This window comes from Pseudooceanicola batsensis HTCC2597 (assembly GCF_000152725.1).
GTDB classification, from domain to species: Bacteria; Pseudomonadota; Alphaproteobacteria; order Rhodobacterales; family Rhodobacteraceae; genus Pseudooceanicola; species Pseudooceanicola batsensis.
Genome location: NZ_CH724131.1, coordinates 1925593 through 1983263, shown reverse-complemented (window position 1 = coordinate 1983263; position 57671 = coordinate 1925593). Strand labels below are relative to the sequence as shown.

At 67.7% G+C, this 57671-nt stretch carries 46 protein-coding genes and 1 pseudogene (2 of these 47 only partly in view); 24 read left to right on the top strand and 23 right to left on the bottom strand.

Features of this window, described 5'->3' with window-relative positions; genetic code table 11:
- A protein-coding gene (gene yghU, locus OB2597_RS13430; protein WP_009806125.1) for a glutathione-dependent disulfide-bond oxidoreductase crosses the window boundary here: on the bottom strand, positions 1-569 show its 5' portion. Its footprint begins 310 nt before the window's first position; 569 of the gene's 879 nt are visible here — the first part of the coding sequence; the start codon lies at positions 567-569; its stop codon lies off the left edge, out of view.
- Between the two features lie 121 nt (positions 570-690).
- Between yghU and OB2597_RS13425 the strand changes: the two genes are divergently transcribed.
- Positions 691-1539, top strand: coding sequence for an urea carboxylase-associated family protein (locus OB2597_RS13425; RefSeq protein WP_009806124.1), 849 nt, complete (start codon positions 691-693; stop codon positions 1537-1539).
- A gap of 83 nt (positions 1540-1622) precedes the next feature.
- A complete protein-coding gene (gene creD, locus OB2597_RS13420) occupies positions 1623-3029 on the top strand; it encodes a cell envelope integrity protein CreD (RefSeq protein ID WP_009806123.1) in 1407 nt (468 codons plus the stop codon).
- A 127-nt stretch (positions 3030-3156) separates the two neighbouring features.
- On the opposite strand, the gene deoD is transcribed toward creD, so the two are convergent.
- The 3 genes from deoD to ccrA all read right to left on the bottom strand — a co-directional run bounded on the left by deoD (position 3157) and on the right by ccrA (position 5724).
- Complete coding sequence (gene deoD / locus OB2597_RS13415) at positions 3157-3861, bottom strand: purine-nucleoside phosphorylase (protein WP_009806122.1); 705 nt, start codon at positions 3859-3861, stop codon at positions 3157-3159.
- A 66-nt stretch (positions 3862-3927) separates the two neighbouring features.
- A complete protein-coding gene (locus OB2597_RS13410; RefSeq protein ID WP_148234734.1) occupies positions 3928-4203 on the bottom strand; it encodes an acylphosphatase in 276 nt (91 codons plus the stop codon).
- Positions 4204-4434: 231 nt separating this feature from the next.
- Positions 4435-5724 (bottom strand): crotonyl-CoA carboxylase/reductase, encoded by a 1290-nt coding sequence (gene ccrA / locus OB2597_RS13405; protein WP_009806120.1) that lies wholly within the window; start codon positions 5722-5724, stop codon positions 4435-4437.
- Between the two features lie 296 nt (positions 5725-6020).
- On the opposite strand from ccrA, the pseudogene OB2597_RS13400 reads away from it, so the two are divergent.
- The 5 genes and pseudogenes from OB2597_RS13400 to OB2597_RS13380 all read left to right on the top strand — a co-directional run.
- A pseudogene (locus OB2597_RS13400) lies at positions 6021-8015 on the top strand (methylmalonyl-CoA mutase family protein); the annotation flags it as partial.
- Between the two features lie 104 nt (positions 8016-8119).
- On the top strand, positions 8120-8608 hold the full coding sequence (locus tag OB2597_RS13395) for a GFA family protein (RefSeq protein ID WP_009806118.1): 489 nt from the start codon (positions 8120-8122) through the stop codon (positions 8606-8608).
- 318 nt (positions 8609-8926) lie between these two features.
- Complete coding sequence (locus OB2597_RS13390) at positions 8927-10468, top strand: ATP-dependent DNA helicase (RefSeq protein ID WP_009806117.1); 1542 nt, start codon at positions 8927-8929, stop codon at positions 10466-10468.
- Complete coding sequence (locus OB2597_RS13385; protein WP_009806116.1) at positions 10465-11184, top strand: SDR family oxidoreductase; 720 nt, start codon at positions 10465-10467, stop codon at positions 11182-11184. The genes OB2597_RS13390 and OB2597_RS13385 overlap by 4 nt, the downstream gene beginning before the upstream one ends.
- 6 nt (positions 11185-11190) lie before the next feature.
- A complete protein-coding gene (locus OB2597_RS13380) occupies positions 11191-11556 on the top strand; it encodes a DoxX family protein (RefSeq protein WP_009806115.1) in 366 nt (121 codons plus the stop codon).
- A 348-nt stretch (positions 11557-11904) separates the two neighbouring features.
- Here the strand turns inward: OB2597_RS13380 and OB2597_RS13375 are convergent, their stop codons facing one another.
- Positions 11905-14406, bottom strand: a complete 2502-nt coding sequence (locus OB2597_RS13375) for a GcvT family protein (protein WP_009806114.1) — start codon at positions 14404-14406, stop codon at positions 11905-11907.
- Between the two features lie 335 nt (positions 14407-14741).
- Positions 14742-16571: a gamma-glutamyltransferase gene (gene ggt, locus OB2597_RS13370; protein WP_009806113.1), complete on the bottom strand. Its 1830-nt coding sequence runs from the start codon at positions 16569-16571 to the stop codon at positions 14742-14744.
- 235 nt (positions 16572-16806) lie between these two features.
- Between ggt and OB2597_RS13365 the strand changes: the two genes are divergently transcribed.
- Together OB2597_RS13365 and OB2597_RS13360 are read left to right on the top strand one after the other, a co-directional pair.
- Positions 16807-17565, top strand: coding sequence for an electron transfer flavoprotein subunit beta/FixA family protein (locus tag OB2597_RS13365; RefSeq protein ID WP_009806112.1), 759 nt, complete (start codon positions 16807-16809; stop codon positions 17563-17565).
- Positions 17565-18491: an electron transfer flavoprotein subunit alpha/FixB family protein gene (locus tag OB2597_RS13360; RefSeq protein ID WP_009806111.1), complete on the top strand. Its 927-nt coding sequence runs from the start codon at positions 17565-17567 to the stop codon at positions 18489-18491. The genes OB2597_RS13365 and OB2597_RS13360 overlap by 1 nt, the downstream gene beginning before the upstream one ends.
- A 77-nt stretch (positions 18492-18568) precedes the next feature.
- Here the strand turns inward: OB2597_RS13360 and OB2597_RS13355 are convergent, their stop codons facing one another.
- The gene (locus OB2597_RS13355) at positions 18569-19435 is read right to left on the bottom strand and encodes a DUF6473 family protein (RefSeq protein ID WP_009806110.1); all 867 of its coding nucleotides are present in this window, start codon (positions 19433-19435) and stop codon (positions 18569-18571) included.
- 147 nt (positions 19436-19582) lie between these two features.
- Here OB2597_RS13355 and OB2597_RS13350 point away from each other — a divergent pair, with 147 nt between their 5' ends.
- Positions 19583-20458 (top strand): 3-hydroxybutyryl-CoA dehydrogenase, encoded by an 876-nt coding sequence (locus OB2597_RS13350; RefSeq protein WP_009806109.1) that lies wholly within the window; start codon positions 19583-19585, stop codon positions 20456-20458.
- 32 nt (positions 20459-20490) lie between these two features.
- On the opposite strand, the gene OB2597_RS13345 is transcribed toward OB2597_RS13350, so the two are convergent.
- Both OB2597_RS13345 and OB2597_RS13340 read right to left on the bottom strand, forming a co-directional pair.
- Positions 20491-21150, bottom strand: a complete 660-nt coding sequence (locus OB2597_RS13345) for a DUF938 domain-containing protein (protein ID WP_009806108.1) — start codon at positions 21148-21150, stop codon at positions 20491-20493.
- Complete coding sequence (locus OB2597_RS13340; protein ID WP_009806107.1) at positions 21147-22232, bottom strand: NAD(P)/FAD-dependent oxidoreductase; 1086 nt, start codon at positions 22230-22232, stop codon at positions 21147-21149. Before OB2597_RS13340 ends, OB2597_RS13345 begins: the two co-directional genes overlap by 4 nt.
- 125 nt (positions 22233-22357) lie before the next feature.
- Here OB2597_RS13340 and OB2597_RS13335 point away from each other — a divergent pair, with 125 nt between their 5' ends.
- Together OB2597_RS13335 and OB2597_RS13330 are read left to right on the top strand one after the other, a co-directional pair.
- Positions 22358-22786, top strand: coding sequence for a CBS domain-containing protein (locus OB2597_RS13335; protein ID WP_009806106.1), 429 nt, complete (start codon positions 22358-22360; stop codon positions 22784-22786).
- Between the two features lie 138 nt (positions 22787-22924).
- The gene (locus OB2597_RS13330; RefSeq protein WP_009806105.1) at positions 22925-23800 is read left to right on the top strand and encodes a helix-turn-helix domain-containing protein; all 876 of its coding nucleotides are present in this window, start codon (positions 22925-22927) and stop codon (positions 23798-23800) included.
- 63 nt (positions 23801-23863) lie between these two features.
- Here the strand turns inward: OB2597_RS13330 and OB2597_RS13325 are convergent, their stop codons facing one another.
- A complete protein-coding gene (locus OB2597_RS13325) occupies positions 23864-25891 on the bottom strand; it encodes a TonB-dependent siderophore receptor (protein WP_238529757.1) in 2028 nt (675 codons plus the stop codon).
- Positions 25892-26373: 482 nt separating this feature from the next.
- Here OB2597_RS13325 and OB2597_RS13320 point away from each other — a divergent pair, with 482 nt between their 5' ends.
- The 6 genes from OB2597_RS13320 to OB2597_RS13295 all read left to right on the top strand — a co-directional run bounded on the left by OB2597_RS13320 (position 26374) and on the right by OB2597_RS13295 (position 33077).
- A complete protein-coding gene (locus tag OB2597_RS13320; protein ID WP_040609338.1) occupies positions 26374-27342 on the top strand; it encodes an iron-siderophore ABC transporter substrate-binding protein in 969 nt (322 codons plus the stop codon).
- On the top strand, positions 27339-28379 hold the full coding sequence (locus OB2597_RS13315) for a FecCD family ABC transporter permease (protein ID WP_009806102.1): 1041 nt from the start codon (positions 27339-27341) through the stop codon (positions 28377-28379). The genes OB2597_RS13320 and OB2597_RS13315 overlap by 4 nt, the downstream gene beginning before the upstream one ends.
- Positions 28376-29422, top strand: coding sequence for a FecCD family ABC transporter permease (locus OB2597_RS13310; RefSeq protein WP_009806101.1), 1047 nt, complete (start codon positions 28376-28378; stop codon positions 29420-29422). The genes OB2597_RS13315 and OB2597_RS13310 overlap by 4 nt, the downstream gene beginning before the upstream one ends.
- On the top strand, positions 29419-30240 hold the full coding sequence (locus OB2597_RS13305) for an ABC transporter ATP-binding protein (RefSeq protein ID WP_009806100.1): 822 nt from the start codon (positions 29419-29421) through the stop codon (positions 30238-30240). Before OB2597_RS13310 ends, OB2597_RS13305 begins: the two co-directional genes overlap by 4 nt.
- On the top strand, positions 30237-31265 hold the full coding sequence (locus tag OB2597_RS13300; protein WP_009806099.1) for a siderophore-interacting protein: 1029 nt from the start codon (positions 30237-30239) through the stop codon (positions 31263-31265). The genes OB2597_RS13305 and OB2597_RS13300 overlap by 4 nt, the downstream gene beginning before the upstream one ends.
- A 108-nt stretch (positions 31266-31373) precedes the next feature.
- Positions 31374-33077 carry an ABC transporter ATP-binding protein gene (locus tag OB2597_RS13295; RefSeq protein ID WP_009806098.1) on the top strand — a complete coding sequence of 568 codons (1704 nt, stop codon included), beginning with the start codon at positions 31374-31376 and terminating at the stop codon, positions 33075-33077.
- 151 nt (positions 33078-33228) lie between these two features.
- On the opposite strand, the gene OB2597_RS13290 is transcribed toward OB2597_RS13295, so the two are convergent.
- The 11 genes from OB2597_RS13290 to OB2597_RS13240 form a co-directional block, all read right to left on the bottom strand.
- Positions 33229-33927: a VPLPA-CTERM sorting domain-containing protein gene (locus OB2597_RS13290; RefSeq protein ID WP_009806097.1), complete on the bottom strand. Its 699-nt coding sequence runs from the start codon at positions 33925-33927 to the stop codon at positions 33229-33231.
- A 258-nt stretch (positions 33928-34185) separates the two neighbouring features.
- The gene (locus tag OB2597_RS13285) at positions 34186-35271 is read right to left on the bottom strand and encodes a BMP family ABC transporter substrate-binding protein (protein ID WP_040609336.1); all 1086 of its coding nucleotides are present in this window, start codon (positions 35269-35271) and stop codon (positions 34186-34188) included.
- Positions 35272-35312: 41 nt separating this feature from the next.
- On the bottom strand, positions 35313-36233 hold the full coding sequence (locus OB2597_RS13280) for an ABC transporter permease (protein WP_009806095.1): 921 nt from the start codon (positions 36231-36233) through the stop codon (positions 35313-35315).
- Positions 36233-37315, bottom strand: a complete 1083-nt coding sequence (locus OB2597_RS13275; protein ID WP_009806094.1) for an ABC transporter permease — start codon at positions 37313-37315, stop codon at positions 36233-36235. Before OB2597_RS13275 ends, OB2597_RS13280 begins: the two co-directional genes overlap by 1 nt.
- Before the next feature lie 108 nt (positions 37316-37423).
- Positions 37424-38941 (bottom strand): ABC transporter ATP-binding protein, encoded by a 1518-nt coding sequence (locus tag OB2597_RS13270; RefSeq protein ID WP_009806093.1) that lies wholly within the window; start codon positions 38939-38941, stop codon positions 37424-37426.
- Positions 38938-39867: a xanthine dehydrogenase accessory protein XdhC gene (xdhC, locus tag OB2597_RS13265; protein WP_009806092.1), complete on the bottom strand. Its 930-nt coding sequence runs from the start codon at positions 39865-39867 to the stop codon at positions 38938-38940. Before xdhC ends, OB2597_RS13270 begins: the two co-directional genes overlap by 4 nt.
- Positions 39860-42283 (bottom strand): xanthine dehydrogenase molybdopterin binding subunit, encoded by a 2424-nt coding sequence (xdhB, locus tag OB2597_RS13260; protein ID WP_009806091.1) that lies wholly within the window; start codon positions 42281-42283, stop codon positions 39860-39862. The genes xdhC and xdhB overlap by 8 nt, the downstream gene beginning before the upstream one ends.
- Positions 42280-43653: a xanthine dehydrogenase small subunit gene (locus OB2597_RS13255; RefSeq protein WP_009806090.1), complete on the bottom strand. Its 1374-nt coding sequence runs from the start codon at positions 43651-43653 to the stop codon at positions 42280-42282. Before OB2597_RS13255 ends, xdhB begins: the two co-directional genes overlap by 4 nt.
- 164 nt (positions 43654-43817) lie before the next feature.
- Positions 43818-44576, bottom strand: coding sequence for a LamB/YcsF family protein (locus OB2597_RS13250; RefSeq protein WP_009806089.1), 759 nt, complete (start codon positions 44574-44576; stop codon positions 43818-43820).
- Between the two features lie 3 nt (positions 44577-44579).
- Complete coding sequence (locus OB2597_RS13245) at positions 44580-45596, bottom strand: 5-oxoprolinase subunit C family protein (protein WP_009806088.1); 1017 nt, start codon at positions 45594-45596, stop codon at positions 44580-44582.
- On the bottom strand, positions 45593-46339 hold the full coding sequence (locus OB2597_RS13240; protein ID WP_009806087.1) for a 5-oxoprolinase subunit B family protein: 747 nt from the start codon (positions 46337-46339) through the stop codon (positions 45593-45595). The genes OB2597_RS13245 and OB2597_RS13240 overlap by 4 nt, the downstream gene beginning before the upstream one ends.
- 91 nt (positions 46340-46430) lie before the next feature.
- On the opposite strand from OB2597_RS13240, the gene dnaE reads away from it, so the two are divergent.
- Together dnaE and OB2597_RS13230 are read left to right on the top strand one after the other, a co-directional pair.
- Positions 46431-49943: a DNA polymerase III subunit alpha gene (gene dnaE, locus OB2597_RS13235; protein ID WP_040609335.1), complete on the top strand. Its 3513-nt coding sequence runs from the start codon at positions 46431-46433 to the stop codon at positions 49941-49943.
- Positions 49944-50039: 96 nt separating this feature from the next.
- Positions 50040-50969, top strand: coding sequence for a hypothetical protein (locus OB2597_RS13230; protein ID WP_148234732.1), 930 nt, complete (start codon positions 50040-50042; stop codon positions 50967-50969).
- Here the strand turns inward: OB2597_RS13230 and OB2597_RS13225 are convergent.
- A complete protein-coding gene (locus OB2597_RS13225) occupies positions 50963-51157 on the bottom strand; it encodes a SlyX family protein (protein ID WP_009806084.1) in 195 nt (64 codons plus the stop codon). The two genes, OB2597_RS13230 and OB2597_RS13225, sit on opposite strands and share 7 nt — an antisense overlap.
- Positions 51158-51281: 124 nt before the next feature.
- On the opposite strand from OB2597_RS13225, the gene hisS reads away from it, so the two are divergent.
- The 3 genes from hisS to hisG are packed head-to-tail and all read left to right on the top strand — an operon-like array spanning position 51282 to position 54579.
- Positions 51282-52766, top strand: a complete 1485-nt coding sequence (gene hisS / locus OB2597_RS13220; protein WP_009806083.1) for a histidine--tRNA ligase — start codon at positions 51282-51284, stop codon at positions 52764-52766.
- Positions 52766-53887: an ATP phosphoribosyltransferase regulatory subunit gene (locus OB2597_RS13215; RefSeq protein WP_009806082.1), complete on the top strand. Its 1122-nt coding sequence runs from the start codon at positions 52766-52768 to the stop codon at positions 53885-53887. Before hisS ends, OB2597_RS13215 begins: the two co-directional genes overlap by 1 nt.
- Positions 53884-54579 carry an ATP phosphoribosyltransferase gene (hisG, locus tag OB2597_RS13210; RefSeq protein WP_040609334.1) on the top strand — a complete coding sequence of 232 codons (696 nt, stop codon included), beginning with the start codon at positions 53884-53886 and terminating at the stop codon, positions 54577-54579. Before OB2597_RS13215 ends, hisG begins: the two co-directional genes overlap by 4 nt.
- Positions 54580-54703: 124 nt before the next feature.
- Here hisG and OB2597_RS13205 read toward each other — a convergent pair whose 3' ends face one another.
- Positions 54704-55135 (bottom strand): DUF1489 family protein, encoded by a 432-nt coding sequence (locus OB2597_RS13205; RefSeq protein WP_009806080.1) that lies wholly within the window; start codon positions 55133-55135, stop codon positions 54704-54706.
- A 187-nt stretch (positions 55136-55322) separates the two neighbouring features.
- Here OB2597_RS13205 and OB2597_RS13200 point away from each other — a divergent pair, with 187 nt between their 5' ends.
- Positions 55323-57671, top strand: partial view of an adenosylcobalamin-dependent ribonucleoside-diphosphate reductase gene (locus tag OB2597_RS13200; protein ID WP_009806079.1) — the 5' portion only. The gene runs 144 nt beyond the window's last position; only the first 2349 of its 2493 coding nucleotides appear in the window; the start codon lies at positions 55323-55325; its stop codon lies beyond the right edge, outside the window.

Genomic DNA, 57671 nt, shown 5'->3' with positions numbered 1-57671 from the left:
AGCACGTCGAGCTGGCGCTTCACCTCCATGGCGAACCGGTTGATCGGGTATTCCATCTTGAACGGGGCGTAGGCGTAGAAATGGCCGAAGCCGCCGCCCAGGTAGGGGGCCGACCCCTGAAGCCAGAACAGCCAGTTCAGCGCCTCGGTCCGGGCGGCGTGATCCGTGGGCAGAAAGGCCCCGAACTTCTCGGCCAGGTAGAGCAGGATGTTGCCGGATTCGAAGACCCGGATCGGCTCGTCTCCGGAATGGTCGACCATGGCGGGGATCTTGGAATTCGGATTGGCCGCGACAAAGCCCGAGCCGAACTGGTCGCCGTCGCCGATCTTGATGAGCCAGGCATCGTACTCGGCACCGGAATGGCCGGCTTCGAGCAGCTCCTCGAGCATGATGGTGACCTTCTGCCCGTTCGGCGTGGCCAGCGAATAGACCTGGAACGGGTGCTTGCCGACCGGCAGCTCCTTGTCGTGGGTCGCGCCGGCGACGGGGCGGTTGATGCTGGCAAACCGGCCGCCGCTCTCCTGATCCCATGTCCAGACCTCGGGCGGGGTGTATTCCTCTTGCGACATGCGCGTCTCCTGTTTCAGATTTGACGGCACTAGAGCAGGATTGGCGGGGACCCTCAACGCAGAGACCCGAAAACTTCTGTTCGCCATTGCGCAGGGCGGGCAGGAGGGCCAGTCTCGGGGCATGAGACCTCCCGACGACGCGGACACGCGCCGGGCCATCGCGCCCGTCATCTGCTATCCGACCGAAACGCTGCCCCGGCCCGACCTGGCGCTCTATGCCGCTGCGCGCGCGGGGGCGGAGAAGACAGGCGAATGGATCGCGCCCCCGCGCGACGCGGTGGCATTCGAGGTCGCGGCCGGGGAATTCTTCCGCATCACCTGTACCGACGGGCCGCAGGTCGGGGATCTCAACCTCTGGAACCGGCACGACCTGCAGGAGAGGTTCTATTCGGGCAAGACCCGTGCGCTGCATGGCAGCCATCTCGGGATCGGCGACCGGATGTGGAGCGGTTTCCCGCATCTCCGGCCCATGGCGACCGTCGTGGCCGACACGCTGGGGTGGTACGGGACCGACGCCTTCGGCGGGCGGGTGCACGACGTGATCGGCACGCGCTGCGATCCCCATACCCATCACTTGCTCAGCGGCGAGGAGTATCATCACTGCTGCCATTCCAACCTGACCCGGGCGCTGGCCGGCGCCGCCGGCCTCGACGCGGAGACGGCGGCCGGCATGGTGCATGACGTGCTCAACGTCTTCATGTGCACCGGCTTCACGCGGGACACCGGCCAGTACTTCATGAAGGCCAGCCCCGTCCGCCCCGGCGACCATATCGAGTTCTTCTCCGAGATCGACCTGCTGGGGGCGCTCTCCGCCTGTCCCGGCGGGGATTGCGGGGCCGAACATTCCTCGGACGCGGCCGCCTGTCATCCCCTGAAGATCGAGGTCTTCCGCCCGGACCCGAAGGCGCTTGCGGACTGGCAGAGCCCGGAGCGCAACGGCTATTCCGGCGGCCATGGCCTGCCGGGCTGACCGGAACGGCGGGGTATTCCACTGGTGACGGGGCCGGGCGCGAGCTGTAGCCTCACCGGGCGATCCCTTTGAAAGGTGCCCTCATGCGTCGAGGTTTCGGAACCCGGTTTCTCATCGTCGGGATACTCATCCTCCTGATGTTCATCCCGCTCTTCTTCGTCTCGGCGGTGATCGAGGACCGGCACAGCCTGTCGCGCGACACGGTGGCCGAGATCGGGCGCCTCTGGGGCGGGGAACAGACGCTGGCGGGCCCTGTGCTCGAGATCCCCGTCACCGAGGAGGTCGAGCGGGATTTCACCCGCGACCTCGTCGACCCCGAAACCGGAGAGGTTCTTACCGATCCGGAGACCGGCGAGCCGCGGACCGAGACTTTCCGCCAGCGGGTGACGGAACGACGGGCGCCGCTTCATGTCTATCCCGACCGGTTCGATGTCGAGATCGCGACCCAGACCGAGGTCCGGCACCGCGGAATCTTCACCGCGCCGGTCTATCGGGCGCAGGTGGATATCGCCTTCGATTTCCCCATGGCGCAGGTCGCGGCGCTGGACATGGGATCGCAGACCGCCGCCTGGGACCGGGCCCGCATCCGCTTCTTTCTCTCCGGAAACAACGCCCTGCGGCGGGATGCCTCCCTGACCGGGCCCGGGGGCGAAATCGCGCTCGAGCCCAATGGCGACGCCCGGCAGCCGGGGATCGTCGCGGCCCCGGGCGATCCGCGCGGGGGCGGTACCTACAACCTGTCGCTCGGGATCAACGGCGCGGGTCTGCTCCGGGTCACGCCCGTGGGTCGGCAGACCGAGGTCACGATGCGGTCGGACTGGCCGCATCCCAGCTTCCGGGGCGCGTTCCTCCCCGACGAGAGCGAGATCACCGACGCCGGTTTCGCGGCGCACTGGTCGATTCCCCATCTCGCACGGTCGCTGCAGCAGATCAGCCGCAGTCACCCGGGCCCGCGCGACCTCGCCGCGATGAGTTTCGGTGTCAGCTTCTACGAACCCAACGACTTCTACCAGAAGGCCTATCGCGCGGCGCGCTACGGCATCCTCTACATCGCGCTGACCTTCCTGACCGTCCTGCTGATCGATCGCACCCGGGACCGGCCTGTACATCCGGTCCAGTATTTCCTGATCGGCCTGGCGCAATCGACTTTCGTGCTGCTCATGGTGTCCTACGCCGAACAGATCGGCTTTGCCGCGGCCTATGCGCTGTCGGCCGGCGCGGTGACCCTTCTGCTGACCCTGTTCGGCTGGCTGGGCCTGTCGCTCGGCCGGCGGGCGCTGGTGCTGGGCGCGATGCTGGTGCTGGTCTACGCCGTGCTCTACCTGATCCTCCAGAGCGAGGACTATGCGCTTCTGGCCGGCTCCACGCTCGCCTTCGTGGCCATTGCGGCGACGATGTTCGTCACCCGGAACGAGGACTGGTACGGTCCGGAGGGGCGGGGACTGTTCCGGACGAAGACGTCCGGAGCGCCCGCCTCTCCCGAGGGCTGAGAGCGGACCGGGAGAGCCCCGGGGCGGTCCCGAGGGTACCGGGACGCATCCGGCAGGGGACTGTCGATCGAACCGCCCCGAGGAGCCGGCCGGTCGGTCCCGGTCCCGGTCAGGGTGCGCGCCGCGATCAGCCGAAGGCCGCCTCCAGCGCGATCTCCACCATGTCGCCAAAGCTCTTCTCCCGGTCCTCCGCCGGCAGGGCCTCGTGCGTCTTGAGGTGATCCGACACGGTCAGCACCGCCAGCGCCCGGCAGCCGTGGCGCGCGGCCACGGTGTAGAGCTCGGCCGCCTCCATCTCGACCGCGAGGATGCCGTGCCGCTCCATCGCCTCATCGAGGTCGGGGCGTTCGGCATAGAAAACGTCGGCGGAATAGATCCCGCCGGTATGCGTGGTGACGCCGCGCGCCTCGGCCGCTTGGAAGGCGCCGTGCAGCAGGCCGAAATCGGCGGTCGGGGCAAAGTTGACCTCCCTGAAGAACCCCAGCGAGGGCGTCGAGATCGAACTCGCCGACATGGCGAGGATGACGTCGCGGATCTTCACATGGCTCTGCATCGCCCCGCAGGAGCCGATACGGATCAGCGTCCGCGCCCCGTAGTCCCGGATCAGTTCGTTGGCATAGATCGAGAGCGAGGGCATCCCCATCCCCGAGCCCTGGATGGTCACGCGATGCCCCCTCCAGGTGCCGGTGAAGCCCAGCATCCCGCGCACCTCGTTGACCAGCTCGGCACCCTCGAGAAAGGTTTCCGCCGCCCATTTCGCGCGGTAGGGGTCGCCGGGCATCAGCACGGTTTCGGCGATCTGGCCGGGCTCGGCGCCGATATGGATGGTCATCGCGTCTCTCCTTGCAATCCAACGCGACTATCGTGACGCGGCTCGGGAATGTCCACGCCCCGCGATTCAGCGCCTGATCTCGAACCCCGGAAGCGCCGGGTCGTCCGCAGGCGCCGCCTGCACGTCGCGGACCGAGGCCGAGCCGGGGCCGGACCAGCAGGCGGTGATCAGCTGTTCCACCGCCTTGTCCGGCCCCGCCGCGATCGCCTCGACCGATCCGTCCGGCTTGTTGCGAACCCATCCCGTCAGGCCCAGCCGTTGCGCCTCGGACTGTGCCCAGGCACGATAGGCCACGCCCTGGACCCGGCCGGTGATCCGTACATGTTTCGCGATGCTGTGCATGTCCATCTCCCATGCTGCCTCTGAGACGAGGATACAGGCGGAATATAGGCCGAACGGGCACCGCGTCATGTCTTCTTTGGTCCGGAAAATATCCCGGGTGGTGTGGAGGGCAGCGCCCTCCACGGCCCTTGCGGCCCGAGCAAAAAACATCGTGTGCGCCGCAGGCGCTCCAATGGAAAAGGGCCGCCCCAGGGGGCGGCCCGATCCGTCGTCGGCGAAGACCGGGTCAGGTCAGGCCCGGCCGGCCTCGAGAACATCCTCGACCGTGCGCAGCCCCGGGCGCGGGGACTGGACCAGGACCGCCATGTTGCCGGGCTTGTGCTCGTTGCGCATCATCTTCATGTGCGCCTCGGGGATCTCGGCCCAGGGGAAGAGCTCGGACATGCAGGGATCGAGCCGCCGCTCCATCATCAGGCGGTTGGCGCTCGCCGCCTGCTTGAGGTTGGCGAAATGCGAGCCCTGCAGGCGCTTCTGGTGCATCCACATGTAGCGCACGTCGAAGGTGGTGTTGAACCCGCTGGTGCCGGCGCAGATCACCACGATCCCGCCCTTCTTCACCACCAGGGTCGAGACCGGGAAGGTCGCCTCGCCGGGATGTTCGAAGACCATGTCGACGTTCACGCCCTTGCCGGTGATCTCCCAGATCGCCTTGCCGAACTTGCGCGCCTCCTTCAGCCATTCGTTGTATTCGGGGCTGTTCACCGTGGGCAGCTGGCCCCAGCAGTCGAAATCCTTGCGGTTGATCACGCCCTTGGCGCCCTGCGCCATGACGAAGTCGCGCTTGCTCTCGTCCGAGATCACGCCGATCGCATTGGCGCCCGCCGTCGTGGCCAGCTGGATCGCATAGGAGCCGAGGCCGCCCGAGGCCCCCCAGACCAGCACGTTCTGGCCGGGCTTGAGCTCATGCGGGTGGTGGCCGAACAGCATCCGGTAGGCGGTGGCCAGCGTCAGCGTATAGCAGGCCGCCTCTTCCCAGGTCAGGTGCTTGGGGCGTGGCATCAGCTGCTGCGCCTGCACCCGGCAGAACTGGGCGAAGGACCCGTCTCCGGTCTCGTAGCCCCAGATCCGCTGCGTGGGCGAAAACATCGGGTCGCCGCCGTTGCATTCCTCGTCGTCGCCGTCGTCCTGGTTGCAGTGGATCACGACCTCGTCGCCCACCTTCCAGTTCTTCACCTTGTCGCCGACCGCCCAGATGATCCCCGAGGCATCCGACCCGGCGATGTGATAGTCCTGCCCGTGCACGTCGAAGGGCGAGATCGGCTGTCCCAGCCCGGCCCAGACGCCGTTGTAGTTGACGCCCGCCGCCATCACGAGAACCAGCACCTCGTGGCTGTCGATGGCCCAGGTGTCGACGACCTCCTGCTGGAAGCTGTCCTTGGGTTCGCCATGCCGTTCGCGGCGGATCGCCCAGGCGTACATCTGTTTCGGCACGTGGCCGAGCGGCGGCATTTCGCCGATTTCATACAGGTCTTTCTTCGGCGCGTCGTACGCGGCGATGGCGGAGTCGGTATCCAGTGCCATGTGAGCCTCCTGAGTCATCTGTGCCGCAATGCAGAATCGCGGCGGCTGGCCCTTCGAATATCGACCGGCGCGCAACAATGCAATCCCACAGACGTATCATTTGTAATTTTATGACCGAGCGGTTGCAGCAAAACTCCGTCTCCCGGGCGGAAACAGCCGCTTGCGCCGGGAAAACAGGGATCAACAGCGGATTTCCGGCCCTGACCGGCACCGTCAGGCTACGCCGCATTGCAGCGAATTGACATGGCCACTTTCTTTCGGATAACAACGGCCAAGCGCAATATTGTTACCCTGTCGAACCACCCCGACCGCGGAGGCTCGTGATGACCGAGACGCAGAAAGACCGCCCCTGGCTGTTCCGGACCTATTCCGGCCATTCCACGGCCAAGGCGTCGAACGAACTTTACCGGTCCAACCTCAAGAAGGGGCAGACCGGGCTTTCGGTGGCCTTCGACCTGCCGACCCAGACCGGGTATGACAGCGATCACGTGCTGGCCAGGGGCGAGGTCGGCAAGGTCGGCGTGCCGATCAGCCACCTGGGCGACATGCGGACGCTCTTCGACCAGATCCCGCTGGCCGAGATGAACACCTCGATGACAATCAACGCGACGGCGCCGTGGCTGCTGGCGCTCTACATCGCCGTCGCGGAAGAGCAGGGGGCCGATCCCAAGGCGTTGCAGGGCACGGTACAGAACGACCTGATCAAGGAATATCTTTCGCGCGGGACCTATATCTGCCCGCCCGCGCCGTCGCTGCGCATGATCGCGGACGTGGCCGAATATTGCTATCGCGAGGTTCCCAGGTGGAACCCGATGAACGTCTGCTCCTATCACCTGCAGGAGGCCGGCGCGACGCCCGAGCAGGAACTGGCCTATGCGCTGGCCACCGGCATGGCGGTGCTGGACGAGCTCAAACCGCGCGTCCCGGCCGAGGATTTCCCGACCGTCGTAGGCCGAATCTCGTTCTTCGTGAATGCCGGCATCCGCTTCGTGACCGAGATGTGCAAGATGCGGGCCTTCGTCGATCTGTGGGACGAGATCTGCGCCGACCGCTACGGGGTCGAGGACCCGAAATTCCGCCGGTTCCGCTATGGCGTCCAGGTCAATTCGCTGGGCCTGACCGAACAGCAGCCCGAGAACAATGTCTACCGCATCCTGCTCGAGATGCTGGCCGTGACCCTTAGCAAGAAGGCGCGGGCCCGTGCGGTCCAGCTTCCGGCCTGGAACGAGGCGCTCGGGCTGCCGCGGCCCTGGGACCAGCAGTGGTCGCTGAGGATGCAGCAGATCCTGGCCTACGAGACGGACCTTCTGGAATACGGGGATCTTTTCGACGGCAACCCGGCCGTGGATGCGAAGGTCGCCGCGCTCAAGGAGGGCGCGCGGGCGGAGCTGGCGAATCTGGAAAGCATGGGCGGCGCGGTGGCCAGCATCGAATACATGAAGTCGCGGCTGGTGGATTCGAACGCCGAGCGGGTGAACCGGATCGAAACCGACAGGACCGTCGTGGTCGGGGTGAACAAGTGGACCGAGGCCGAGCCCTCGCCGCTGATGGGCGAGGACGGCGGAATCATGACCGTGGATCCGGCGGTCGAGGCCGACCAGATCGACCGGCTCAACGCCTGGCGGGCCGAGCGCGACGAGGCGGCGGTGAAGACCGCCCTGGATGCCCTGCGCGAGGCCGCCGCGATGAACGAGAACATCATGCCGGCCTCGATCGCCGCCGCCAGGGCGGGGGTGACCACCGGCGAATGGGCGGCGCAGATGCGCACCGTCCATGGCGAGTATCGCGGCCCGACCGGGGTTTCGGCCTCTGTGTCCAACAAGACCGAGGGGCTCGACGACATCCGCGACGCGGTGGATGCCGTGTCGGACAGGCTGGGCCGCCGGCTCAAGTTCGTGATCGGCAAGCCCGGGCTCGACGGCCATTCAAACGGCGCCGAACAGATCGCCTTTCGTGCGCGCGACTGCGGGATGGACATCAATTACGACGGTATCCGCCTGACCCCGGATGAGATCGTCACCCGCGCGCAGGACGAAGAGGCGCATGTGGTGGGCCTGTCGATCCTCTCGGGGTCGCACCTGCCGCTGGTCGAGGACGTGATGACCAAGATGCGCGCGGCCGGGCTGGGAGAGATCCCCGTGGTCGTCGGCGGGATCATCCCCGAGGAAGATGCGACGCGCCTGCGGGCCATGGGCGTGGCGCGGGTCTACACGCCCAAGGATTTCCAGCTGAACACCATCATGATGGACGTGGTCGCGCTTGCCGATCCCCAGGACGTCGCGGCGGAATAACCCCTCCGGCCGCCCATCGGGTTTCAGGGGCCGCGAAGACCCATGTCGTTTGCCGCCGTTTTCGTCTAGGATCGTACCGGAGCGGATCCGAAGGGGGGCACGACATGGCGGACGGGCACAGCGGGCGCTGTCTCTGCGGAAAGGTGACCTACGACACGGGCGGCGCGCCTCTCTGGGTGACGGTCTGCTACTGCACGTTCTGCCAGCGTGCGACCGGCGCGGACCGGATGATCGAGCCGATCTTCGAGCGCGCGGATTTCGCCTTCACGGGCTGTGCGCCCGCGGTCTACACGCTGCCCTCGGATGGCAGCGGCAAGGATATCCACGTCCATTTCTGCCCCGACTGCGGCACCAAGCTGGCGCTGACCTTCGCGCGGTGGCCGGACCGGCTGGGCATCTACATCGGCACCCTCGACGATCCGGCCGCGATCCCGGTGACGCCCGACAACAGCAAGCACATCTTCGTGTCCGAAGCCCGTCCCGGCACCCTCCTGCCGGCCGGGTTCAAGACCTACGAACGGCATGCCTCGGAAAATGACGGCACGCCGCTCGAGCCGGTGGTCCATGACGCGCCGCGCGCGACCGGCACCTGACAGCGGGCGGTGGTGTCGGGCCGGTGCGGACTTGCGGCGACGTGGCGCCGTTCCGCGCCGTAGGACCTGTCGGAAACCGGTGCCTGCCTCGCCACCCGAGGGCCGGTCGCTACCGTCCTGCGCTGTCCGCCCGCCGGGCGGTGACAAGGCCCGGGACCGCTGGCCATGGCTCCGGCTCCCCGTGTTGCGGCCACAGGATCCGCGCGGGGGGAAGAACAGATCCCCGTTCCCGGGCGATGCGGTGCAGAGGCCGAACCCCGGGTCAAAGCGGCGGCGACGCGCTGGAACATGCCCCGAAACCGCAGTAGCGTCCGCGCCATGACGCTGCCCGCCGTAACCTATTCGAATGACCAGGCCGAAGCCTTCGACCGGATCGCCGACGCCTTCCGCGACGAGGGGGTCGATCTCGAGGAGGCGACGACCCGCCCGCCCGGCGCGGGCAAGGGGCAGGTGCTGGCCGTCACCGGCAAGGCGGGCTCGGGCAAGACGCTGCTGCTGGCGGCGATCTCGCGGGCGGCGGAAGAGGCCGGGGTGACCCTGGTCTCGGGCGATTACGAGCCCCGCAAGCACCGCGCACGGCGGACGCTGGCGATCCTCGCCCCCACGAACAAGGCAGCCTCGGTCCTGCGGTTGCGCGGGGTGCCGGCGACGACGATCCACCGCATCCTCTATACCCCCGTCTACGACCCCGAATACGAGCGTATCGCCGAATGGCTGGCGGGCGAGGGCGAGAAACCGGTGATCGAGGGGCTGACGGAGTCGGCGCTCGACCGGGCGCTGGCCTTCTACCAGACCAACAGGTCCATCCCCGGCGCGCTCGCGACGGCCGGACTGCGCGGGTCGGATTTCATCACCGGCTGGAAGCGGCGGGACGATCCGCTGGACATCGGGTTGATCGACGAGGCCTCGATGCTCGATGACAAGCAGTTCGACGACCTGCGCGAGATTTTCCCGACCCTGCTGATCTTCGGCGACCCGGCGCAGCTGGCGCCGGTCGGTCAGTCAGGGCGCATGGTATTCGACAGGCTGGCCGCGCCGCAGGTGCTGAACCTGAACCGGATCCACCGGCAGGACGCCGACAACCCGATCCTCGACCTCGCCCATGCCCTGGCCGATCCCCAGCTGGGGTTCGAGGACTTCGAACGGATGATCGAGGACAGGGCGCGGAGCGACGACCGCGTGGTCTGGAGCCAGCGGGTCGAGGTCGACCTGATGGCGCGATCCCCGGTGCTGGTCTGGCGCAACGCCACGCGCATCCGGCTGATCAACGCCTTCCGTTCGGTACACGAGGCGCCCGAGGACGCGCTGCTGCCGGGCGAGCCGCTGGTCTGCGACGGGATCGAACTGCCGCTGAAACATCGCAAGAAACGGCTGGACCTCGAGGCCCGCGGGCTGATCAAGGGGGCCCAGGTGGTCTATCTCGGCCCCGGTTCCAAGCCCGGCTTCTCGCGTCTGCACGTGGTGGGGGCCGAAAATCCGCAGGTGTCGGCCGCCTCGATCGTGAAGATCGAGAAACCGGGCGAGGAAGAGCCCTTCATCCCCTTCGCCGCCCGCATGGGGGCGACCTTCCTGCACGGCGCGGCCGTCACCATCCACAAGGCCCAGGGCTCGCAATGGCGCGATGTCCAGGTCTTCGCCCCTGACCTCTTCGCCGCCGCGCGGGTCGGCCGGATCGAGGCGGGTCAGCCGCTCTGGAAACGGCTGGCCTATGTGGCGATCACCCGCGCCGAGACCCGCCTGCACTGGGTGGTGCGCAACCGGCTGGCCCGCCCGACCGGGCCGCTCTCGACCGACGACCTCCGCGCGGTGGCGGCCGCGCCGCTCGACCTGTCGCTGCCGGCAGCCGAGGAGGAGACATGAAAAGCATATTCATCACCGGCGCCAGCGGCGGCATCGGCCGCGCTACGGCGGACCTCTTCCTTGACGAGGGCTGGACCGTCGGCTGCATGGCGCGGCGGGCGGATGTGCTGGAAGAGGCCTTCGGACACCGGGACAAGGCGCATCTCCTGCCGGGGGACGTCACGGACGAGGCCACGGTCGACAGCGCCATCGCCGAATTCGCGGGGCGGGTCGGCCGGCTCGACGTGCTCTTCAACAACGCGGGCACCTTCGGACGCGCGGACACGATCGACGGGCTGTCGCTGACGGAATGGCGCGAGGTGGTGGACCTGAACCTCACGGGCATGTTCCTGGCGGCGCGCGCGGCGTTCCGGCAGATGCGGTCGCAGGTGCCGCAGGGCGGGCGGATCATCAACAACGGCTCGATCTCGGCGCATGTCCCCCGCCAGGGCTCGATCGCATACACGGCGACGAAACATGCGGTGACCGGCATGACCCGCAGCCTGTCGCTGGACGGTCGGGCCTTCGACATCGCCTGCGGCCAGATCGACATCGGCAATGCCAGAACCGAGCTGCTGCAGGGGATCATCGACGCGAACCCCGATGACCCGCCGCCCTCGATGGACGTGCGCCATGCGGCCGAGGCGGTGCTGCACATGGCCGCACTGCCGGCCGGCGCGAATGTGCAGTTCATGACCGTCATGGCGACCAAGATGCCCTATATCGGACGGGGATAGCCCCCCGTGTCGGATCTTCTGAACCTCGCGGGCCGGGTGTTGATCGCGGTCCTCTTCCTCGGCGGAGCCCTGCAAAAGGCCTCCGATCCGGAGCAGGTGATGCGGATGATCTCCTCGGTCGGGCTGCCGGGATGGCTGGTCTGGCCGGTGGCGGCGTTCAACCTGCTCGCGGCGGTCTGCCTGATCTTCGGTCCCCGCGTGCGGAGCTGGGCGCTGATCTGCGCGGTCTACTGCCTCTGCACCAGCTATTTCCACTACCAGCTGCGGGCCGATCCCTGGCAGGTGACGATCATGGTCAAGAACTGGTCCGTTGCCGGCGGGCTCATGATCCTCGCGGCGCAGGGGCCGGGGCGCTTCCGGCGCTGGCGGTGACCGCCCCTGATCCAGAGGCGCGCCTTCGGCGCATTACATCTTTCAACAGGGGCTCTGCCCCTCGCCGCCGGAGGCCGGGGCCTCCGCCGCCTCACCCCGGGATATTTCCAGGCAAAAAGAAAGAGTTTCTTAACCATCTGCTGCGAAACTGGCGGTGCGGTACAGGCTGGGAAGCCGATGACCGCGCAAGGAGAAAGCCCCCTGCAGCGCCGTGACACACGACGGACGGCAGGGGGCCGCACCTGATCTTCTTCTTGCCGGCAAATATCCCCGCCGGAGGCAGACCGGCGGCCGGACGGCCGCCCCACAGGTAGCGTGCACGCGCAGCGCGCTCATTGTGGCAGCCGGTCAGCCGTCCTTGCGGATGACTTCGTTCTTCGGGTCGTAGGGGCTGTCCTCGGTGACGACGGCGTCCCAGAGCCTGTCGAACATCTTCAGCTTCAGCTTCTGCCCCGGTGCGGCGCAAGCCGGAGACACATAGCCCATGCCGATGGATTTCCCGAAGGCCACCGAATACCCGCCCGAGGTCAGGCGACCGACCTTCACCGCACCGTCATAGAGCGCCTCGCGGCCCCAGGGATCGGCATCCTCGGGCCCGTCGATCAGAACGGTGACGCATTTCGAGCGGATGCCGGTGGCCTCCATCGCCGACTTTCCGTGGAACTCCTTGGAATTGTCGATGAAACGCGGCAGATCGGCTTCGGCCGGGGTGGCGTCGCGGCCCAGTTCGTGGCCGAAGGCGCGGTAGCTCTTCTCCTGGCGCAGCCAGTTCTGCGCGCGGGCGCCGACCAGTTTCAGACCGTGCGGTTCGCCTGCCTCCATCAGCCGGTCCCAGAGGTAGGTCTGCATCTCAATCGGGTGGTGCAGTTCCCAGCCGAGTTCGCCGGTGTAGGCGACGCGGATGGCGCGGACCGGGCACATGCCCAGGTCGATGTCGCGCATCGACAGCCAAGGGAAGCGCGTGTTTGACAGGACGGTCCCGGGGTCGGCATCCCTGACCAAGGATTTCAGCACGTCGCGGGATTTCGGGCCGGCTATGGCGAAGACGCCCCATTGCGTGGTCACGTCGTGGCAGGAGATCCAGCCGAAGTCCGGGATCCTGGCCTCGATCGCCTTTTGCAGGAAATCGCTGTCATAGGTCGTCCAGGCTCCGGCGGATATCAGGTAATACGCGTCCTCGGCCAGCCGCACGATGGTGTATTCCGTGCGGGTCGTGCCCCTGGCGGTCAGCGCGTAGGTCAGGTTGATCCGCCCGACCCTGGGCAGCCTGTTGCAGGTGAACCAGTCGAGAAAGGCGGTCGCGCCCGGCCCCTTCACCAGATGCTTGGTGAAGGCGGTGGCGTCGATCAGGCCGACGCCCTCGCGGATCGCCTTCGCCTCGGCGACCGCATATTGCCACCAGCTGCCGCGGCGGAAGGACCGCGCGTCGTGGTCGAAACTGTCGTCCGCGTCGAGGGGGCCGAAATAGTTGGGACGCTCCCATCCGTTCACCTGACCGAACTGCGCGCCAAGCGCCTTCTGGCGGTCGTAGACGGGCGCGGTGCGCAGGGGGCGGGCGGCGGGGCGTTCCTCGTCCGGATGGTGCAGGATGTAGACGTGTTCGTATGCTTCCTCGTTCTTCGCCACCGCGTAATCGGTGGTCATCCAGGAGCCGAAGCGCCTGGGATCGAGCGAGGCCATGTCGATCTCGGCCTCTCCTTCCACCATCATCTGCGCCATGTAATGGCCGGCGCCGCCGGCGGCGGTGATCCCGAAGGAAAAGCCCTCGGCCAGCCACATGTTGCGCAACCCCGGCGCCGGGCCGATCAGCGGGTTGCCGTCCGGCGTATAGCAGATCGGGCCGTTGAAATCGTCCTTCAGACCGACGCTTTCGGACGAGGGGATGCGGTGGATCATCGACATGTATTCCTCCTCGATCCGCTCGAGGTCGAGCGGGAAGAGGTCGGCGCGGAAGCTGTCCGGCACGCCATAGGCGAAGCGGGCGGGCGCGTTGCGCTCATAGGGGCCGAGGATCCAGCCGCCGCGTTCTTCGCGGACGTACCACTTGGCGTCGGCGTCGCGCAGGACGGGGTGTTCCGGACCGCCGTTCCAACGGTACTCGACCAGGGCCGGGTCGGGTTCGGTCACGATGAACTGGTGCTCGACGGGGATCGCGGGCGTCCTGATGCCCAGCAGGCGCGCGGTGCGCTGCGCGTGGTTGCCGGTGGCGGTGACGACATGTTCGGCGGTGATGACGGTCTGTTCCTCGGACGGCACGAGGTTGCCGCCCCTCTCGATCATCCTGGTGCAGTTCACCTGCCATTCCGATCCGGTCCAGTGATAGGCGTCGACCTGCCACTTGCGCTCGATTGTGACGCCGCGCTGGCGGGCGCCCTTGGCCATGGCCATGGTGACGTCGGCCGGATTGATGTAGCCGTCGGTCGGGTGGTAGATCGCGCCTTTCAGATCCTCGGTCCGCACGAGGGGCCAGCGGTCCCTGATCTGCGCGGGGGTCATCCACTCGTAGGGCACTTCGGCGGTCTCGGCGGTCGAGGCATAGAGCATGTATTCGTCCATCCTCTCGTCCGTCTGTGCCATCCGCAGGTTGCCGACGATCGAGAAGCCGGCGTTCAGCCCGGTCTCGGCCTCGAGCGACTTGTAGAACTCGACCGAGTACTTGTGGATGTGGGTCGTGGCATAGCTCATGTTGAAGAGCGGCAGCAGACCGGCGGCGTGCCATGTCGAGCCGGAGGTCAGCTCGTCCCGTTCCAGCAGCATCACGTCGTCCCAGCCGGCGCGGGCGAGGTGATAGGCGATGGAGGTGCCGACGGCGCCGCCGCCGACGACCAGGGCTTTGACATGGGTTTTCATTGGCGGGATCTCCGGTTGGCTTCCGAACGGTGTAACAGGCGGCGCGGCGGGCGCTGTGTCCAGCCGACATTTTCCGGGTGGAAAGCGACGTCGGGTCGGATTTCGCGATCACGGGGCGGCCGGAGCACCTGCGCCATGTGCCCCGGCAGAGGTTCCTGCAGGCGTCGGATCCCCCTCACATCGACGTCGGTGACGGTGTCGTGCGGTCGCCCGCGTGGCCGGCCGCCCGGGCGGGGGCGATCCGTCATCCTCGGGTCGGGCACGAGGATGACGGCGGGCGGGGGCGGGGCGGGACGGATCGCCGGCGGCACCGGGCGCGCGCAGACCGGCCGGTATCACTCTCCGTAGGCCAGCCCCTCGCGACGCGGATCCGCGCCGCCCTCGAGCCCGCGCGAGGTGACGGCGATGCCGTGCAGGCCGCTGTTGAGATCGCGGATGGCCACGTCGAACCCCCGCGCGGCCAGTTGGCGGGCCAGGTCCTCGGCCCGGTCCGACCGCTCGATGTCGTAGGTGCCGAACCGATTGACGGCATGGGGCAGGGCGATGGCCTGCTGGATGTCGTAGCCCTCGATCAGGTGCCGCCAGATCGTTTCGGCGACGTAGCCGATGATCCGGCTCCCCCCCGGGGAGCCGATGATCATCACCGGCGCGCCGTCCTTCATGACGATGGTCGGCGCCATGGAGGACCGGGGCCGCTTGCCGGGCGCGGCGCCGTTCGCCACCGGCAGACCATCCACATGCGCGCGAAAGGAGAAATCCGTCAGCTGGTTGTTGAGCAGGAATCCTCCTGCCATCACGCGCGACCCGAAGGCGTTCTCGATGCTCGAGGTGAGGGAGAGCGCGTTGCCGTGGCTGTCGACGATCGAAAGATGCGTGGTCGAGGGCAGCGGTCGTCCCTCGTGATCCGCCCAGAGCAGCGCGTGGTCGAAGGCGGGGGTGCCGGCGGTGGCCCTGTCGATGGCGCGATCCTCGGCGGCCAGGGCGGCCCGGCCGGCAAGGTAGTCGGGATCCGTCAGCCCCCCGACCGGTACAGGAACGAAATCGCTGTCGGCGAGATACCGGCCACGGTCGGCAAAGGCCAGTCGCGCGGCATTTCCCAGCAGCGTGAGGTCGTTCAGGAATCCCTCGCCCTCGCGCATCATCTCGACATCCGCCGAGATCGCCGAGGCGGTGAGATCGCCGCCGCGAAAGGCTTCGGCCGTGCCGAGGATCTGCGCCACGGTGACGCCGCCCGAGGAAGGCGGGCCCATGCCGCAGATCTCGTAGCCCTGGAACGGCTGGCAGACCGGTTCGCGTTCCCTGACCCGGTAGGCCGCGATGTCCTGCGCGGTGAGCTTTCCCGGGCGGATCGCGGTGCGCACGGCCGAGGCGATGCGCGTGGCGATCGGGCCCTGATAGAAGGCCCGGGCGCCGTCGCGCGCGATGGCCCGCAGGCTTTCGGCATAGGGCGGATTGCGGAGGATCTCACCGGCGGCCAGTGGGGCGCCTCCGGGTAGGAAATGGGCGGCCGTCTCCGGATGCAGCATCAGGCGGTCCCGGTCGAACGCGACCATGGCCGCCAGCCGGGCCGAGACGGGAAAGCCGTCTTCGGCCGTGCGGATCGCCGGGTCGAAAAGCCGGGCCCAGGGCTGGCGGCCCCATCTCCGGTGCGCGGCCTCCATCAGGGCGGGCGTGCCCGGCACGCCGACCGACAGCCCGCCGATCACGGCGTCGAAGAAGGCCATCGGTTCTCCTTCGGCGGTCTGGAACAGGCGCGGGGTGGCCGCCGCCGGGGCAGTTTCGCGCCCGTCGAGCGAGGTCACCGCCCCGCGCGCCGCGTCGTAGTAGAGCAGGAAGCCGCCCCCGCCGAGTCCCGAGGACTGCGGCTCGACCAGACCCAGCATGGCCTGGGCGGCCACCATGGCGTCGGCGGCCGTGCCGCCGCTGCGCAGCACCTCAGCCCCCGCCTCGACGGCCAGAGGGTGGGCTGCCGAGATCATCCAGTCCCGGGCGAGGACCGGAAAGCCCCGGGCCTTCGTCTCCTGTGCCCGGCGCAAGGCCGGATCGTCGACCGGCGCCGAGAGATCGGTGGTCATTTCCGGCGGAATCGCATCCGTCGCCTGCTGGGCCGACAGCGGGGTGGCCAGGCACAGGGCGACGAGATACGGAAGCAGGCGGTCGAGCATGGTGGTCTCCGGCTGGGTCGGGTGATTCTCTGCCCATGATAACCGCCGGATGCCATCGTGTTTGCTTTCTGCATTGCAGAAATAGATGTTGCAAAGCGGAATATCGCGGCGTCACGTCGCGCGATTGCGTCGATTTTGATCTGTCCCGCCTGCCTCTGAGGCTATATCAACACGCGGGATACGGCACCGGTGACTCCACCGGTGCCCGGTGAATTGCAAAGAGGAGTGACCGCAGATGAAGGTGCTTGTGCCTGTCAAACGCGTGATCGACTACAACGTGAAGGTCCGCGTGAAAGCGGACGGATCGGGCGTCGATCTTGCCAATGTGAAGATGTCGATGAACCCGTTCGACGAGATCGCCGTGGAAGAGGCGATCCGCTTGAAGGAGGCCGGCAAGGCCGAAGAGGTCGTCGCGGTCTCGATCGGCGTGAAACAGGCGCAGGAAACCCTGCGGACCGCGCTTGCCATGGGTGCCGACCGGGCGATCCTGATCGTCGCCGCCGATGACGTGCACCAGGACATCGAGCCGCTCGCGGTCGCCAAGATCCTCAAGGGCGTGATCGACGAGGAACAGCCGGGCCTGGTCATCGCCGGCAAGCAGGCGATCGACAACGACATGAACGCCACCGGCCAGATGCTGGCGGCGCTTCTGGGGTGGTCGCAGGCGACCTTCGCCAACGAGCTCGACATCGACGGCGACCATGCGATCGTCAAGCGCGAGGTCGATGGCGGTCTGCAGACCATCAAGGTCAAGATGCCCGCGATCGTCACCGCCGACCTGCGCCTGAACGAGCCGCGCTATGCCTCGCTGCCGAACATCATGAAGGCGAAGAAGAAGCCGCTGGACGAGAAAACCGCCGACGACTATGGCGTCGACGTCTCGCCGCGGCTCGAGGTGGTCAAGACCTCGGAGCCCGAGGCGCGCAAGGCCGGCGAGATGGTGCCCGACGTGGATACCCTCGTGGCGAAACTCAAGGAAAAGGGGATCGTGTAATGGCCGTTCTTCTGCTTGCCGAAATCAACGATGGCGAACTGGCGATGGACGCCACCGCCAAGGCCGTCTCGGCGGTCAAGTCGCTGGGTGACGTGACCATCCTGGCCGCGGGCGCCTCGGCCAAGGCCGCCGCCGAAGCCGCCGCCAAGATCGATGGCGTGGCCAAGGTGCTGGTCGCCGAGGATGACCTCTACGGTCACCGCCTGGCCGAGCCGGTCTCGGCGCTGATCGTGTCGCTGGCCGGGGACTATTCCCATATCGTGGCCCCCGCCACGACGGACGCGAAAAACATCATGCCGCGCGTCGCGGCGCTGCTCGACAGCATGATCCTGACGGATGTCTCGGCAGTGGTCGACGCCGACACGTTCGAGCGTCCGATCTATGCGGGCAACGCGATCCAGACGGTGAAGTCCAAGGACGAGAAGAAGGTCATGACGATCCGGACCTCGACCTTCGACGCGGCCGGCGAGGGCGGATCGGCCTCGGTCGAGGAGACCGCGACGGCCGAGGATCCGGGCTTGTCGGAATGGGTCGAGGACGCGATGGCGGAATCGGACCGTCCGGAACTGACCTCGGCCGGTGTCGTGGTCTCGGGCGGCCGCGGGGTCGGCTCGAAAGAGGACTTCGCGATCATCGAGAAACTGGCGGACAAGCTGGGCGCAGCCGTTGGGGCATCCCGCGCGGCGGTCGACTCGGGCTATGCTCCGAACGACTGGCAGGTGGGGCAGACCGGCAAGGTCGTGGCACCCGAGCTCTATGTCGCCGTCGGCATCTCGGGGGCGATCCAGCACCTCGCGGGGATGAAGGACTCCAAGGTCATCGTCGCGATCAACAAGGACGAAGAGGCGCCGATCTTCCAGGTCGCCGACTACGGCCTGGTCGGGGACCTGTTCCAGATCGTTCCGGAGCTGACCGAGAAGCTGTGATCCGGTGGCGGTGCGTGCAGAGCACGCACCCTACCCGGTCGATTGCATTGGAGAGGCCCGCCAACCGGCGGGCCTTTCTACGTGCCGGGGGTCGTCTCGGTCGCCGGATGTGCCGCGATTCCGCGCAAGGCCGCCGCCACGGCCCGCGCCGCGTCACGGTGTGCCTGCGCGCCGAGGAGGGTCGCCGCCGCCGGCGCTTCCACTTGCGAAAAGACCAGCTCTTCCGTTCTGTGCAACAGCGCATCGGGGCTCGCCGGGGCTTCGACCACGGCGGCCACGCCGGGGCGAAGGGCGTCGATCATTTCGGCGGTCACGAACAGCGGATCGCTCTGCTCGGGGAGCGGGGCGGCGCCGCCGTTCGGCCCGAGCGCGCGATCGGCGAGCCAGAGCAGCACGACGGGCGAGGTGATCAGCTCGATCAGCGCACGCATCCGGGCGACCCAGGCCACCTGCAGCTCTGCCCGCAGGATCGCGAACCGGTCGGCCGAGAGATCCTGCAGCACCGTGAGCATGTGCCGGGTGAAATGGAACCGGGTGAAATCGACCTCGCGGTACACGGTCCTGAGCAGGGGCGAGGCGGCCAGGAAACGGTCGTTGCGCCGGGGATGCACCGTGTAATGTCGGTTCGACATGTTCTGCGCGCCCATGACCTGGATCACCGTGGCCCGCGCCCCGCCCGTCATCGCCAGGAGGTCGCGGTCGTTCAGGTAGATATCGGGCCCCGCCTGCGCGACCCCGAGGTTGACAGCTGTCAACCCGCTCATCCGTTCGATCAGCGCCGGATACGGGGTCTGCAGGAACTTGCCGTAGGTCTCGGTTCCGCCAAGGCAGAGGACATGCGGACCCGAAAGGTCGCTTTTCGGTCCCCGGAACAGCGTCCGGGACGTTCCATATCGGCACGGCATGTAATCGACACGCCTGCCTTCCAGTCTTTCGAAGGTCATTTCACCCACCATGTTCTCTCACCCATTGCGGGTCTGACGGAGAAATCTTTCCGAAGTGCTAAGCTGTGGATTCATGAAAAATCGTCAGGGCTTGCGGGGCGCGCCGGCATTGGTCACTGTGTAGCCGCAAGCTGAGGGAGGCCGGGCATGAACATCCAGAAAATTGGCGTCATCGGTGCGGGGCAGATGGGCAACGGGATCGCCCATGTCTGCGCGCTGGCCGGGTACGATGTCCTCGTGAACGACATCAGCCAGGAGGCGCTGGATCGCGCGACGAGCCAGATCGACCGCAACCTGGCCCGGCAGGTCGGGCGCGGCCTGGTGACCGAGGCGGATGCCGACGCGGCCAAGGACCGGATCAAGACAACCCTGACGCTGGCGGATCTCGGCCGGACCGATCTGGTGATCGAGGCCGCGACCGAGCGCGAGACCGTGAAGGATGCGATCTTCAGGGAACTGGTGCCGCATCTCAAGCCCGAGACGATCCTGACCTCGAACACCTCGTCGATCTCGATCACGCGCCTGGCCAGCCGCACCGACCGGCCCGAGCGTTTCATGGGCTTCCACTTCATGAATCCCGTGCCGGTGATGCAGCTGGTCGAGCTGATCCGCGGCATCGCGACGGACGAGGAGACCTACAAGGCCTGTCTCGGGGTGGTGGAAAAGCTGGGCAAGACGGCGTCGAGCGCCGAGGACTTTCCGGCCTTCATCGTCAATCGCGTCCTCGTGCCCATGATCAACGAGGCGGTCTACGTCCTTTACGAGGGTGTGGGCAACGTCAAGAGCATCGACGAGGCGATGAAGCTGGGCGCCAACCATCCCATGGGGCCGCTGGAACTGGCGGATTTCATCGGGCTGGACACCTGTCTTGCGATCATGAACGTGCTGCACGACGGGCTGGCGGACACCAAGTACCGGCCCTGTCCGCTGCTGACCAAGTATGTCGAGGCCGGCTGGCTCGGGCGCAAGACCAGCCGGGGGTTCTACGACTACCGCGGCGAGGAACCGGTGCCGACGCGCTGAAATATCCGGACAATTCGAAGCAGAACAGGCATTCAGTCACGCTCGGCGACAAAGGCCAGGTTGTTGGCCGGCATCTCGATCAGGTCGATCAGGGTCATGCCGTTGACGTGCAGCATCTCGGTGATCTCGGCATCGTCCTTGTAGCCGATCTCGGGATCCGAGGCCGTGAGATCCGCGTGGAAGGTCCTGTCGCCCTCCGAAGTGAGCTCGCCGCCCCGCATGAACGGGCCGTAGGCGACGAACAGCCCGCCCACGGGCAGAAGCCGGGCGGTTTCCCGGAAGATGACGTTGGCATCCTCGTGCGACACGAGGTGGAGCAGGTTGACCAGGATCACCAGGTCCTGCCGGTCGAACTGGTCGGCCCAGCCGTGAAGGACCGCGTTCAGCACGCGCGGGGGCAGGATGTTTTCCTCTCCGGCCTCCGCGGCATAGGCCTCGATCGAGGCGAGACGGTCGGGATCGATCTCGGTCGGCTGCCACTGGATATGCGGGTGCCGCCGGGCGTGGCGCAGGATGTGCTGCCCCGAGCCCGACGCGATCTCGAGCGCGCTGGATATGTCGCGGTCCTCGATGACCTGGGCGATCAGATTCTCGATCGCCGCGCCGTTACGGTCGGCGGCGGGAATGACGAGCTTGGCCCCGTCTCCCTTTTCGGCGACCGAGGCGGACGGGGGGAGGTTCCGTTGCGTCATGTCGCGAACCGTGTGGGAGAGAGGGCGGCGACCACGCCGGACGGCAGGTCCGGCGCCGCGCCGGTGACCAGAGCCGCGCAGAGCCGCGCCGCGGCGGGTGCGGTCTGAAATCCGTAGCCGCCCTGGCCGGCCAGCCAGACGAAGTCGGGCTGCGCCGGGTCGCGGCCGATCACCAGCGCCCGGTCGGGGGCGAAGGTGCGCAGTCCGGCCCAGGTGGCGGTGACGCGCGTGACCTCCATCACGGTCATCGCCTCGAACCGGGCGAGCCCTTCCGCGATGACCATGTCGTCGGCCCAGGCATCCATGGCAACGCTTTCATGTTCTTCCGAGGGGGAGACGATCAGCTGTCCGGCGTCCGGCTTTGCGTACCAGGCCTCGTTGATGCTGACAACAAAGGGCCAGGGGGCGGGATCGAGGCCCGGGGCCAGCGGCACCCGCGCCATCGACCGCCGATAGGGGGTCAGTCCGATCGGCGCGACGCCGGCCATTTCCGCGACCGCATCGGCCCAGGCGCCGCCGGCATTGACCAGCGTGCCGGCGGTGATCCGATGCTCGCCGGCCTCGACGTGCCATCCGTCGCTGCGGGCGATACGCGTCACCGGCGCACGGGTGAGAAGCCGGGCGCCATTGGCCAGCGCCTTGCGCCTCGCGTTCTGGATCAGCAGATCCGTATCTAGGTCGTGGCAATCCTCGCGCAGGGCGGCGAAGGGCGCCGTCGCGGCATCGAGGAGGGGGAAGAGCGCCTGCGCCTCGTCCGTCGTGATCCGGCGCATGTCAAAGCCCCGTCTCTCCCTCTCGAGCGTCTCTTCCTCATCCGCGCCGCCGACGAGCATGATCGGACGCCGGGTCAGAACCCCGCCCTCGTCCGTCATGTGGTGGGTGGCGCTGGCTTCGTTCAGGGCGCGGATCGTGGCGTTGCCGTAGGCCGTTATGAACATGGCGGCCGACCGGCCGGAGGCGTGGTAGGCCAGCGCGTCCTCGCTCTCGACCAGGGTGACGGAGGCGTGCAGGGCAAGCTCGGCCGCCGCCGTCAGCCCGGCGACGCCGCCGCCGATGATCAGGACGTCGGTACGATCCGTCATGCGCGGCCCGCTTTCCGCCGCCGGGCGGGGCGTCGCGCGCAGGTGCTGTCGCCGGGGGGCGGAGCGCCGACCTTCGCTATTTTCATGGATCTGCTACATTGAGTGTGTCGGCCAGGAGAACGCATATGATCATCCAATCGATTTCCGAAATCATCCGCAACCGTACTTTGCGTCACGCAACCCCGGATATGACGGTTCGCGACGCCTGCCGGATCCTCGACGAGCATGCCATCGGCGCCCTTCCCGTGCTCGATGGCGGCAAGCTGCTGGGCATCCTCAGCGAACGCGACGTGATCCGGCGGGTGATCGTGCGGGACCGGGACCCCTCGGCGACGAAGGTGTCCGAAGTGATGACGCCCGAGCCACTGACCATCTCGGCGCAGGGCACCCTCGCCACTGCCATGGGCAAGATGCTGGACGGCGGCTTTCGCCATCTGCCGGTGACCCGCGCCAACGAGGTCGTCGGGATGCTGTCGATGCGGGACATTCCGCCCGAATACCGTCTGGTGGCGGAACGGTACAGGGATCAGGCCGAACGTGAGGCCGAAGTCTGACGGAAAGCCGCGGCGGGCCGCGCTTGTCCCCCGGCCCGAAAAGGTTTCAAATGGGCGGGACAGCCAATCCGAGGCGCTGATCCTGCATCCGGCGCATCGTACAGCCAGTTCCCTTGGAAAATCCGCGGAGTCCGAGCCATGGGCTACAACCATGATTTTACCGGCATCACCGAGAAGTTGAGTTGTGATGCGCCCGTGCAGTGGCGCCAGCTGGACCACACCCTCGTCGCCTACTGGGAGGCGACCGGCGACCAGGGCGCCAGAGGCCGATACCTCTCGGCCAATCCGCGTCTCAGCATCTTTTTCGACGACATGAGTTCGATCCTCGCGACCTCCGGGGGCGAGACGCGCGCATTGGCCCGTGCCATTTTCGTGCCGGCGGGGATGCAGCTCAGAACCCGGTTCTCGAAACCGCTCACCTTCGCCCATGTCGATATTCACATGGACCATGCCTGGGCTGTGCAGTTCCTCTCGGCCGCGCTCCCGCGGGCTGTTGCGAACCGGATCCTGGAGGCCCCGGCCGAACGTCACGACATCGCCGATATCGAACCGCTGGCGCGGCTGCTCGTGACCGAAATCCGGAAACCGAGCCGCCATGACATCTTTGCCGCAAGCCTTGCCAACTGCCTGATATCGGGCGTGCTGGAGATCGGAGACAATGGCGTCGGCGATGGCAACGCACGGCTGACGGCGGGGCAGATGCGGAAGGTCGCGATGCGGTTCGACGCGGGTGGCGGGCGGCGGCTGAGTACGGCGCAGATGGCCGATGCGGTGAACCTGTCCGAAAGCTGGTTCTCGCAGGTGTTCAAGAACACGACCGGCATGACGCCTCACCAGTGGCAGCTGAACAAGCGTGTCGATCAGGCGCAAGAGTTGTTGTCGGGAACCGATCTCAGCGTCGCCGATATCGCCGATCGTCTGGGGTTCTCGGATCAGGCCCATCTCACCCGGTCCTTCCGCCAGATCGTGGGCGAGACACCGGCGAGCTGGCGTCGGAACCACCGGCCCGCCTGACGGGCCGAGGGGGCAAGGGACTCGTCCCGCCCGGTCGAAGGAACCGGACGGGAACGCAGCCGATCACCAGCTGTGGCGCAGGGCCGCGGTGATGGTCCGGCCGTTGTTGTAGTAGTCCGCCGTGCCCCGGCCGACCACATATTGCTTGTCGAAGAGGTTGCTGACGTTCACCGACAGCTCGGTGTTTTCCGAAACGCCGTAGGTGAACGAGGCGTCGATATTGGTCTGTCCGGGGCTTTTCCCGTTGTTGTTAAAGACATTGTAGTAGTAGGGGCCGACATAGCGGGCGCCGATCCCCACGGACATGTCACCGAGCGCGCCGGTGGTCGGCAGATCGTAGGTCAGCCAGAGCGACGCGATATGGTTCGGCACGGTGGCGAATTCGTTGCCGTCGACCCGCACGCCGCGCACGCTGCCGCGGACGAACTTCGACTTCTGATAGCTGTAGCCGCCGGAGAGGGTCAGCCCCTCGGCCAGCTCGGCGCGTGCCTCGAGTTCGAGCCCCCGGACGCGGGACTGTCCGATCGTCTGGCGATCGATGGCGCCGCTGGGCAGGACGACGGGCACGACGACGTTCTTCTTTGTGAGGTCGTAGACCGAGGCGGTGAACAGGGCATTGATGCTTTCCGGCTGATACTTGAGGCCGATCTCGTACTGCTCGCCCCGCTCGGGCTGGGTCCCGATCGAGGGCGGCGCGACGGACTGGACATAGCTGGCATAGGTCGAGATCTCGTCGGTGATCTTGTAGGTCAGCGCGCCGCGGAACGAGGTCTCGGAGAAATCGGCCTGCGTCGTGGTGGCGGTCAGCCGGTCGGTGTTCGTGATGTCGAGCCAGTCGTGCCGCACACCCGCCGTGGCGATCAGGCGGTCCGAGAAGGACAGGTTCTGCTGCAGGAAGACGGACCTGGTCGTGTAGTCGTTCGCCTGGACGCTGTAGGGCGCGAAGCCGCTCGGCGCGCCGGTGTAGACAGGGTTGCTGACGTCGATCTGCGTATGCGCGCCGTAGATCGACGAACTGGTGGTCGAGGCGTCGCGGAACTCGATCCCCGCGAGGGTGCTGCTGTCGACCGAGCCGAAGCTGGTGTCGTACTGCACGATGACGTTGCCGATCAGTTCTTCCGCGGTGCTGTCGGTGCCGAAGTAGAACCGGTTCACCATCGTCCCGACCCGCGCCGCATTGTCCGAGAGGTAGACATAGGCGAAGTCGTCGGAGAGATCGCTGTAGCGCAGGTTCGCGCTGAGCCTGAGCCCGTTCTCGAATTCGTGCCTCAGGCCGGCGCTGACGGTCAGCCGCTCCACTTCGTGGTCGTTGAAGCCCGGCTCGCCGAAGAACTGGCCGCGGTCGTAGAGACGGTCGAGCGGATAGCCCCCGCTGTTCGGGGTTCCGTCGCGCCTGAGGTAGTCGACCGTGAAGGTCAGGCGGGTGTAGTCCGTCGGCTCGTAGGCGATCGAGCCCAGGAAGAACTGCTCGTCATCCTTCGAGGTGGCATATTCGAGGCCGGCGTCCTGTACCTTGCCGACGACGCGATAGGCCAGCGTGCCCTCGTCGTTCAGGACATCTCCGAAGTCGAAGCCCAGTTCCTTGTGATCGTGCGAGCCGTAGCTGCCGTAGACCTCGCCGAACCGCTCGAACCTCGGCGTCTTGGACACGAAGTTGACCGTACCGCCCGGATCGGAGGTGCCGAAGAGGGTGGAGTTGCCGCCTTTCATCACCTCGAGCCGCTCGTAGCCATAGGGCTCTTCGCGCACGCCGCGCATGGAGCCGAGGGTCAGCCCGTCGCGATAGGTCGAGGCCTGAAAGCCGCGCACGAGGTAATAGTCGTTGCGGTCGTCCGTGCCGTAGTAATCGGTGACGATGCCGGGCGTGTACTCGAGCACGTCCTCGACCTTGTCCGCATTGCGCTGCTCGATCTCCTTCTGCGTGACGACCGAAACCGCGGCGGGCGTGTCCAGCACACTGGTCGCGACCTTGCCGCCGGTCCAGAGTTCCTTTGCGACGATCGAATTGGCGTCGTCATCGGCCGCGAAGCTCAGGTCCACGATGATCGGCGAAAGCCGATAGGTTCCGGTTCCCGGATCCTCCTGCGCCATTGCGGCCAGCGGGAAAGCGACCAGCGCGGTGCATCCGAGCAAGGTGGAGACCGGCCGGGCCGGGCGAATGCGGGACGGGTGAAGTTGTGTAGCGGGTGACCCCATGGTGCGGTTCCAAACGTCTTAAGGTGACTGTCGGGCTGGCGTGCCGCCCGGGCGCAGGCGGTTTGCTGGCAGCCCGTGAACGCAGGCCCCCCTGGGACCGCGTTCTGCGGGCGCTCGTCGCGCGAGAGGTCCGGCCGCGATTCGGCCCGACCGGTCGTGCGTTGCCGGCACCTAACGCAGGATCGCGGCCCTGTGTATTGTATAAATCGACTGTTTTTGTCGGTTTCTCCGGAAATCCCGCCCAAAACTGTCGGGTTTCTTGGCGCCAGCCCGTGCCCGAGGTTGACTGGCCGGTGGCAAAGTGAAAGTCCGACTGAAACAATCATGTTTGTCGCGCCGGTCCGGAGGCCGAGGTTCCCGTGTTCCACCAATCGAAGATGCTCTTGCTCATGGCCGCCGCGTGGCTCGCGCTCGCCGTGACGCAGACCATGGCCGCCGACTTTCCGGTCACCGTCACGCATGCCTTCGGCGAAACCACTGTCCCGGACCGGCCGGAGCGCGTCGCGACCGTTGCCTGGGCCAACCACGAGGTGCCGCTGGCGCTCGGCATCGTGCCGGTCGGCTTCGCGCGGGCGAATTTCGGCGATGACGACGGCGACGGGCTGCTGCCCTGGGTGGCGGAGCGGCTGGACCAGCTGGGCGCCGATGTGCCGCCGCTCTTCGACGAAGGCGACGGGATCGACTTCGAGGCGGTCGCGGCCACGCAGCCGGACATCATCCTTGCCGCCTATTCCGGGCTGTCGCAGTCCGACTACGACACGCTCAGCAAGATCGCTCCCGTGATCCCCTACCGCGACGGCCCCTGGTCGACCGGCTGGCGCGAGATGATCCGCCTGAACGCCGCCGGCCTGGGCATGGGCGAAGAGGGGGAAGCGCTGATCCATCGCACCGAGGACCGGATCGACAGCGCCGTGGCCGATCATCCCGCCATTGCGGGAAAGAGCGCGATGTTCGTGACGCATCTGGATATCCGCGATCTCAGCGTGATCCGGTTTTACTCCGCGAACGATCCGCGCGTCCGGTTCCTCGAGGACCTCGGGCTGCGTTCGCCGCAGGCGGTCACCGAGGCCACGGCCCCCGGACGCTATTCGGGCGAGATGAGCGCCGAAAGGATCGACGCCTTCGCGGATGTGGACATCCTCGTCTCCTACGGCGGGCGGGCGCTGTTCGACCGGGTGCGCAGGAATCGTCTGACCTCGCGCATGGAGACGGTCGAGAACGGGGCTATCGTGCTGCTGGGCAACGATCCCGTCGGCACGGCCGCCAATCCGACGCCGCTGTCGATTCCGTGGGTTCTCGAGGACTATGTCTCGCGCCTGGCGGATGCGGCGCGCAAGGCGGAATGACGACCGTCGAAGCCACGGGGGTGACGCTGGACCGGCTGAGGCGGTCGCGGCGGGGCCGGGTCGTCTGGCTCGCCGTCGTGGTCCTGACGCTCGCCTGCGCCTGCCTGCTCTCGGTCGGCCTGGGTACACGGGCGGTCGGCTGGGGGGACATCCTTGCCGGGATGAGCGGGACGACCGAAACGATGGCCCAAGCGGTGGTTGCGGTCCGGGTGCCGCGCACCGTGCTTGCGGTTCTGGCGGGCGGCGCGCTCGGTCTGGCCGGCGCGGTGATGCAGGGGGTCACGCGCAATCCGCTGGCGGATCCGGGGATCCTGGGGGTCAATGCGGGCGCGGCCATGGCCGTCGTCATCGGCATGGCCTGGTTCGGAATGCAGACGCTCGGCGCCTTTCTCTGGACGGCCATCCTGGGCGCGGGAATCGCGGCCTGCTTCGTCTACGCCATCGGGTCGCTCGGCCGGGGCGGGGCCACTCCGCTGAAACTGGCGCTCGCGGGGGCGGCGACGTCGATCGCCGCGGCCTCGTTCACCATGGCGACCGTCCTGCCGCGCAACGACATCGCCGGCGGCGTGAGATCTTGGCAGATCGGCGGTATCGGCGGCGCGAGCTTCGACGCGATCCTGCCGTGCCTGCCGTTTCTGGCCATCGGGCTGGTGCTCTGCCTGCTGTCGGCCCGCAGCTTGAACCTGCTGGCCCTGGGCGACGACGCGGCCGCCGGGCTGGGCGCGCGGGTGGCCTGGGCGCGCGGGGCCGCGGCCCTGGGCGCGGTGCTGCTGTGCGGGGCGACGACGGCGATCTGCGGGCCGATCGGCTTCGTGGGGCTGGTCGTGCCGCATGCCTGCCGGCTGCTGGTCGGGGTGGATCACCGCTGGCTTCTGCCCTTCTCGGCGCTGACAGGGGGCATCCTGCTGATCATCGCCGACGTGATCGGGCGGATCGTCGCCCGCCCTTCCGAAATGGACGTGGGGATCGTGACCGCCTTCGTCGGAGCGCCGGTCTTCATCTGGATCGTGCGCCAGCGCCGGGTCCGCGACCTGTGACCGCGGCGGCGGATACCGGGGCGGCCGAACGGATCGCGGGGCTGCGGCTGTCACGCCGGCGGGCGCGCATCCGGCTTGTGGCCGTGATGTGCGGCCTGGTGGTCGCGGTCCTCGGGCTGACCCTCGCGACAGGCCCGACCATGACCACCCCGTCGGAACTTCTGCGAGTGCTGGCCGGCCACTACGTGCCGGGCGCCGGTTTCGCCGTGCGCGAATTGCGCCTGCCGCGCGCCGTCCTGTCGATCCTGACCGGGATGAGCTTCGGCCTCGGCGGGGTGATCTTTCAGACGCTGCTGCGCAACCCCCTGGCAAGCCCCGACATCATCGGGATCAGCGCCGGGTCCAGCGCTGCCGCCGTCTTCGCCATCGTCATCCTGGGCTGGAGCGGTCCGGCCGTCTCGGTGACCGCCGTGATCGCCGGGCTGGGGGTCGCCCTGCTGATCTATCTGCTGGCCTGGCGGGACGGCGTCTCCGGGACCCGGCTGATCCTGGTGGGCATCGGGCTCTCGGCCATGCTGGACAGCCTGATCGCCTATGTCCTGTCGCGCGCTCCGGCCTGGACACTGCAGGACGCGCTGCGCTGGCTGACCGGCAGCGTGAACGGCGCGACGCTGGCAGAGGCGCTTCCGGTCCTGGTGTCGCTGACCGTCTTCGGGGGGCTGCTTCTCGCCCGGCGCGGCAATCTCGAGGCGATGCGGCTTGGCGATGACACGGCGGCCGCGCTCGGCGTGCCGCTGGCGGTCGACAAGGTGCTGGCCGTGATGGCCGCCGTGGGGTTGATCGCCGTGGCCACGGCCGTCTCGGGGCCCGTCGCTTTCGTCGCCTTCCTCTCCGGCCCCGTCGCAGGGCGCATAGCGGGGCCCGGCCGGGCCCCGCTGATCCCGGCGGCGCTGGTCGGGGCGCTGCTGATGCTGCTGGGGGATTATGCCGGGCAGCACCTCCTTGCGGGGCGTTACCCCGTCGGCGTCGTGACCGGGGCGCTCGGGGCTCCCTACCTCATATACCTGATCGTCCGGTCGAACCGCACCGGGAGAGAGCCATGACCCTATTGACCGCCAAAGCGCTCCGGGCCGGCTATGGCCCGCGCGAGATCCTGACCGATCTGGACCTCACGGTGCCGCCCGGCGCCATCACCGCGATCGTGGGGGCCAATGCCTGCGGCAAGTCCACCCTGCTGCGCTGCCTCGCGCGGCTGCTGCGCCCCAGTTCGGGGCAGGTGGTGCTGGACGGACGCGTGATCCGCAAGATCCCGACGCGCGAGCTGGCCCGCAGCCTCGGCCTGCTGCCGCAGTCGCCGATCGCGCCGGACGGCATCACGGTGGCGGATCTGGTCAGCCACGGACGCCATCCGCATCAGGGGGTGCTGTCGCGCTGGACCCGCGCCGACGACATGGCCGTCGCCACGGCGCTCGAGGCGACGCGCACCGCCGATCTGGCCGACCGCGATGTCGACGCGCTGTCCGGCGGACAGCGCCAGCGGGTCTGGATCGCGATGGCGCTGGCGCAGGAGACGGATATCCTGCTGCTGGACGAGCCGACGACCTTTCTGGACATCGCCCATCAGGTCGAGGTGCTGGACCTGCTGATCGATCTCAATCGCAGGCGTGGCACGACCATCGCGATGGTGCTGCACGATCTGAACCTGGCCGCGCGCTATGCCGACCATCTGGTCGCGATCCGCGCGGGGAGGGTATACGCCGCCGGAACGCCGCAGGACGTGCTGACCGAGGATATGGTCGCGGCAGTATTCGGTGTGCCGTGCCGCGTGATGACCGACCCGACCTCGGGCCAGCCGATGATGCTGCCGCTTGGCCGACATCGATCGTCTGCACGGACCACGCCCGGGGAGGCCTTGCCATGACCCATGCCGCGACCGCCACCTTCCGGGGCGCCCTGCCGGAGGACCTCCTGCCTCACATCGCCGCACATGCGCGGGAAGCCGAGCTTGACCTGGTCGAGGCCGACCGCACGCTCATCGTCACCGTGCCGCTGGCCCGGGTGGTGCTGGACCGGACCGCCGCCGCGCTGGAGGTCCGGATCGAGGCGGCGGATGCGGTGGCGCTGCAGAACATCCGCGACTATCTGCTGCATATCCTGGATCACGTGGCACCCGGGCTGGCGCCCGCCGGCGCGTGGCAGGGCGACATAGCCCGCAACCGTACGCCGTTGAATTTCTGCACCGCCACGGTGCGCGGCGTCCGGCGGGTCGCGCCGCGCTTCCTGCGGGTGGAGATGGACTGCGCCGACACGAAACGGCTGGCCGAGGGGCGCGGCATGCATTTCTCGCTGCTCCTGCCGCCCGGGGGGCGGGCGCCGGTCTGGCCGCGTCTCGACGGCAACGGCCGGACAGTGCTGCCCGAGGGGGCGGACCGGTTGCACCGCGCGGTCTATACCTTCGTCGACCTAGATCCGCAGCGGGGCCGGTTCACCTTCGACGTCTTCGAGCATGCCGGCGGCCGCGCCACCACCTGGGCCCGGACAGCCGCGCCGGGTGAGCTTGTCGGGATCAGCGGTCCGGGAAGCGGCGATTTTCCGGCCGGAGCGGAGATCCTGATGGCCGGCGACGAAACCGCCCTGCCGGCGATCCGGCGCATCCTCGCGACGTCGGAGCCCCACCGACGTGGGCGGGTCCTCATGGAGGTCGGCACGGAGGAAGACATCTGCCCCATGCCCCGGCCCGCAGGGATCGACCTCACCTGGCTCGTTCGCGAGAGGGGAGAGGCCCTGTGGGATCGCCTGGCCACCGCCCTGCCGCCCGAGGGCGGCGACCGCCATGTCTGGATCGCCGCCGAAAAGGAGCTGGTGCGCAAGGCCAAGGCCCGGTTCCGCGACGCGCTCGGCATCGGGGCGAAAGAGGGATATTTCGCCTACTACTGGGAGGCATGAGGCCCGGCCCCGCCTTGCCGTCCCGCAGACGGGGGCAGACACGAAACCCCGCCCGGCGGCCGGTCGCCGGGCCAAGGCAATCCGCAAGGCAGCCACAAGGACACGTCCATGCTACGTCAGTTCTTCGAATACTACCGCCCCTGGAGGTCGCTCTTCTGGCTGGACTTCGGCTGCGCGGTGATCTCCGGCCTGCTGGAACTGGCCTTTCCGCTTGCCGTTCAGGCCTTCATCGACCGGCTGCTGCCCTCGGGCGACCTGCCGCTGACGATCCTTGCCGCGGTCGGTCTGCTTCTGATCTACATCGTCAATGCGGGGCTCATGGCGGTGGTTATCTACTGGGGCCACATGCTGGGCATCAATATCGAGACCGAGATGCGGCGCCGCGCCTTCGACCATCTCCAGCGCCTGTCCTTCAGCTATTTCGACCGGGTCCGCACCGGCAAGCTTGTCGCCCGCGTGACCCGCGATCTGGAAGAGATCGGCGAGGTCGCGCATCATGGGCCCGAGGACCTGTTCATCGCGGTCATGACCTTTGTCGGGGCCTTCCTTCTGATGCTGACCATCGACCTGGAGCTGGCGCTGATCACCGCCGCCATCGTGCCCGCCTGCGTCGTCATCGTGACGGTGTACGGCGGTCGCATGACCCGCACCTGGCGCGACATCTATTCGCGCGTCGCGGCCTTCAACGTCCGGCTCGAGGAGAATGTCGGCGGGATGCGCGTGGTTCAGGCCTTCGCCAACGAAGAGCATGAGAAGACCCTCTTCGCCAAGGACAACGCGGCCTACCGGGACACCAAGCTGGCGGCGTACAAGGTCATGGCGGCCTCGTCCTCGCTGAATTACATGGGGATGCGGCTGATCCAGGTGATCGTCATGGTGGCGGGGGCGGTCTTCGTGCTGAACGGGTCGCTTACCACCGGCGGCTTCGTCGCCTTCCTGCTGCTGGTGGGCGTGTTCTTCCGCCCGCTGGACAAGATCGCCGCGGTGATCGAGGTCTATCCGCGCGGGATCGCGGGCTTCCGCCGCTATCTCGACCTGATGCAGACCAGGCCGGATGTGACCGACCGGCCGGACGCGGCAGACGTTCCGGCCCTGCGCGGCGAGGTCGGCTTTCACGGCGTCCGCTTCGACTATGGCGACGACCGGCCGGTGATCCGCGATATCTCGCTCACCGTGCGGGCGGGCGAAACCGTGGCCTTCGTCGGGCCCTCGGGGGCGGGCAAGACGACGCTGCTGTCGCTGGTGCCGCGCTTCTACGATCCGGCCGAGGGGCGGATCACCGTCGACGGCCTCGACACCCGCAGTCTGACCCTGCGGTCCCTGCGGCGGCAGGTCGGCATCGTCAGTCAGGACGTCTTCCTGTTCGGGGGAACGCTGCGGGAGAACATCGGCTACGGGCGGCTGGACGCGACCGAGCAGGACATCCGCGACGCCGCGCATCATGCACAGCTGAGCGGCATGATCGAGGGACTGCCCGAGGGGCTCGACACGGTGGTGGGCGAGCGCGGGGTCATGCTGTCGGGAGGCCAGAAACAGCGCGTCGCCATCGCGCGCGCCTTCCTAAAGAACCCGCCGATCCTGATCCTGGACGAGGCGACCTCGGCGCTGGATTCGGAAACCGAGCGTCAGATCCAGCTGGCGCTTAACGAGTTGGCCCGCGACCGGACGACGCTGGTCATCGCGCACCGCCTGGGCACGATCCGGGATGCGGACCGCATCGCGGTGATGGACGGGGGACGGATCGTCGAGATCGGCACGGATGCGGAACTGCGGGCGATCGCGGGGCGTTATGCGCGGCTGAATTCGGGCTGATCCGAAGGCATGCGTCTTCCTGATCCGAAGGCATGCGTCTTCCTGATCCGAGGGCATGCGTCTTCGGTCCGCGCAAGAAAAATGGGGCGCGTCGGAACGCGCCCCACAGTTTGGTCATGGGAAAATGGTTTTTTGGTTCGCGGCGCTTGTCTTACCCGCGGCGCTTGCGCGCAAATCCGAACGCACCGAGGCCACCCAGCATCAGCAGGGCCGACGCCGGAAGGGGAATGGCCGAAGTGGTGCGGAAGTTGTCGACGGTCACGTCAGCTGCGAAGTCCGTCGAAGTGTCGACGAGCGACAGCGTCACCGAGTCGGCCGAAGTAAGGTCGACGCCGGCGAATTCCGCGAAGGAAATGAGGACCGTCTCATCCGACACGAAGCTGCCGGACGCCGTCAGCGGGGAGGACCCGCTGTCACCGAACGTATCCATGACCGAGACCTGGTATCCAATCGACACGTCGGTCGTCAGGTCGAAGGCGAAGAAGCCGTCGGTGCCGCCCATGGTCAGGTCGACGCCGCCGAGGCCGGAATCGCCTTCGCCGTCATAGATCACATCGACCCGGCCCTGAACGCCGGCGTCGTTGCTGAAGGTCAGTTCGCCATCATCGACGGCGGCGCGGGCGGCGTCGGGAACACCGCTGTCGCCCACAACGGTAATCTCGCGGAAGTTGCCGATTGCCGACGGGGCGGAATCTTCGATCGTCGCGGGAATGTTGTCGAACGAGGAGACCGGTCCGGACGCGATGTCGGTGTCGAAATCGTCCAGCGTCATCGTCGCCGCGCCGGCTGCTGTCGCCATCGCCGTCAGACCGACGGCCGTGGCAACGGTGAAAGTCCTGAATCTCATCATGTGAACATGCCCCTCCTTATGGGCTCTCGTGAGCTTTCGGGGGCGCAAATCGCCCCTCTGCATCGGGACTTATGGCTGAGCGGCCGGAGGAAAAGGCAAAATGCGCTACAAATTCAAATGGATTAAGGGGCGGCCGAAAATTGCCGGTTCGCTTCGGTGGTCATGGAACCGGGTGCCGGAGACGCGCGTTACAGACGTGAGAGGACCGCGCCCGACCTGCGGACACGGTCCCCTTGGTTCAGCATGCGCCGTTGCGGATTACTGGGGAATTTCGCCCTGGATCCCCTCGACGTAGAAATTCATCCCGGCCAGCGTACCGTCGTCCGCGGTCTCGCCTTCGGCGAGCCAGTCGGAGCCGTCCTGTTTCTTCAGCGGACCGGTGAAAGGGTGGTACTCGCCGCTGGCGATGCTCTCCTTCAGGGCGAGCGCCTCGGCCTTCACCTCCTCGGGCACGGCATCCGTGATCTCGCCGATCTCGACCATGCCCGGCGCGATGCCGTCCCAGGTGTTCTTGCTCTCCCAGGTGCCGTCCATCACCGCCTGGACGCGGTCGATGTAGTAGGGGGCCCAGTTGTCGATGATGGACGAGACGCGCGGCGACGGCTTGTATTCGGCCATGTCCGAGGCCTGTCCGAAGCCGATGATGCCGCCGGCCTCCTGCGCGGCGGCCAGCGGCGCGGTGGAGTCGGTGTGCTGCAGGATCACGTCGGCGCCCTGTTCGATCAGCACCTTCGCCGCGTCGGCCTCTTTCGCCGGGTCGATCCAGGTAAAGGCCCAGACGATCTTGAATTCGACGTCCGGATTGACCTTCTTGGCGTGGATATAGGCCGCGTTGATGCCGCGGATCACCTCGGGGATCGGGTAGGACCCGATGTAGCCGATGACGTTGCTTTCCGTCATGTGGCCCGCGATCGTGCCCTGCACGGCGCGCCCTTCGTAGAAGCGGGCGGAATAGACCGACACGTTGTCGGCGGTCTTGTATCCGGTGGCGTGTTCGAACTTCACGTCCGGGAACTTCTTGGCCACGTTGATCGTCGGGTCCATGTACCCGAAGGAGGTGGTGAAGATCAGGTCGGCGCCGTCCAGGGCCATCTGCGTCATCACCCGTTCCGAGTCTGGCCCTTCGGGCACGCTCTCGACGTAGACGGTTTCGACCTTGTCGCCGAAATGTTCCTCGACCTTCTGGCGGGCCTGGTCGTGTTCATAGGTCCAGCCGCCGTCGCCGACGGGGCCGACGTAGACGAAGCCGACCTTGGTCACGTCGTCCTGCGCGGCGACGCCTGTCGCGGCGAGGCCGACGGCGAGGGCTGCCCCTGTCATCAATGCGCGTTTGGTAAGTTTCATGGTTTTCCCTTTCAGTTCTTCTTTTGGAGTGGTGGGCCGGTCTAGTGCGTCGCGTGGAAGATGCGACCCAGGGACGCCGGAGCGCGGGACTTGTCGGCGGACATGATGACCAGCACGACGATGGTGATGATGTAGGGCGACATCGACAGGTACTCGACCGGGATCGCGATGCCGGCCGCCTGAAGGTTGAGCTGCAGAACCGTTACGCCGCCGAACAGGTAGGCGCCGAGCAGGACGCGCCAGGGCTTCCACGAGGCGAAGACCACGAGGGCGAGGGCGATCCAGCCGATCCCGGCGGTCATTCCCTCGGTCCATTGCGGCACGCGCACCAGGCTGATGTAGGCGCCGCCCAGCCCGGCGCAGGCGCCGCCGAAGGCGATGGCCATGACGCGGATGCGGACGACCTTGTAGCCCAGGGCATGCGCCGCGTCGTGGTTCTCGCCCACGGAGCGCAGGACAAGCCCGGCGCGGGTGTATTTCAGGAAGGCCCAGGTCGCGGCGACCAGCGCCAGGCCGAAATAGACCATCAGGTCATGACCGAAGACGATGCGCCCGACCGCCGGCAGGTCGGTCAGTACGGGAATGTCGATGCGCGGGGTCGAGGGCGGCTTGATCCCCTGGTAGTCCTGCCCGAGCAGGGACGACAGGCCCAGGCCGAAGAGTGTCAGCGCAAGCCCGCTGGCCACCTGATTGGCCAGGGCGACCTGCGTCAGGAAGGCGAAGAGCAGCGAGAGCAGCGCGCCCCCCGCCGCCGCCGCCAGAAAGCCGATGGTCGGCGATCCGGTCTGCACGGCCATGGCAAAGCCGCAGATGGCGCCGGTGATCATCATCCCCTCGACGCCGAGGTTCAGCACGCCTGCGCGTTCGGCGATCAGCTCGCCTATGGCGGCGATCATGACTGCCGTCGCCGCCACCATGAGCGAGGCGATCAGCAGGACCGGATCGATCGAGGACAAGTCCATCACGCGGCCTCCCTTTTGCCGAAGCGCAGCCGGTACGAGGTCAGCACGTCCACCGCCAGCAGGAAGAAGAGCAGCATGCCCTGGAACATCTGGATCGCAGCGGCGGGCAGGCCGAGACTGGATTGCGCAATCTCGCCGCCGATGTAGGTCAGCGCCATGAGCAGCCCGGCCAGCAGGATGCCGACAGGGTGGAGCCGGCCGAGAAAGGCCACGATGATCGCCGTGAAGCCATAGCCGGTGTTGAAGTCGATCGAAACCTGGCCGGCCGGGCCCGAGACCTCGAACATGCCCGCCAGCCCGGCGAATGCGCCCGAGATGCCGAGGCAGAACAGCACCAGCCGCGCGGGGGCGATACCGGCGAACTTCGCCGCGCGCGGCGCCTCGCCGGTCAGGCGGATGTGATAGCCCAGCTGGTGCCGCGTCAGCAGGACATAGGCGAAGATGACCGCGATCAGGGCCGCGGCCACGCCCCAGTGCATCCCGGTCCCCGCGATCAGTTCGGCATTGTGGGCCGAGGGGTACTGCTGCAGATTGCGCGAGCCGGGAAAGCCGAAGCCTTGCGGGTTCTTCAGCAGGCCGAGCGACATCGAGGCCAGAAGCTGCTCGGCCACATAGACCAGCATCAGCGAGACGAGGATCTCGTTGGTGCCGAAGCGGACCTTGAGCAGGCCCGGGATCATGGCCCAGACCAGCCCGCCGAGGGCCCCGGCCATGACCATCAGCGGAAAGATGAACCACCCCTCCGCCGGGTAGAAGGCCAGACCCATGCCCGCCCCGCAGATCGCGCCCAGGATGTACTGTCCCTCGGCGCCGATGTTCCAGATGCCGGCCCGGAAGCCGAGGCTGAGGCCGATGGCGATCAGGATCAGAGGCGCCCCCTTCACCAGCAGCTGCGGCCGGTAGAAGAAGGCGTGCTGACCGAAGAGCGGATCCCAGAAGATCGTGCGGATCGCGACCAGAGGATCCTCACCGAGCGCGGCGAAGAGCAGCCCCCCCGCGATCATCGTCGCCAGCACCGCCATGAACGGCGTCGACCAGGCGACGATCCGGCTGGGCTGCGGCCGCTTCTCGAGCGTCACCACGGGCGCCTCCCTTCCGTGCGGGGCGCGCCCCCCTCTTTCACCTTGACGGAAATATCCCCGCCGGAGGCGTCGGGACCGGTCCGCCGTCGCAGAAGCCGGGGCGTGGCGCTACGCATCCGCCACCTCCATGTCGTGCGAGCCGCCCATCATCAGGCCGATGTCTTCGACGGTGAGGCCCCGTGCGGGCCGTACCTCGCTCAACCGGCCCTCGTTGAGCGCGGCGAAGCGGTCCGAGACCTCCATCAGTTCGTCGAGGTCCTGGCTGATCACGATGACCGCCGTGCCGCCTTCGGCCAGATCGAGCAGCGCCTGGCGGATCACCGCCGCCGCCGCCGCGTCCACGCCCCAGGTCGGCTGGTTCACGACCAGAACCTCGGGGTCCTGCATGACTTCGCGGCCGATGACGAATTTCTGCAGGTTGCCGCCCGAGAGCGACCGCGCGGCGTTCTCGGTGCCGGGCGTGCGGACATCGAAGCGCTCGATGATCTCGCGGGCGAAGCCACGTGCCCTGTTCCAGCTGAGGAAGCCGTTGCGCGCGATGTTCTGCCGTTCCGCCGCCGTCAGCGCGGCGTTCTCGGTCAGGCTCATGTCCGGCGCGGCCGCATGTCCCAGCCGCTCCTCGGGTGCGGTGAGCAGGCCCATCCGGCGCCGTTCGGCGGGGCCTTTGTCTCCGATGGCCGTTCCGTCCAGCACGACCATGCCTGCGCCCGAGCGCAACTCGCCCGAGAGGGCGGCCAGCAGTTCGTCCTGCCCGTTGCCCGCCACGCCGGCGAGGCCCAGGACCTCGCCTGAACGGACCTCGAGCGTGATCGCCTTCAGCGATGTGCCGAACTGACCGGGAGAGGTGACGGAGAGCGCCTTCAGGGCCAGCCGGACCTCGCCGGGCCGCCGCCCCTCGCGGGTCGGTGTGTGAAGCTCGGCGCCCACCATCAGCTCGGCCATCTGCCGCGCGGTGGTGTCGCGCGGCGTGCAGGTCGCGACCTTGCGCCCCAGCCGCAGGATCGTAGCCTCGTCGCAGAGTTTCCGGATCTCCTCGAGCTTGTGCGAGATGTAGAGGATCGAGGTGCCTTCGGCCTTCAGCTTGCCGAGCGTCTCGAACAGGATGTCGACCTCCTGCGGGGTCAGCACGCTGGTCGGCTCGTCCATGATCAGCAGCTTCGGATCCTGGAGCAGGCAACGGATGATTTCCACCCGCTGACGTTCGCCGGCCGAAAGATCCCCCACCACGCGCCAGGGGTCGAGCGGCAGGCCGTACTGGTCCGACACCTCTCGGATCCGCGCGGCCAGATCCCGCATCGGCGGGGGATCGGCCATGCCGAGGGCGATGTTCTCGGCCACGTTCATCGCATCGAACAGCGAAAAGTGCTGGAACACCATCGCGACGCCCGCGGCCCGCGCCGCCTTGGGCTCGGACGGGGCGTAGGGCGTGCCGCGCATCCGCATCTCGCCGCTGTCCGGCTTGACGAGGCCGTAGATCATCTTGACCAGCGTCGACTTGCCGGCGCCGTTCTCGCCCAGCAGGGCGTGGACCTCGCCGGGGAGGATGTCGAACGAGACGTCGTCGTTGGCAACGACTCCGGGGTAGGCCTTGGTGAGGCCCCGAATGGAAAGAAGTGCGTCCGTCACCCTGTCATGTCCCTCTCGGCGTCTTGGCGCGCCGCGTCCCTTAGTAACCGCGCCGCCACGCCGACCGCAATCTCCTGCGGATGTTTGCCGAGGGCCGGGTCGCCGATCGGGCAGGTTATGCCGTCGATCCGGGCAGTTGCATGGCCCATGGCGGAAAGGCGCGACCGGAAACGCGCCCATTTGCTTTCCGAACCGATCAGCCCGGCACTGGCGCAGCCGCGCCGCAGGAGGGCGTCGCAGATCGCCAGGTCCAGCGCGTGGGAATAGGTCAGGATCAGGTGCACGGCGTCTTTCGGCGCATGGACCGCCAGCCGCTCGGGTCTGGCGGCCGGTACCGTCGTGACGCCCGGCGGCACCTCGGCCGGGAACCGTTCGGCGGCAGTGTCGATCCAGGTCACCGCAAAGCGGGGCAGGGGCGCCAGGGTGGTGACGATGGCGCGCCCGACATGGCCGGCCCCCCAGACCCAGAGGGGCACGCGGGCGTGCGCCACCGGCTCGATCAGCCAGCCGTCGACCAGTTCCGTGCGCGGCGGCCGGGCGCCGTTGCGGGCGCCGGCCCAGGCGCGCCGCACCGCCAGTGTCGGATCGGCGGGCCCGTCGATCCGGCGCAGAACCGCGCTGTTCTCGACCTGGGGGAGGGTCTCGTACCGGTCGAAGACCAGCGTCACCGCCCCGCCGCAGCATTGGCCGAGGTCGGGCCCGAGCGCCTGCCGGTCCACCCGGGGCGCCGCGAGGCGGCGCGCGGCCTCGATCGCCTGGTATTCCAGCGCGCCGCCCCCGATGGTCCCCGAGACCAGGCCGCCCTCGGCCACCAGCATCTCCGTCCCCGCGCCGCGCGGGGCGGAGCCGCGGGTCTCGGCGATGACGACCCGGGTCACGGGGCCGTGACGCTCAAGCGCCGCTTGCAGGGCCTCGAGGTCAAGCATCGCGGACCCTCTCCACCGCCGCCAGCACCCGTTCCGGCGTCGCCGGTGCGTCGAGCGCCGGATAGCCCGGCCCGCAGGCCGCGACGGCGTCCGACAGGGCCATCAGCGCCGATATGCCCAGCATGAACGGCGGCTCGCCGACCGCTTTCGAGCGATAGATGGTCTCGGCGGCGTTCTCCCCGTCCCAGAGCGCGACGTTGAAGACGTCGGGCCGATCGCCGCAGGCGGGGATCTTGTAGGTCGAGGGGGCATGGGTGCGCAGCCGGCCCCTGTCGTCCCAGACCAGTTCCTCGGTGGTGAGCCAGCCCGCGCCCTGCACGAAGCCGCCCTCGATCTGGCCGATGTCGAGCGCCGGGTTCAAGGATCGTCCGACGTCGTGCAGGATGTCGGTGCGCAGCAGGCGATATTCGCCGGTGAGGGTGTCGATGACCACCTCGGTACAGGCGGCGCCGTGGGCGAAATAGAAGAACGGCTTGCCGACGCCCCGCAGTCGGTCCCAGGCGAGGCCCGGCGTCCGGTAATACCCGGTGGCGGAGAGGCTGACCCGGTTCTCGTAGGTCATTTGCGCGGCGCGGGCGAAACTCATCCTGTCCTGCCCGACCCGCACCTCGCCATCGGCAAAGACCACCTCGGCGGCGGGCAGCTGGTGCAGCGCGGCCAGGCAGTCGGCCATCCGGCCGCGGATCGTGTCGCAGGCGGCCTTGACCGCCATGCCGTTCAGATCCGAGCCGGACGAGGCGGCCGTGGCCGAGGTATTGGGCACCTTGCCGGTGTCCGTCGCCGTGACCTTGATCGCCTCCATCGGCACGCCGAACCCGGCCGCCGCCACCTGCGCCACCTTCTGGTAAAGACCCTGGCCCATCTCGGTGCCGCCGTGGTTCACCTGGACCGAGCCGTCCTGGTAGACATGGACCAGGGCCCCCGCCTGGTTGAGATGGCTGAGCGTGAAGGAGATGCCGAACTTGACCGGCGTCAGCGCGATGCCGCGCCTGAGAACCGGCTGGTCCGCGTTCCACCGGCAGATCGCGGCCCGCCGCGCCGCGTATCCGCATCGCTCGGCCAGCCTGTCGGTCATGCCGTTCAGGATGAAATCCTCCACCGGCATGCCGTAGGGCGTGGTCTGGCCGCTGCCGGCCTCGACCGGGACGCGGTCATCGTCCGGCGGCGCGCCCCGCGATGCCAAATCCACGTTCTTCTTGGTCGAAATATCCTCGGGGGGGGCCGCCGCCAGGCGGCGGGGGGCAGACAGCCCCCCCTCCGCCCCCGCGGCCGGCGCATCGGCGTAATAGTTCGTCCGCCGCACCTCCAGCGGGTCGCGACCCAGCAGATGGGCGGCGTGGTCCATCACGCGCTCGATCCCCACCATCCCCTGCGGCCCGCCGAACCCGCGAAAGGCCGTGGCCGAAGCGGTGTTGGTCTTCAGCCGGTGGCTCTCGATCCGCACGTGATCCAGCAGATAGGCATTGTCGGCATGCAGCATGGCGCGATCCGCGACCGGCAGGGAGAGATCCTGGCTCCAGCCGCAGCGGATCAGGTGCCGGAACTCGACGCCCATGATCCGGCCGTCCTCGGACACGCCGGCGCGATACTCGATCCGCAGGTCGTGGCGCTTGCCGGTGATCACCATGTCGTCGTCGCGGTCATAGCGCATCCGGCAGGGGCGGCCCGTCGCCCGGGCGGCCACCGCGCAGGCCACGGCCAGCGCATTGCCCTGGCTCTCCTTGCCGCCGAAGCCGCCGCCCATGCGGCGGGTCTCGATCCGGACGCCGTGCATCGGCAGGCCGAGCGCCTCGGCCACCTTGTGCTGGATCTCGGTCGGATGCTGGGTCGAGGACTGCACCACCATCTCGCCGCCGTCCTGCGGCAGCGCGAGGGCGGCCTGACCCTCGAGGTAGAAATGCTCCTGCCCGCCGACCTCCATCCGACCCTCGATCACGTGCGACGCGCCCGAGATGGCCATCTCCGCGTCGCCCTTGCTCCAGATCACCGGCCCGCCCTCGAACCGGCTGTCGCCGGCGAGCGCCTCGTCCACCGTCAGGATCGGCGTTTCCTCGTCGATGTCGGCCCATCCCAGCCGCGCCGCCCGGCGCGCGGCGAGGTGGCTGGTCGCGATCACGAGGAAAAGCGGCTGCCCGACGTAGTGGACCCGATCTGTCGCCAGCAGGGGCTCGTCGTGGTTCGAGGGCGAGACGTCGTTGGCAAAGGGCAGATCGGCAGCCGTCAGCACGGCCACCACGCCGGGCGCGGCGCGGACCTCCGAGAGATCCATGCCCTTCAGGACGCCGCGAGCCACGGGGGATTGACCGAACCCCAGGCTGAGCGTGCCGGCGGGGGCGGGAATATCGTCGACATAACGCGCGGCGCCCGTCACATGCAGTGTGGCGGCGTCGTGGGGAAGCGGCTTGCCGGTGGTCATGGTGCGACCTCGCGGACGTTCGTCGCCGTTCCCGTGCCCTCGGCCCAGTAGCGGCGCAGCATGTTGCGGGCGGCCGTCAGCCTGTAGCCGGCCGAGGCGCGCATGTCCGACATGGGCGCGAAATCCTGCGCGAAGGCCTCGGCCGCCCGGTCGGGCGCCCCGGCGTCCCAGGGTTGGCCGATCAGCGCGGTCTCGACGGCCGTGGCGCGTTTGGGAATCCCCGCCATGCCGCCGAAGGCGATGCGCGCCTGCGTGACCGTGCCGTGCTCGACCGTCAGGTTGAAGCAGCCCAGCACCGCCGAGATGTCCTGATCGAAGCGCTTCGAGAGCTTGTAGCAGGCCAGACGCTGCGCGGCCTTCGGAAAGCTCACCGCTTCGACGAATTCGCCGGGCGCGCGGTCCTGCCGGCCGTATTCGAGGAAGAAGTCCTCAAGCGGGATGGCCCGCCGGTCGCCGCTCCTGCGGAGGTGCAGCGTCGCGCCGAGGGCGATCAGCGCTGGCGGATTATCCCCGATCGGCGAGCCGTTGGCGATATTGCCACCGATGGTGGCCGCCTGCCGCACCTGTTCCGAGCCGTAGCGGCGGACCATCGCGGCATAGGAGGGATAGTGCGTCTGCAGAACCGGCAGGAGCTCCGCCATGGTGACGGCCGCGCCGACGCGGATGGTCTCGGGATCGGAGGTGTCGATCCTCCGCAGATCCCGGCAGCGCCCCAGGAACGCCACCTCGTCCAGTCGGCGCAGCTGTTTCGTCACCCAGAGACCCACATCCGTGGCACCGCCGATCAGGGTGGCGTCGGGATGGGCGGCGTACCATTCGGCCAGTTCATCCGCGGTCTCGGGCGCCATGGCGATCGGGTCGACCCGTGGGTCGGGGTCCCGGATCCAGTCCGGGACCTCCGCGCCCTCGACCGCCCGCGCCGCCCGCACGATCGGCGCATAGCCCGTGCAGCGGCAGAGGTTCCCGGCGAGGATGTCGTCGTGATCGGTTTCGCCGCGCAGGTGGCCGGCCACCATCGAGGCGATGAAACCCGGGGTGCAGAAGCCGCACTGGCTTCCGTGATGGTCGATCATAGCCTGCTGCACCGGGTGGAGGCGGCCGTCAGGACCGGCCATGCCCTCGACCGTGCGCACGGATTTCCCGTGCAGCTGCGGCAGGAACAGGATGCAGGCGTTCAGCGCCTTGACGCGGTCCGCGCCGCCCGGGTCGGTGATCATCACCGTGCAGGCCCCGCAGTCGCCTTCGTTGCAGCCTTCCTTGGTTCCGGTCAGGCCGCGCGTCTCGCGCAGCCAGTCCAGCAATGTCGTCGTCGGCGCGGTCCCGGGGGGGAGATCCACGCGTTCTCCGTTCAGGTGAAAGGAGATGGTCATGTCGTTATCCGCCGCCTTACCCCGTTGGACCTTTTGGCCCGGTTCGATGCGGCGTAGAACCGGGTGGCCTTCCGGCATACAGCAAAGCGGCTGGAATCGAGCTTGGCAAGAGATTGCTGAATTTTCGGGCGTCGGAGGCGCCGTTCCTGCCCGTGAAACGGGCGCTAGAGTTTGTGCAGCGTGACGCCCGCGGCCGCCAGGCTCGCCCGGACGGAGCGGGCGATTTCAATGGCTTCCGGCGTATCCCCGTGGCAGCAGATGGTGTCGATCCGGGTCGGGATGCGCTTGCCGCTCGCGGTGATGATCGCCCCTTCCCTGACCATCTCGGCGATCCGGGGACCGGCCAGGGCGGCGTCGTGGATCACCGCGCCGGGCTGGCTGCGGTCGACCAGCGTGGCGTCGTCGTTATAGGCGCGGTCGGCGAATATCTCGCCCGCGCGGGCCAGGCCGAGGTCTTCGGCGGCGGCCTCCTGCGCCGTTCCGGCGAGGGTCATCACGACGATGCCCGGCGCGACACGTTCGGCGGCGGCGTAACAGGTGCGGGCCATGTCGATGTTCTCGGCGGCCATGTTGGCCAGGGCGCCGTGCAGCTTGAGGTGGCGCAGCGTTCCGCCCGCGGCCCGCGCCATCGCCTGGGCCGCGCCGATTTGGTAGGTGACGAGGTTCGCCAGTTCCTCGGAGGAGAGGTCGATCCGCCTGCGTCCGAAACCCTGGATGTCCGCAAACCCCGGATGCGCGCCCAGGCCGACGCCCCTTTCGGTCGCCATCCGGAATGTCCGCGCCATCACGTCGGGGTCGCCCGCATGCAGGCCGCAGGCGATATTGGCCGAGGTCACGACGTCCAGAACGTCCGCGTCGCGGCCCATGACCCAGGGTCCATAGCTCTCGCCCATGTCGGCGTTCAGGTCGACCGTCCGCGCCATGTCTCAGTCCTCCGTTTCATCGCCGCGGATCACGCCGCCGATCAGTTGATAGGACAGCAGGTCGGGGATGTCATGCGGATCGCGCCGCAGGGGCTGCACCTTTGCCTTCAGGCTTTTCAGTACGTCCTGATCCGGCTGCCATAGTGCGTCGGCCTCCGCCACCGTCATTTCGCGGAAGGCGAATTCGGTGCCGGGGGCGGCCTGCGCGACCCGGGGCAGGTCCTGCGGCAGGACGGTGCCGATGCGGGGATATCCGCCCATTGTCTGGCATTCGCTCAGCAGGATGTAGGGCACGCCCTCGCCGGTCATCTGCACATCGCCGGCGCGGATGATGTCCGAGGCGAGCGAGTCGGTGCCGCTGGAAAAGGGATCGCCGTCGAAGTCGAGCCGAACGCCCTGCCGGTTGCCGGTGCGGCTGCGGGTGAAGTGGGTGGCGTGGAACCGGGCCCGCGTCGCATCGTCGAAAAGGCCGGTCTGGGGGCCGGGCATCATGCGGAGCGTGCCGCCCGACAGCCGGTCGTCGGTGCGGATCACCGTTTGTCGCGCCGCCGGGTCGGGGTCGCGGCCGAGGGGCAGAACCGTCTCCGGCCCGAGTGCCGTGCCGATGCCCGCCGTCAGATGCGCGCCATGGCCACCCATCACCGCCGCGGTCGCGATCCCGCCGGCCGGCGTGAGATAGCCGTAGATCCCCGCCCGCGCCGCGCCGATCGTCAGGCGGTCCCAGGGGTGCAGCAGGTGGGTCGCGTTCCAGGCCACCGGTTGCCCGTTCAGCATCGCCTGCATCCGCGCCCCGGTCAGAGCCACGCGCGTGGGGGTGTCGACCGAAACCTCGGCCCCGGTCATCGCCATTTCGAGCGCCGGGACGGGTGTTCGGAGCCCGAGCAGGGCGGCGGCCTCGTGCAGCGCCAGCCGATCGGCCGCGCCGCCCTGTGACAGGCCCTGCGCCGTCATCCCCGGGCGGCCCAAGTCCTGCACGGTAACGCCCGGACCCGCCCGGTGCAGGGTCAGCGTGCCGGTCATCTCAGCGTCTCGCACCGGGCGCCGCCGAGGCCGTCGGGATCGTCCCGTTCCAGGGCCTCGAGGTCGGCCGGGGTCATCGCCGCCAGCCGGACCTCGTCGCCCGCGCGCAGGGGGGAGGCCGGGTCGCGATCCGGGCGGAAGCCGGGGAAGGCCGACATGCCGACATGACGCCAGCCGGTCGGGGTCGCGTTGGTGAAAAGGATCACCTGTCGGACAGCCGCGACGAGCGCGCCGCGCGGCACGTTCGGCGTCAGGTCGCGCAGACGGGGCACGTCCCACTCCGGCGGCAAGAGGCCCATGTAGGGCAGACCGGGGGCAAAGCCGATGGCCAGCACGCGCAGTTTCGCGGTCAGCAGCGCCTCGCGCGCGGCAGCCTCGGAGAGACCGGCGGCCCCGGCCATCTCGCCGAACTGCGGACCATGCGCGCCGCCGATGACGACGGGAATGGTCCAGCGCCGGTGCGGGGCGGGCAGGGCGGCCGCGTCCAGGTCGGTCCGGTCCGCCACGGCGCGAGCCGAGGCCACGACTGCGTCCCGGGTCGTGCGGGCGGGATCGAAGCGCAGATAGACCGAGGTGAGAGAGCCGGCGATCTCCTCGGTGCCGTCTGGCGGTGTCTGCTCCAGCGCCTCGCGCAGTGCCATGACCGCGCCGATGGTCTGTTCGGCCGGTGTCAGCCCGAGGCGGAGCGACAGGCCGTCCTGGCCATGCGGCAGAATTTCGGGGCGGATGGTGTCGGTCATCATGTCCGGGCGCTTTTGCGCAAAAAGGTGGGGCGAAACACGATCGGTTGCAACCGGTGTTCCGTGTCCCCGCAAAGCGCGATAGCCTTCGCGCATGAGCAGCGCCCCCCGATTCATCCATCTCCGCGTCCATACCGAATATTCCCTTCTGGAAGGGGCCGTTCGGCTTAAGAAACTCCCCGGTCTGTGCAGGGCCTCGGGCATGCCCGCGGTCGCCGTGACCGATACGAACAACATGTTCTCGGCGCTGGAATTCTCGGTGACCGCCAGTGGCGAGGGGATCCAGCCGATCATCGGGTGCCAGGTCGATCTGATGTATCTCGATCGGCAGCCGGGTGAAAAGCCCAAGGCCCCCGCGCCGGTCGTGCTGCTGGCGCAGAGCGAGGCGGGGTACGAGAACCTGATGCGGCTGAACTCCTGCCTTTATCTGACGAAACCCGGCCAGCTTCCGCAGGTCACGCTGGACGAGCTGAGGGAATTCTCGGGCGACGTGATCTGCCTAACGGGCGGGCCGGACGGTCCGGTGGGGATGCTGCTGCAGGCCCGGCAAAGACCGGCGGCGCAGACGCTGATGGACCGGCTGCGCGAGATGTTCGGCGACCGCCTCTATGTCGAGTTGCAGCGCCATCCGGGCGAGGGCGGGTTGCCCGAGAAGGAGAGGCTGACTGAGCGCGGCTTTGTCGAAATGGCCTATGCGATGGAGCTGCCGCTGGTGGCGACCAACGACGTCTATTTCCCGAAGGAGGGTATGTACGAGGCGCATGACGCGCTGATCTGCATCGCCGATGGCGCCTATGTCGACCAGCAGGAGCCGCGCCGCCGTCTGACCGCGCAGCATTATTTCAAGACGCCCGAAGAGATGGCGACACTCTTTGCCGATCTTCCCGAAGCTTTGGAAAACACGGTCGAGATCGCGAGGCGCTGCGCCTTCATGGCCTATCGCCGCGACCCGATCCTGCCGAAATTCGCCGATGACGAGGTCGCGGAACTGCGGCGGATGGCGAACGCGGGGCTGCAGGCGCGGCTCGCGGTCATTCCCCATGCGGTCAGCCCCGAGGAATATCAGGAACGGCTGGATTTCGAGCTCGGCATCATCGAGGGGATGGGCTTTCCCGGGTACTTCCTGATCGTTGCCGACTTTATCCAATGGGCCAAGGACCACGACATTCCCGTCGGGCCGGGGCGGGGTTCGGGCGCGGGTTCTCTGGTGGCCTATGCGCTGACCATTACCGACCTGGATCCGCTGCGTTATTCGCTGCTGTTCGAACGGTTCCTGAACCCCGAACGTGTCTCCATGCCCGACTTCGACATCGACTTCTGCATGGACCGGCGGGAAGAGGTGATCCGCTACGTGCAGGAGAAATACGGCCGCGACAAGGTGGGGCAGATCATTACCTTCGGCGCGCTGCTGTCCAAGGCCGCCGTGCGCGACATCGGCCGGGTGCTCCAGATGCCCTATGGCCAGGTGGACCGGCTGTCCAAGATGATCCCGGTCGAGGGGGTCAAGCCGGTCAGCATCTCGGACGCGCTGAAGCAGGAAGAGCGGCTGCGCGCCGAGGCCCGCAACGAGGAGGTAGTCAAGCGCCTGCTGGATTACGGCATGGAGGTCGAGGGGCTGCTGCGGAACGCCTCGACCCACGCGGCGGGGGTGGTGATCGGCGACCGGCCGCTGGACCGGCTGGTGCCGCTTTACCAGGACCCGCGCTCGGACATGCCGGCGACGCAGTTCAACATGAAATGGGTCGAGCAGGCCGGGCTGGTGAAGTTCGACTTTCTCGGGCTGAAGACCCTGACCGTCATCCAGAACGCGATCGAGCAGATCCACGCCGGGGGGCGCGATCTCCATACGGCGGCGGATGGTGCGCAGATTTACGAACCCTTTCCCGGGGCCGAGAACCAGATCAACGCGATCCCGCTGGACGACGCCAAGACCTACGAACTCTATTCCCGCGCCAAGACCGTTGCCGTGTTCCAGGTGGAAAGCTCGGGCATGATGGACGCGCTCAAGCGGATGAAGCCGACCTGCATCGAGGACATCGTCGCGCTTGTCGCGCTGTATCGTCCCGGCCCGATGGAGAACATTCCGACCTATTGCGAGGTCAAGAACGGCCAGCGCGAGATCGAGAGCGTTCACCCCCTGATCGACCATATCCTGGAAGAGACGCAGGGCATCATCGTCTATCAGGAGCAGGTGATGCAGATCGCGCAGGAAATGGCGGGCTACACGCTCGGCGGCGCCGACCTGCTGCGCCGCGCCATGGGCAAGAAGATCAAAGAGGCGATGGACGCCGAACGCCCGAAATTCGAAAAGGGCGCGGCCGAAAAGGGGGTCGAGAAGAAGAAGGCTTCGGAGGTCTTCGACCTTCTGGAAAAGTTTGCGAACTACGGGTTCAACAAGTCGCACGCCGCCGCCTATGCCGTGGTCAGCTATCAGACGGCGTGGCTCAAGGCGAACCATCCGGTGGAATTCATGGCCGGCGTCATGAACTGCGATATCCATCTGACGGAAAAGCTCGCCATCTACTTCGAAGAGGTGAAGAAACAGCTCGGCCTGCCCTATATACCGCCCTGCGTGAACCGGTCGGATTCGGCCTTCACGGTGAAGGACGGGGCGCTGGTCTACGCGCTCGGCGCGCTCAAGAACGTCGGGCTCGACGCGATGCGGCTGGTCGTCGAGGGGCGGCGGGTCGATGGCGAGGACAAGCCCTTCGTCAACCTTTTCGACTTTGCCCGCCGGGTCGAACTCAAGCGCGTCGGGAAACGGCCGCTCGAGATGATGGCGCGGGCCGGGGCCTTCGATGTGCTCGACCCCAACCGGCGGCGGGTCTTCGACAGCCTCGACGCGCTGGTGCAGTATTCCGCCGCGATCTGGGAGCAGAAGCAGTCCAGCCAGGTCTCGCTGTTCGGAGACGCGGGCGAGGACCTGCCCGAGCCGCGCCTCTCGCCTGTGCAGGACTGGCTGCCGGCGGAACGGCTGGCCGAAGAGTTCAAGGCGATCGGATTCTATCTCTCCGGTCACCCGCTGGACGACTATTCGGCGGCGCTGAAGCGCAAGGATATCAAGACCCTGGACGAGGTCTGGCAAATGGCGTCGGGCGGGGCGCTGATCGCCAAGATGGCGGGCGTCGTCGCGGGCCGGCAGGAGCGGAAATCGGCGCGCGGCAACCGGTTCGCCTTCGTGCAGATTTCCGACCGTACGGGCGCGTATGAATGCACTGTCTTTTCCGACACGCTCGAAGCCTCGCGCGATCACCTCGATCCCGGGTCCATGGTGGTCGTGACGGTCGAGGCCACGATGGAGAGCGACCAGCTGAAGCTGCTGGCGCGGGGAATCGCGCCCCTCGATACGATCGTGGCGGATGCGGGGTCGGTGGGGCTCAAGATCTTCGTCGAGGCGGCCGAGGCCATTCCGGCGGTGGCCGAGGTGCTGACCAGCGCCCAGGAGGCGGCCGCGCGGGTCGGGCGGGGGCCGATCAGTTTCTGCCTGATGGATGCCGGTCTGCCTGGCGAGGTCGAGATCGACGCGGGCGCCGAATTCCCGGTGACTCCCCAGATCAAGGGTGCCATCAAGAGCCTGAATGGCGTCATGGCGGTCGAGGAAATCTGAGGCGCCGGGGAACGGCCAGGGCGCCTGGCGGTCGCCACTGTTTACAGAACGAATCATTTTTGATTCACTCTCTACCAAATGTAGAGGGAAGTGCCGTTGATCCGCCTAGTCCTGCCGCTCGCATTGCTTGGCCTCTGCGCCTGCCAAGGGGCGGTCGGCCCGTTCGGCAGGGTGGCGGACGAAGAGATCGACACCAGCCAGGGGGCGGTGGAACTGGTGGCCGGTACCGAGGGCCAGGACCGGGTGACGGAAACGGAGGCGGCCATCGCTGCAGGCGCAGCGGTCGAGGCAGAGGCGCTGCCGCGGCCTCGGCTCTTCGCGTTTCTGAAGGAACTGGCGGGACCGAAGGATGTGACCGGAGGCGAGCCCATGCGCCTCGCCGCTCTGCCCGAGGCGCAGGAGCCGCTGCCGGACGAGGAGGAGGCCAGGCCGGTCGTGGTTGAGACAGAGGAAGGCCGCGGTCTCTTCGGGTTTCTGCAACGCGCCGTCGCGGCCGGGGCCAAGACACCGCCGCCTCCGGCCGGCCCGGAGAGCGATATCGTGCAAGGAACGGTCATGGCCTTCGGCAATATAGGGCGGATCTGCGATCTGCCGCGGCCCGCTCTGGGCAAGACCGTGGACGTCTATCCCGCGGACGAGGAGCGGTACAGGCTCCACGACCCGGATCCCGAAAGCACGCGCGCCCGCACGTTCCACATCACCGGCTTCGAGGACGGCTGCGCGCGGCAGTTCACCGGCGCCATGGCGATGTTCGGCGAGGTCGGCATGCACGAATCGATCCGGTACGGGGCGCCGGGCCGGATCGGCAGCGAAAGCGATGTCGACAAGGCCTATGATCGGGTCAAGCGCGCGGTCTGCCGTGTCGGCCGCAAGAAACCCTGCGGCGACCGGATCGAGACGCTGCGGCAGGACACGGTCTTTCTCAGCGTCTACGAGACCTTCGGCATGGGCGGGCGGTGGTCGAACATCCTGATCCACGACGGCCGGCTCGTGGCCGCGACTGTGGCGTCGAACTCCGCTCAGTGATGCGGCGGACGTTCGTCGCCGAAGACCGCGGCCCCGCCCGAGGAGGTTTCCCGCTCGGCCTCGCGTTCCAGCAGCATCGCCACGCGGTGCGTGAGCCGCGCGATCTCGTTCTCCTGGCGGGCGATGATGTCCGACAGGTCGTCGACCGTGCGTTCCAGATGGGCCAGCCGTTCCTCGATCTCTTTCATCGTCACCTGCCGCGTTGCGCGCCGCCATGGTGCGCACCGGACCGGCCGATTGGCAAGAGCGCCGCTTGCCGCGCCGTGGCCCATGGGCTAGACCGCGCCGCGAGCCAATGCGCAGAGGGTTCCGATGGCCAAGCAGAAGAAGACGCCGCGCCCCAGGGCGGTAACGCCCAAGGGATTCCGCGACTATTTCGGTACGGATGTGACTGAACGGTCCGAGATGCTGTCCCGCATCGCCGGTGTCTATCATCGCTACGGTTTTGACGCGCTTGAAAGTTCTGCGGTCGAGACGGTCGAGGCGCTCGGCAAGTTCCTTCCCGATGTGGATCGCCCGAACGAGGGCGTCTTCGCCTGGCAGGAAGATGACGAGGATGGCAAGGGCGACTGGCTGGCCCTGCGCTACGACCTCACGGCGCCGCTCGCCCGGGTCTACGCGCAGCATCGCAACGATCTGCCGACCCCCTACCGGCGGTATGCCATGGGTCCGGTCTGGCGCAACGAAAAGCCCGGTCCGGGCCGTTTCCGGCAGTTCTATCAATGCGATGCCGATACGGTCGGCACCGCCTCGGTCGCCGCGGATGCCGAGATCTGCGCCATGCTGGCGGATTGTCTGGAAGAGGTGGGGATCCCCCGTGGCGACTACGTGGTGCGGGTGAACAACCGGAAGGTGCTGAACGGGGTGCTGGAGGCAATGGGCGTCTCGGACATGGCGCAGCAGGCGAATGTTCTGCGCACCATCGACAAGTTCGACAAGGTCGGCGAGGCGGGCGTGCGCCAGCTTCTGGGCAAGGGGCGGCTGGACGCTTCGGGGGCCTACATAGACGGGGTGGGTTTGGCGCCGGATCAGGCGGAGCCGGTGATCGCCTTCCTGACCTCCAAGGGCGCCGATGCCGCAGAGACCATCGCGAACCTTCGCACGGCGGTCGGTGCGGCGACCATGGGCCCTGAAGGCGTCGACGAGCTCGAAGAGATCGCCGACCTTCTCGCCGCCGCCGGTTACGGGCCCGACCGGATCGTCATCGACCCCTCCGTCGTCCGCGGCCTCGGCTACTACACCGGCCCCGTCTTCGAGGCCGAGCTGACCTTCGAGATCACCGACGACAAGGGCCGTCCCCGCCAGTTCGGATCGGTCGCGGGCGGCGGGCGGTATGACGACCTCGTGGCGCGGTTCACCGGGCAGAAGGTGCCGGCCGTCGGCGTTTCGATCGGGGTCGACCGCCTTCTCGCCGCGCTGCGCGAAAAGGGCCGGGTCGGGGGCGAGAGCGAGGGGCCGGTGGTCGTCACCGTCATGGACCGCGACCGCATGGACGACTACCAGGCCATGGTGGCCGAGCTGCGCAATGCGGGCATCCGGGCCGAGGTCTATCTCGGCAATCCGAAGAACTTCGGCAATCAGCTCAAGTACGCGGACCGCCGCAACTCACCGGCGGCGGTGATCGAGGGGGGCGAGGAAAAGGCGCGCGGCGTGGTACAGGTCAAGGACCTGATCCTGGGCAAGAAGATCGCCGAGAGCGCGACGCTCGAGGAATGGAAGGAGCGCCCCTCCCAAGCTGAAATTCCGCGCGATCAGCTTGTTTCGCATATTTGGAAACTTCTGACAGGAGGCGGGTGATGCCGGTCTGGCAGGGCCACACGCCGGAGGCTCGTGCCCGGGTGCGGGCCTGCGCCGCCCGGCTGCGCGCAGGGTTCGAGGCCGCCGGGGCCGCGCCGGTCGAATGCCCGATCCTGCTGCCCGCCGCGACGCTGCTCGACCTCTACGGAGAGGACATCCGCGCGCGCGCCTATGTCACCTCGGACGCTTTGCGCGGCGAGCAGATGATGCGCCCGGACTTCACCGTGCCGGTGGTCGAGATGCACATGGCCGGCGGCGCCGAACCGGCCCGCTATACCTACGCCGGAGAGGTCTTCCGCCGGCAGGAGGAGGACGAGGCCCGCGCCAACGAATACCTTCAGGTCGGGGTGGAGATCTTCGACGGGTCCGACCCGGCGGCGGCGGATGCCGAGGTCTTTGCCCTCGTGCGCGCGGCGACGGGCGGGATGCAGCTGCGTGCGGCCACCGGCGATATCGGCATCCTGATGGCGGCGGTCGGCGGGCTGCGAACCAGCGCCCCCCGCAAGGCCGCGCTGATGCGGCATATCTGGCGTCCGCGGCGGTTTCGCGCGCTGCTCGACCGGTTCGCCGGGCGGAGCGAGGTGCCGGCCTCGCGCGCCAGCCTGCTGGCGGCGGCGGACCCCTTCGCCGGGGCCGGTCCCGACATCGGCCTGCGCAGCCGCGTCGAGGTGGAGGCCCGGATCGAGGCGCTGCGCGCCGATGCGGGGACGCCGCCGATCTCGGAGCGCGAGGTCGCGCTGATCGACGCCGTCCTCTCGGTGCGGGAAACGCTGCCTTACGCGCTGGAGAACCTGCGCGACATCGCGGTCGACATGCCCGCGATCTCGGAGGCGGTGGCGGGGCTGGCGGCCCGGGCCGAGGCGCTCGAGGCGCGCGGCATCGACACGGCGGCGCTGGATTTCGAGGCGGCCTACGGGCGGACGCACATGGAATATTACGACGGCTTCGTCTTTGGCCTCTATGCCGGAACGCGGCCCGACTTGCCCCCGGTCGCGACCGGGGGGCGTTACGATGCGCTGACCCGCGTGCTGGGCCGCCGCGCCGGCCGGCCGGACGGCATCCCGGCGGTCGGCGGCGTCGTGCGGCCGGGCCTGATGGTGGAACTGGGAGGGGCGGCATGAGCGTGAAACTCGGCGTGCCCTCCAAGGGACGGCTTATGGAGAAGACCTTCGACTGGTTCCGGGAACGCGGCATCGTGCTGGGCCGGGCCGGATCGGACCGGGAATATGCGGGCCGGGTCGAGGGGATCGACGGGGTCGAGCTTGTCCTGCTGTCGGCCGGCGAGATCCCCCGGGAACTGACAGAGGGCCGCATCCACCTCGGCGTGACGGGGACGGACCTGATACGGGAAAAGCTGGCCGGCTGGGACCTGCGTGTCGAGGAGCTGGCCGAGTTGGGTTTCGGTCACGCGGATCTCGTCATGGCGGTGCCGGGGTGCTGGGTCGATGTGGACACGCTGGACGATCTCGACGCCGCGGCCTCGGCCTTCCGGGAGCGGCACGGTTTCCGGATGCGGATCGCGACCAAGTATCACCGGCTCGTCCGGGATTTCCTGCGCGACCACGGGGTGGCCGACTATCAGCTTGTCGACAGCCAGGGCGCAACCGAGGGGGTCGTCAAGAACGAGACGGCCGAGGCCATCGCCGACATCACCTCGACCGGGGAGACATTGCGTGCGAACCATCTCAAGATCCTGTCGGACGGGCTGATCCTCAAGTCGCAGGCCACGCTGTTCCGGTCGCGGCGGGTCGAGATGAGCGATGCGGACCGGGCGGTGCTGAAAGACCTGACCGCGCGGCTGCGGGTGGACTGAGCGGGCTGATCTCGTGCGAGCGGGGATCGGACCCTCCGATTGACCGCGGCCGGGTGTCTGCCTCCGGCGGGAGTATTTTCGGCAAGATGAAGAGGGGGCGACGCGCGGGCCGTGAGGCCGGCGTTCACAGCACCCCGATATCCGCCAGCGCCTGTGACAGGTCGGCGGGCAGTTCGTCCTCGTCCAGGCGATGCCGGGGCAGATCGGGCGGCGCGTCCTGGGGCTGCAGATAGCGCCAGCCCTGAAACGGGCGGCGGGGCGAGGCGGCGGTCGGAAAGACCTCGGGATCGAGCACGATGGCGCAGCGGCGAATGCCGTCGCCGCGGTCGGTCTCGTCCAGCCGCAGGATGCGCTGGCGAGCCTGGATCACGCCCTTGATCACCCAGTAGATCGATCCGCCCGACAGGATCTCGGCCTCGCGCCTGGGCCACATCCGCGTGACGTGGCGGGGCAGGCCGTCGCCGGACTGGGCGCGGCGCGTCTTCTGCCAGGCGATCAGATCGGCCACGCTTTCCGTGCCGACGCTGAGTTTGAGAAGGTTGACGTGTTTTTGCATCGAGGCGCTCTATATGTAGTAGTGGGGCCTGATCCCGGCCTATCTGTAGTGTAGGAATATCTGCTTCGGTCGCAAGCCCGCGTCGGGGGGCCTTTTGCCGTGAAAGCGCAGTGCGCCGTCCAGTTGGCATTGCTCTTGCGATAGGTTTGGATATAAGCCGCCGCTCCGCCATTGAAAGGTGATTCCGATGACCCGCTTTGCCGCGCCCATTGCCGAACAGGTCTGGGATATGAAGTATCGCCTGAAAGAGGCCGACGGCACGCCTGTCGACCGCTCGGTCGAGGACAGCTGGCGCCGCATCGCCCGCGCCCTCGCGGCCGTGGAGACCGACGCGGCCGTCTGGGAAGACCGCTTCTATGCCGCGCTCGAGGACTTCCGTTTTCTTCCCGCCGGCCGAATCACGGCCGGGGCGGGGACCGGCCGCCGGGTCACGCTCTTCAACTGCTTCGTCATGGGCACCGTGCCGGACAACATGGGCGGCATCTTCGACATGCTGAAAGAGGCCGCGCTGACCATGCAGCAGGGCGGCGGCATCGGTTACGATTTCTCGACCATCCGGCCCAAGGGCGCGGCCGTCAGCGGCGTGGCGGCGGATGCCTCGGGGCCGCTGTCGTTCATGGATGTCTGGGACGCCATGTGCCGCACGATCATGTCCGCCGGATCGCGCCGCGGCGCGATGATGGCGACGATGCGCTGCGACCATCCGGATATCGAGGATTTCATCGGAGCCAAGAGCGACCCGGCCCGGCTGCGCATGTTCAACATGTCGGTGCTGGTGACGGATGCCTTCATGGAGGCGGTCAAGGCCGACGGGTCGTGGGATCTGCTCTTCGACGGCAAGGTCTATCACACGCTCAAGGCCCGCGACCTGTGGAATCGGATCATGCAGGCCACCTACGATTACGCCGAGCCGGGCGTGATTTTCATCGACCGCATCAACAAGGCCAACAACCTGGCCTATTGCGAGACGATCGCGGCGACCAATCCCTGCGGCGAACAGCCCCTGCCGCCCTATGGCGCCTGCCTTCTGGGGTCCGTGAACCTCGCCCGGCTGGTCACCGATCCCTTCACCGATGCGGCGCGGCTCGATCCGGAGGCGCTGGACGATCTGGTGCGCACCGCGATCCGCATGATGGACAACACCGTCGATGCCTCGAAATTCCCGCTCGAGGCGCAGGCGCGCGAGGCCGAGGCCAAGCGGCGGATCGGGCTGGGGGTCACCGGCCTTGCCGATGCGCTGCTGATGCTGGGCCTGCGCTACGGTTCGGACGAGGCCGCCGCGCAGACCGAGGCCTGGATGAAGGCCATCGCGCGCGCCGCCTATCTCGCCTCCGTCGATCTGGCGAAGGAAAAGGGGGCCTTCCCGCTCTTCGACCGCGACGCCTATCTCGCCTCCGGCACCATGCAGGCGATGGACGAGGACGTGCGCGCGGCGGTGGCCGAACACGGCATCCGCAACGCGCTTCTGACGTCGGTGGCGCCGACGGGGACGATCTCGCTCTATGCCGGGAACGTGTCTTCGGGGATCGAGCCGGTCTTCGCCTACGAGTACACCCGCAAGGTGCTGCAGAAGGACGGCTCGCGCACCGAGGAGAAGGTGATCGACTATGCCGTGCAGATGTGGCGCGACGTGAAGGGCGATGCGCCTTTGCCCGACTATTTCGTCAATGCGCAGACACTGGCGCCGCTGGAGCATGTCAAGATGCAGGCGGCGGCGCAGAAATGGGTGGATTCGTCGATCTCCAAGACGATCAACTGCCCCGAGGACATCAGCTTCGAGGCGTTCAAGGACGTCTACATGGAGGCCTACGAGACCGGCTGCAAGGGATGCACGACGTATCGGCCGAACGATGTGACGGGGTCGGTGCTGTCGGTAAGTGAGGCGAAGGCGGCCGCTACTCCTGGTGAGCGACTGCGGTCCGCCAGAAAAGCCGTGGGCCTTACTCTCGACGAATTGAAAGTAAAAACCGGGCTGAGCAAGTCGTATCTTTCTGAAATGGAAAATGGGGCGAAAGAGATACAACGCAAACATGCTGTCGGGTTTGGTCCGGTGCTCGGCGTAGAACCGTCGTGGCTATTGTTCGGAAAAGAAAACGCCCCCGAAACCCTCGCCACCACCGATGCCGCGCCCCTCCAGCCGCATGGCGATGTGGTCTACATGCAGGACCCGCTCGACCGGCCGCAGACGCTGGAAGGCAATACCTACAAGCTGAAATGGCCCGACAGCGAACATGCGATCTACCTGACGATCAACGACATCGTCGTCGGCGGGCGGCGGCGTCCCTTCGAGGTCTTCATCAACTCCAAGAACATGGAGCATTTCGCCTGGACCGTGGCGCTAACCCGCATGATCTCGGCGGTGTTCCGGCGCGGCGGCGACGTGTCCTTCGTGGTCGAGGAACTCAAGGCCGTCTTCGACCCGCGCGGCGGCGCCTGGATCAAGGGCAAGTACATCCCCTCGATCCTCGCGGCCATCGGCGGCGTGATCGAGACGCACCTGATCTCCATCGGCTTCATCGAGGGCGAGGGCGCCGGT

What these genes read in the sequence shown, in the direction of transcription:
- hisG (WP_040609334.1), top strand. Translation starts at nt 53,884, where the DNA reads ATGAGCGTGAAACTCGGCGTGCCCTCCAAGGGACGGCTTATGGAGAAG.
- OB2597_RS13335 (WP_009806106.1), top strand. Translation starts at nt 22,358, where the DNA reads ATGATCATCCAATCGATTTCCGAAATCATCCGCAACCGTACTTTGCGT.
- OB2597_RS13315 (WP_009806102.1), top strand. Translation starts at nt 27,339, where the DNA reads ATGACGACCGTCGAAGCCACGGGGGTGACGCTGGACCGGCTGAGGCGG.
- ggt (WP_009806113.1), bottom strand. Translation starts at nt 16,571, where the DNA reads ATGCTCGACCGCCTGCTTCCGTATCTCGTCGCCCTGTGCCTGGCCACC.
- OB2597_RS13215 (WP_009806082.1), top strand. Translation starts at nt 52,766, where the DNA reads ATGCCGGTCTGGCAGGGCCACACGCCGGAGGCTCGTGCCCGGGTGCGG.
- OB2597_RS13205 (WP_009806080.1), bottom strand. Translation starts at nt 55,135, where the DNA reads ATGCAAAAACACGTCAACCTTCTCAAACTCAGCGTCGGCACGGAAAGC.
- dnaE (WP_040609335.1), top strand. Translation starts at nt 46,431, where the DNA reads ATGAGCAGCGCCCCCCGATTCATCCATCTCCGCGTCCATACCGAATAT.
- OB2597_RS13245 (WP_009806088.1), bottom strand. Translation starts at nt 45,596, where the DNA reads ATGACCGGCACGCTGACCCTGCACCGGGCGGGTCCGGGCGTTACCGTG.
- OB2597_RS13340 (WP_009806107.1), bottom strand. Translation starts at nt 22,232, where the DNA reads ATGACGGATCGTACCGACGTCCTGATCATCGGCGGCGGCGTCGCCGGG.
- OB2597_RS13325 (WP_238529757.1), bottom strand. Translation starts at nt 25,891, where the DNA reads ATGGCGCAGGAGGATCCGGGAACCGGAACCTATCGGCTTTCGCCGATC.
- OB2597_RS13330 (WP_009806105.1), top strand. Translation starts at nt 22,925, where the DNA reads ATGGGCTACAACCATGATTTTACCGGCATCACCGAGAAGTTGAGTTGT.
- OB2597_RS13425 (WP_009806124.1), top strand. Translation starts at nt 691, where the DNA reads ATGAGACCTCCCGACGACGCGGACACGCGCCGGGCCATCGCGCCCGTC.
- OB2597_RS13385 (WP_009806116.1), top strand. Translation starts at nt 10,465, where the DNA reads ATGAAAAGCATATTCATCACCGGCGCCAGCGGCGGCATCGGCCGCGCT.
- OB2597_RS13240 (WP_009806087.1), bottom strand. Translation starts at nt 46,339, where the DNA reads ATGATGACCGACACCATCCGCCCCGAAATTCTGCCGCATGGCCAGGAC.
- creD (WP_009806123.1), top strand. Translation starts at nt 1,623, where the DNA reads ATGCGTCGAGGTTTCGGAACCCGGTTTCTCATCGTCGGGATACTCATC.
- OB2597_RS13280 (WP_009806095.1), bottom strand. Translation starts at nt 36,233, where the DNA reads ATGGACTTGTCCTCGATCGATCCGGTCCTGCTGATCGCCTCGCTCATG.
- OB2597_RS13360 (WP_009806111.1), top strand. Translation starts at nt 17,565, where the DNA reads ATGGCCGTTCTTCTGCTTGCCGAAATCAACGATGGCGAACTGGCGATG.
- ccrA (WP_009806120.1), bottom strand. Translation starts at nt 5,724, where the DNA reads ATGGCACTGGATACCGACTCCGCCATCGCCGCGTACGACGCGCCGAAG.
- OB2597_RS13345 (WP_009806108.1), bottom strand. Translation starts at nt 21,150, where the DNA reads ATGACGCAACGGAACCTCCCCCCGTCCGCCTCGGTCGCCGAAAAGGGA.
- OB2597_RS13295 (WP_009806098.1), top strand. Translation starts at nt 31,374, where the DNA reads ATGCTACGTCAGTTCTTCGAATACTACCGCCCCTGGAGGTCGCTCTTC.
- hisS (WP_009806083.1), top strand. Translation starts at nt 51,282, where the DNA reads ATGGCCAAGCAGAAGAAGACGCCGCGCCCCAGGGCGGTAACGCCCAAG.
- OB2597_RS13395 (WP_009806118.1), top strand. Translation starts at nt 8,120, where the DNA reads ATGGCGGACGGGCACAGCGGGCGCTGTCTCTGCGGAAAGGTGACCTAC.
- OB2597_RS13355 (WP_009806110.1), bottom strand. Translation starts at nt 19,435, where the DNA reads ATGACCTTCGAAAGACTGGAAGGCAGGCGTGTCGATTACATGCCGTGC.
- OB2597_RS13305 (WP_009806100.1), top strand. Translation starts at nt 29,419, where the DNA reads ATGACCCTATTGACCGCCAAAGCGCTCCGGGCCGGCTATGGCCCGCGC.
- xdhC (WP_009806092.1), bottom strand. Translation starts at nt 39,867, where the DNA reads ATGCTTGACCTCGAGGCCCTGCAAGCGGCGCTTGAGCGTCACGGCCCC.
- OB2597_RS13300 (WP_009806099.1), top strand. Translation starts at nt 30,237, where the DNA reads ATGACCCATGCCGCGACCGCCACCTTCCGGGGCGCCCTGCCGGAGGAC.
- xdhB (WP_009806091.1), bottom strand. Translation starts at nt 42,283, where the DNA reads ATGACCACCGGCAAGCCGCTTCCCCACGACGCCGCCACACTGCATGTG.
- OB2597_RS13350 (WP_009806109.1), top strand. Translation starts at nt 19,583, where the DNA reads ATGAACATCCAGAAAATTGGCGTCATCGGTGCGGGGCAGATGGGCAAC.
- OB2597_RS13320 (WP_040609338.1), top strand. Translation starts at nt 26,374, where the DNA reads ATGCTCTTGCTCATGGCCGCCGCGTGGCTCGCGCTCGCCGTGACGCAG.
- OB2597_RS13375 (WP_009806114.1), bottom strand. Translation starts at nt 14,406, where the DNA reads ATGAAAACCCATGTCAAAGCCCTGGTCGTCGGCGGCGGCGCCGTCGGC.
- OB2597_RS13390 (WP_009806117.1), top strand. Translation starts at nt 8,927, where the DNA reads ATGACGCTGCCCGCCGTAACCTATTCGAATGACCAGGCCGAAGCCTTC.
- OB2597_RS13290 (WP_009806097.1), bottom strand. Translation starts at nt 33,927, where the DNA reads ATGATGAGATTCAGGACTTTCACCGTTGCCACGGCCGTCGGTCTGACG.
- OB2597_RS13285 (WP_040609336.1), bottom strand. Translation starts at nt 35,271, where the DNA reads ATGAAACTTACCAAACGCGCATTGATGACAGGGGCAGCCCTCGCCGTC.
- OB2597_RS13365 (WP_009806112.1), top strand. Translation starts at nt 16,807, where the DNA reads ATGAAGGTGCTTGTGCCTGTCAAACGCGTGATCGACTACAACGTGAAG.
- OB2597_RS13225 (WP_009806084.1), bottom strand. Translation starts at nt 51,157, where the DNA reads ATGAAAGAGATCGAGGAACGGCTGGCCCATCTGGAACGCACGGTCGAC.
- deoD (WP_009806122.1), bottom strand. Translation starts at nt 3,861, where the DNA reads ATGACCATCCATATCGGCGCCGAGCCCGGCCAGATCGCCGAAACCGTG.
- OB2597_RS13250 (WP_009806089.1), bottom strand. Translation starts at nt 44,576, where the DNA reads ATGGCGCGGACGGTCGACCTGAACGCCGACATGGGCGAGAGCTATGGA.
- OB2597_RS13255 (WP_009806090.1), bottom strand. Translation starts at nt 43,653, where the DNA reads ATGACCATCTCCTTTCACCTGAACGGAGAACGCGTGGATCTCCCCCCC.
- OB2597_RS13410 (WP_148234734.1), bottom strand. Translation starts at nt 4,203, where the DNA reads ATGCACAGCATCGCGAAACATGTACGGATCACCGGCCGGGTCCAGGGC.